This window comes from Streptococcus sp. DFI.7.26, from assembly GCF_022240605.1.
GTDB classification, from domain to species: domain Bacteria; phylum Bacillota; class Bacilli; order Lactobacillales; family Streptococcaceae; genus Streptococcus; species Streptococcus xiaochunlingii.
The window spans coordinates 1-42,680 of record NZ_JAKOGN010000012.1 but is presented as its reverse complement, the minus strand read 5'-3'; the positions used below and the strand labels follow the sequence as shown (position 1 = coordinate 42,680).

Annotated in this window: 34 protein-coding genes; 32 read left to right on the top strand and 2 right to left on the bottom strand. The window is 43.9% G+C overall.

The features are described from left to right. The first annotated feature begins 169 nt into the window (after nt 1–169). The 17 genes from L0M85_RS08465 to L0M85_RS08385 all read left to right on the top strand — a co-directional run bounded on the left by L0M85_RS08465 (nt 170) and on the right by L0M85_RS08385 (nt 20,538). Nucleotides 170–1,936, top strand: a complete 1,767-nt coding sequence (locus L0M85_RS08465; protein ID WP_238656858.1) for a glycerophosphodiester phosphodiesterase — start codon at nt 170–172, stop codon at nt 1,934–1,936. Nucleotides 1,937–2,188: 252 nt separating this feature from the next. Next, nucleotides 2,189–3,937 carry an ABC transporter ATP-binding protein gene (locus tag L0M85_RS08460; RefSeq protein ID WP_238656857.1) on the top strand — a complete coding sequence of 583 codons (1,749 nt, stop codon included), beginning with the start codon at nt 2,189–2,191 and terminating at the stop codon, nt 3,935–3,937. Then, nucleotides 3,927–5,795 (top strand): ABC transporter ATP-binding protein, encoded by a 1,869-nt coding sequence (locus tag L0M85_RS08455; RefSeq protein ID WP_238656856.1) that lies wholly within the window; start codon nt 3,927–3,929, stop codon nt 5,793–5,795. Before L0M85_RS08460 ends, L0M85_RS08455 begins: the two co-directional genes overlap by 11 nt. A gap of 414 nt (nt 5,796–6,209) precedes the next feature. Beyond that, the gene (locus L0M85_RS08450) at nt 6,210–6,587 is read left to right on the top strand and encodes a YbgA family protein (RefSeq protein ID WP_238656855.1); all 378 of its coding nucleotides are present in this window, start codon (nt 6,210–6,212) and stop codon (nt 6,585–6,587) included. Then, entirely contained in the window at nt 6,588–6,953 is a 366-nt protein-coding gene (locus tag L0M85_RS08445) for a TIGR02328 family protein (protein ID WP_238656854.1), read from the top strand. It abuts the gene before it with no gap. Nucleotides 6,954–7,320: 367 nt separating this feature from the next. Continuing rightward, entirely contained in the window at nt 7,321–7,608 is a 288-nt protein-coding gene (locus tag L0M85_RS08440; protein ID WP_238656853.1) for a hypothetical protein, read from the top strand. 194 nt (nt 7,609–7,802) lie between these two features. After that, nucleotides 7,803–8,042, top strand: coding sequence for a hypothetical protein (locus L0M85_RS08435; RefSeq protein ID WP_238656852.1), 240 nt, complete (start codon nt 7,803–7,805; stop codon nt 8,040–8,042). After that, on the top strand, nt 8,026–8,253 hold the full coding sequence (locus L0M85_RS08430) for a 16S rRNA processing protein RimM (RefSeq protein ID WP_238656851.1): 228 nt from the start codon (nt 8,026–8,028) through the stop codon (nt 8,251–8,253). The genes L0M85_RS08435 and L0M85_RS08430 overlap by 17 nt, the downstream gene beginning before the upstream one ends. Before the next feature lie 251 nt (nt 8,254–8,504). Further along, on the top strand, nt 8,505–11,498 hold the full coding sequence (locus L0M85_RS08425; RefSeq protein ID WP_238656850.1) for a type I restriction endonuclease subunit R: 2,994 nt from the start codon (nt 8,505–8,507) through the stop codon (nt 11,496–11,498). Nucleotides 11,499–11,962: 464 nt separating this feature from the next. Further along, nucleotides 11,963–13,318 (top strand): reverse transcriptase/maturase family protein, encoded by a 1,356-nt coding sequence (locus tag L0M85_RS08420; RefSeq protein ID WP_238656849.1) that lies wholly within the window; start codon nt 11,963–11,965, stop codon nt 13,316–13,318. Continuing rightward, nucleotides 13,315–14,517, top strand: a complete 1,203-nt coding sequence (locus L0M85_RS08415) for a restriction endonuclease subunit S (RefSeq protein WP_238656848.1) — start codon at nt 13,315–13,317, stop codon at nt 14,515–14,517. Before L0M85_RS08420 ends, L0M85_RS08415 begins: the two co-directional genes overlap by 4 nt. Nucleotides 14,518–14,531: 14 nt before the next feature. Then, a complete protein-coding gene (locus tag L0M85_RS08410) occupies nt 14,532–16,394 on the top strand; it encodes a P-loop NTPase fold protein (RefSeq protein ID WP_238656847.1) in 1,863 nt (620 codons plus the stop codon). Between the two features lie 191 nt (nt 16,395–16,585). Beyond that, nucleotides 16,586–16,951, top strand: a complete 366-nt coding sequence (locus L0M85_RS08405) for a type II toxin-antitoxin system RelE/ParE family toxin (protein WP_048789179.1) — start codon at nt 16,586–16,588, stop codon at nt 16,949–16,951. Beyond that, complete coding sequence (locus tag L0M85_RS08400) at nt 16,941–17,234, top strand: helix-turn-helix transcriptional regulator (protein ID WP_238656846.1); 294 nt, start codon at nt 16,941–16,943, stop codon at nt 17,232–17,234. Before L0M85_RS08405 ends, L0M85_RS08400 begins: the two co-directional genes overlap by 11 nt. A 21-nt stretch (nt 17,235–17,255) precedes the next feature. Continuing rightward, nucleotides 17,256–18,857: a type I restriction-modification system subunit M gene (locus L0M85_RS08395; protein WP_238656845.1), complete on the top strand. Its 1,602-nt coding sequence runs from the start codon at nt 17,256–17,258 to the stop codon at nt 18,855–18,857. A 143-nt stretch (nt 18,858–19,000) separates the two neighbouring features. Then, nucleotides 19,001–19,852 carry a VOC family protein gene (locus L0M85_RS08390; protein ID WP_238656844.1) on the top strand — a complete coding sequence of 284 codons (852 nt, stop codon included), beginning with the start codon at nt 19,001–19,003 and terminating at the stop codon, nt 19,850–19,852. Nucleotides 19,853–19,998: 146 nt separating this feature from the next. After that, complete coding sequence (locus L0M85_RS08385) at nt 19,999–20,538, top strand: NADPH-dependent FMN reductase (protein WP_238656843.1); 540 nt, start codon at nt 19,999–20,001, stop codon at nt 20,536–20,538. A gap of 456 nt (nt 20,539–20,994) precedes the next feature. Here L0M85_RS08385 and L0M85_RS08380 read toward each other — a convergent pair whose 3' ends face one another. Then, nucleotides 20,995–21,690, bottom strand: a complete 696-nt coding sequence (locus tag L0M85_RS08380; protein WP_238656842.1) for a VIT family protein — start codon at nt 21,688–21,690, stop codon at nt 20,995–20,997. 236 nt (nt 21,691–21,926) lie between these two features. Here L0M85_RS08380 and L0M85_RS08375 point away from each other — a divergent pair, with 236 nt between their 5' ends. The 12 genes from L0M85_RS08375 to trxA all read left to right on the top strand — a co-directional run bounded on the left by L0M85_RS08375 (nt 21,927) and on the right by trxA (nt 36,252). Further along, nucleotides 21,927–22,529, top strand: a complete 603-nt coding sequence (locus tag L0M85_RS08375; protein ID WP_238656841.1) for a hypothetical protein — start codon at nt 21,927–21,929, stop codon at nt 22,527–22,529. A 184-nt stretch (nt 22,530–22,713) separates the two neighbouring features. Then, on the top strand, nt 22,714–23,751 hold the full coding sequence (locus L0M85_RS08370; RefSeq protein WP_238656840.1) for a M42 family metallopeptidase: 1,038 nt from the start codon (nt 22,714–22,716) through the stop codon (nt 23,749–23,751). 490 nt (nt 23,752–24,241) lie between these two features. Then, the gene (trpE, locus tag L0M85_RS08365) at nt 24,242–25,597 is read left to right on the top strand and encodes an anthranilate synthase component I (protein WP_238656839.1); all 1,356 of its coding nucleotides are present in this window, start codon (nt 24,242–24,244) and stop codon (nt 25,595–25,597) included. Beyond that, on the top strand, nt 25,594–26,160 hold the full coding sequence (locus tag L0M85_RS08360; protein ID WP_238656838.1) for an aminodeoxychorismate/anthranilate synthase component II: 567 nt from the start codon (nt 25,594–25,596) through the stop codon (nt 26,158–26,160). The genes trpE and L0M85_RS08360 overlap by 4 nt, the downstream gene beginning before the upstream one ends. Nucleotides 26,161–26,224: 64 nt before the next feature. Then, nucleotides 26,225–27,229 (top strand): anthranilate phosphoribosyltransferase, encoded by a 1,005-nt coding sequence (gene trpD, locus L0M85_RS08355; protein ID WP_238656837.1) that lies wholly within the window; start codon nt 26,225–26,227, stop codon nt 27,227–27,229. Beyond that, complete coding sequence (gene trpC, locus L0M85_RS08350; RefSeq protein ID WP_238656836.1) at nt 27,226–27,993, top strand: indole-3-glycerol phosphate synthase TrpC; 768 nt, start codon at nt 27,226–27,228, stop codon at nt 27,991–27,993. Before trpD ends, trpC begins: the two co-directional genes overlap by 4 nt. Further along, a complete protein-coding gene (locus tag L0M85_RS08345; protein WP_238656835.1) occupies nt 27,980–28,561 on the top strand; it encodes a phosphoribosylanthranilate isomerase in 582 nt (193 codons plus the stop codon). Before trpC ends, L0M85_RS08345 begins: the two co-directional genes overlap by 14 nt. Continuing rightward, on the top strand, nt 28,558–29,760 hold the full coding sequence (trpB, locus tag L0M85_RS08340; RefSeq protein WP_238656834.1) for a tryptophan synthase subunit beta: 1,203 nt from the start codon (nt 28,558–28,560) through the stop codon (nt 29,758–29,760). Before L0M85_RS08345 ends, trpB begins: the two co-directional genes overlap by 4 nt. Nucleotides 29,761–29,762: 2 nt before the next feature. Then, nucleotides 29,763–30,548 carry a tryptophan synthase subunit alpha gene (gene trpA, locus L0M85_RS08335; protein ID WP_129821935.1) on the top strand — a complete coding sequence of 262 codons (786 nt, stop codon included), beginning with the start codon at nt 29,763–29,765 and terminating at the stop codon, nt 30,546–30,548. Nucleotides 30,549–30,657: 109 nt separating this feature from the next. Continuing rightward, the gene (locus L0M85_RS08330; protein WP_238656833.1) at nt 30,658–32,658 is read left to right on the top strand and encodes a peptide ABC transporter substrate-binding protein; all 2,001 of its coding nucleotides are present in this window, start codon (nt 30,658–30,660) and stop codon (nt 32,656–32,658) included. Between the two features lie 114 nt (nt 32,659–32,772). Continuing rightward, on the top strand, nt 32,773–35,844 hold the full coding sequence (locus tag L0M85_RS08325) for a CocE/NonD family hydrolase (RefSeq protein ID WP_238656832.1): 3,072 nt from the start codon (nt 32,773–32,775) through the stop codon (nt 35,842–35,844). A gap of 93 nt (nt 35,845–35,937) precedes the next feature. Next, nucleotides 35,938–36,252: a thioredoxin gene (gene trxA, locus L0M85_RS08320; RefSeq protein WP_125335896.1), complete on the top strand. Its 315-nt coding sequence runs from the start codon at nt 35,938–35,940 to the stop codon at nt 36,250–36,252. Between the two features lie 365 nt (nt 36,253–36,617). Here trxA and L0M85_RS08315 read toward each other — a convergent pair whose 3' ends face one another. Continuing rightward, nucleotides 36,618–38,069, bottom strand: a complete 1,452-nt coding sequence (locus L0M85_RS08315; protein WP_238656831.1) for an alpha-amylase — start codon at nt 38,067–38,069, stop codon at nt 36,618–36,620. A 442-nt stretch (nt 38,070–38,511) separates the two neighbouring features. Between L0M85_RS08315 and L0M85_RS08310 the strand changes: the two genes are divergently transcribed. The 3 genes from L0M85_RS08310 to L0M85_RS08300 all read left to right on the top strand — a co-directional run bounded on the left by L0M85_RS08310 (nt 38,512) and on the right by L0M85_RS08300 (nt 42,571). Next, complete coding sequence (locus tag L0M85_RS08310; RefSeq protein ID WP_238656859.1) at nt 38,512–40,086, top strand: M20/M25/M40 family metallo-hydrolase; 1,575 nt, start codon at nt 38,512–38,514, stop codon at nt 40,084–40,086. 105 nt (nt 40,087–40,191) lie between these two features. After that, nucleotides 40,192–40,935, top strand: a complete 744-nt coding sequence (locus L0M85_RS08305) for an ABC transporter ATP-binding protein (protein WP_048690515.1) — start codon at nt 40,192–40,194, stop codon at nt 40,933–40,935. Further along, nucleotides 40,925–42,571, top strand: coding sequence for a hypothetical protein (locus tag L0M85_RS08300; RefSeq protein ID WP_048690513.1), 1,647 nt, complete (start codon nt 40,925–40,927; stop codon nt 42,569–42,571). The genes L0M85_RS08305 and L0M85_RS08300 overlap by 11 nt, the downstream gene beginning before the upstream one ends. Nucleotides 42,572–42,680 lie beyond the last annotated feature (109 nt).

Sequence of the window (42,680 nt, the reverse complement as noted above, 5' to 3'; positions counted from 1 at the left end):
CTGATGAAATCAGCGTAGTAGAGCCCACTCAACCACTGCGTCTTGCTCGACAATCAAAAAATAATTGAGAGGCTAGGACTTTTGTCCCAGCCTTTTTCTTGTAGAATCATTGACAGGGAGAGGCTTTTCCGCTATTCTAGGGGAATAAAAGAAATGAAAGAGAGACAGCATGAAACGGAGTTATTGGCAGGACCTGAAAGGGGCCTTTTACTTAATCTGGCGCAATAAATGGTCCTTTATCTCTGTGGGGATTCTTTTGCAGTTTGTAGTTGGTATAGGGGCTGCGGCCTTGAGTTGGGTCTTTCAACTGGCCCTCCTCTTATCGGGTGAGTCCAACATTGACAAGAACAATATCCTCACGACCTTGACCAATCCTCTGAGTCTAGTGGCTTTGATTCTCTTTGCCATCGTCTTCGCCTTTCTCTTTATGCTGGAGATGCGGACCATGATCGCCCTGATCTATCTGTCTCGTACAGATCAGCACCTGTCTTTTAAAAAGGTATTTCGCCAGTCTTTTGGTCGCTTAAAGGATTTTAGCGGTTGGAATCTGTTGCATTTTCTCTTTTATATGGTTCTGACTCTGCCTGTAGCGGGTCTCTTCATTGGTTCCACTCTGACGGATGGTCTCTATATTCCGAACTTCATCACAGGGGAGTTTTCCAAGACGACCGCTGGGGCCATCGGTCTCTTCATAGTTCAAGTGCTTCTGATCTATCTCAATCTGCGTCTCATCTATACGGTACCCAATATCGTGATTGAAGAGTTGCCTTTTGGGGCTGCCATGCGTAAGAGCTGGGAGATGACTAAAAAAGGTGGGGTTCGACTTATCTTGCGGATCTTCTCCTTTGAGTTTATCCTCTCTGTAACGGGCATTCTCTTGATCCTTGGCCTGGTCTTTGCGTCTAGTCAGCTGGACAAAACGGGCCAGCATATCTGGGTGCAGACTATCTTTTTGGTCTTGATCCGCCTCTACATTTTCCTCTTTTCTGTCATGTCTAAACTGGGAACCTTGGGAATCATCCTGGACAATGGTTGGGAAGCTCCAAGTCGTTCGGTCATCAAGACTCGGGGCTCTCGGAAGATGAAGGGACTCTTTGTCCTGACCTTTCTTTTCCTCTTGGCTCAGTCAGGGATGGCCGCATATGACTTAGCGACCTTAGAGGTCAATGACCAGGTAAAAATCGTAGCCCATCGTGGCTATGTGGCCAAGGGTGTAGAAAATTCTCTCGAAGCACTCGAGTCGGCTGCCAAGGAGAAGGCTTCCTATGTCGAGATGGATATCCTCTTGACCAAGGACCATCAATTCGTCGTCATGCATGATTACAATCTCAAACGCTTGGCTGGAGTGGACAAGGATGTCAAAGATATGACGTTGGCTGAGGTACAGGGATTGAAGATCCAACAGGATGGTCATACCAGTCATATCCCCTCCTTTGAGGAGTTTGTCACCCGGGCCAAGGAGCTGAAGATGCCCCTCTTGGTTGAGCTCAAGCCTCACGGTGCAGAACCAGAGAATTATGTAGATCTCTTCGTCCAAAAAATGAAGGAGTTGGGAGTTGAAAAGGACTATCCAACCATGTCCTTGGATCTGTCGGTGATGGAAAAGGTGGAGAAGAAAGCTCCGGAGATTAAGACCGGTTATGTCATTCCGATTCAGTTTGGTCAATTTGAAAACGCCTCAGTCGACTTCTTTGCGATCGAAGACTTTTCTTATCAGGAGGATTTGGTAACCCAGGCCCATGAGATGAAAAAAGAGCTCTATGTCTGGACCATCAATGATGAGCAAAAGTTAACGGCCTACCTTCAACGGCCGGTTGATGGGATCATCACGGATGAAGTAGCAGCGGCGCAAAGCCTGAAGAAAAACTTGAAGAAGAACAAGACCTACTTTGATCGCTTCCTGAGCTTGGTGTCTCTCAGTACCAGTGAAGAGTAGGAACTTGTCTCCAGAAGAGTGTAAGTCTATTTGGTAAGGACTGACTAAAAGTTTGATTTTTATCCATCGTTAAGCTATAATAACTGTTATGAATAATGAAAGTCGTCCCTACAGTAACGCTGTCAGGGCGCTTTCTGTTTCCATAGCTTTCGCATGCAGAGATGGCCGATCTCTTCAAATGATTTTCTTTTTGTTTGGGAATGGACGTCTTGCTGACGAAAACTGTACTAACTAGTATTTTAGGAGGTATCTATGCTTCAGTCATTGATTGCTGAAATCAAGGAATACAAGAAACCCTCAGTTCTAGCCTCACTCTATATGGTGTTTGAGGTCATGTTTGAGATTTCTATTCCCTTTATCATGGCGACGCTTCTGGACAAGGGGGTTCAGAAGGGGGATATGACCACGGTTCTTACTTATGGTCTCCTCATGTTGGTCTTCGCCTTTCTCTCTCTTTTCTGTGGGATGCAGTCGGCTCGCTACGGGGCTTTTGCATCAGCCGGATTTGCTAAAAATCTACGGAAGGCGATCTTCAAAAAGATCCAAACCTTCTCCTTTGAAAACATCGATAGCTTCTCCTCAGGTGGTCTAGTAACCCGGATGATGACGGACGTGACCAATGTGCAGAACTCCTATCAGATGGTCATCCGGATCTGTGTGCGTGCACCGCTCAACTTGATCTTTGCCATTGTTGCTAGCTACTTGATCAATCCGCAGATGGCCATGATCTTTGTAGGGATCACCCTTTTCTTGGGTCTGGTCTTGGGTGTGATTACGAAGATTGTCTATCCACTCTTTACCAAGGTCTTCGAGGCCTATGATAACTTGAACAACAGCATCCAGGAAAATATTACCAATATGCGCGTGGTCAAGTCCTATGTCAAAGAAGAAGAAGAGACGGTTAAGTTTAAGAAGGCTTCTCGCTTGATCTACAACATGTTCATGAAGGCCATTCGTATCGTGATCTTGAGTAGTCCAGCCATGATGCTGTCCTTGTATGCATCCTTTATCTTAATCTCTTGGATCGGGGCGCAACTCATTGTGGCTGGTAGCTTTACGACAGGTGAGTTGACCTCTATGTTTGCGTACGTTATGACTATCCTCATGTCTCTCATGATGTTTATGATGATCTTCGTCATGCTCTCGATCTCTATGGCATCAGTGGAGCGGATCAATGAAGTGCTTGGGACAGAGTCAACCATCGTCTCTCCTGAGAATGGTCTGACAGAAGTAGCAGATGGATCTATTACCTTCGACCATGTGGACTTTGCCTACACAGACGAAAATGGCGACAAGGCCCATGTCTTGTCCGATATCAACCTCAGCATTCGCTCGGGTGAAGTCATCGGAATCCTTGGGGGGACTGGTTCTGGTAAGTCTAGTCTGGTCCAGCTCATCCCTCGTCTCTATGATGTAGAGTCTGGTAGCGTCAAGGTAGCTGGTCAGGATGTGCGAAACTATGATCTAGACCATTTGCGCAAGCAAGTTGCCATGGTGCTTCAGACCAATGTCCTCTTCTCCGGTACCATCAAGGAAAATATGCGCTGGGGAAATAAGGACGCGACGGACGAAGAAATCGTGGAAGCTTGTAAGATCGCTCAAGCGGATGAATTTATCCAGAACTTTAAGGATGGCTATGATACCATGATCGAACGTGGTGGAGCCAATGTCTCAGGTGGTCAGCGCCAACGTCTCTGTATCGCCCGCGCTCTCTTGATGAATCCAAAGATTTTGATCTTGGATGATTCGACCTCGGCTGTCGATACCAAGACGGATAGTCTGATCCGTCAAGGACTGGCGTCTAGTCTCAAGGATACGACCAAGATCATCATTGGTCAACGGATCTCTTCTATCCAAGATGCAGACCGGATCGTGGTCATGAATGATGGGAAGATCGATGCCATCGGTACTCACCAAGAACTGCTCGAGAGCAATGCCATCTACCGTGAAGTCTATGACATGCAAACCCAAGGGAAAGGAGGACAAGCAGATGAAGAATAAGAAAAAAGCCAGCTGGGGCTCTCTGGTGCGCTTGCTAGACTATATGTGGAAACAGTATAAGTTTGTCCTTCTCTTAGCGGCTGTCCTCATTGTGGCAGCCTCCCTCTCTACGGTCTATATTACCTCCTCTATCCGGGCCTTGGTGGACCAATACATCCAACCCATGTTGGATAGTGGAAGCAAGGATTTTGGGCCTCTCCTCAGCTTCTTGATGATGCTGGCAGTAGTCGGTATCTTGGGAGTTTTGGCCAACTATGGTTTTTCCCTCATTATGGCGACAGTCTCTCAGGATACGCTTCGCTCGCTACGGAACCAGCTCTTTGCCCGCATGCAAAAGCTCCCTGTCAAGTACTTCGATACCCACCAACACGGGGATATTATGTCGATCTACACCAATGACATCGATGCTCTTCGCCAAGCGATCGAGCAGTCTATCCCGCAGCTCTTGCAGTCTGCCATTACCATTATCGGGGTAGCTGTCAGCATGATCATGATCAGCCCTCTCCTTTTCCTTCTCGTTCTTTTGATGGTCGGAGTCATGGCCTATGTCATCAAAGATATCTCTGGCAAATCTGGTCGCTATTTCGCCGATCAGCAAAAGAACTTAGGGATTGAAAATGGTTTTATCGAAGAGATGATGTCTGGTCAAAAAGTGGTCAAGGCCTTCGTTCATGAAAAAGAAAGTATTGAAGCCTTTGAGCGGATTAATGACCAACTTTTTGAATCATCTTATCAGGCCAACCGCTATGCCAATGTCTTGATGCCTATCTTGGGGAACCTGGGAAATGTCTCCTTCGTCTTGACTTCACTAGTCGGTGGGATCTTTGCCTTGAATGGTATCAGTGGCCTCACCATTGGTGGACTCATGGCCTTCCTCCAGCTCAACCGTTCCTTCAACGGACCTATCACCCAAGTATCGCAACAGTTGAACTTTGTCCTCATGGCTCTTGCTGGGGGAGATCGGATCTTTGATCTCTTGGATGAAGAAGTCGAAGTGGATGAAGGGAAAGTCACCTTGGTCAACTATGAAGAGGTCGATGGTCGCATGGTCATCACTGATAAGAAGACCAACCTCTGGGCTTGGAAACACCCTCGGGAAAATGGCGACTACGAACTAGTCAAACTGGTCGGAAATGTCGTCTTTACAAATGTAGACTTCTCCTACAATGAGAAGAACCAAATCCTATACGATATCAACCTCTACGCAGACAAGGGGCAAAAGGTGGCCTTCGTCGGTGCGACAGGAGCAGGAAAGACCACCATTACCAACTTGATCAACCGTTTCTACGATATCCAATCAGGATCTATCACCTATGATGGGATCGATGTGAAGCTGATCGAGAAGGCTTCGCTCCGTCGCTCGCTAGGGATCGTCTTGCAGGATACCCACCTCTTCACTGGAACCATCGCAGAAAATATCGCCTATGGTCGATCAGATGCGACCCGGGAGGAAATCCTGGAAGCAGCCCGCATTGCCAATGTGGATTCCTTCGTCAAACATTTGGACCAAGGCTACGATACCGTCTTGAACGATGATGGAGCCGGTCTCTCAAACGGTCAACGTCAGTTGATTGCCATTGCGCGTGCTGCCTTGGCCAATGCGCCGGTCTTGATCCTTGATGAAGCGACCTCCTCAATCGATTCACGGACAGAAAAGATGGTCCAAGAGGGGATGGATCGCCTGATGGCAGGACGGACTGTCTTTGTCATCGCCCACCGTCTCTCAACCATCGTCAACTCGGATGTGATCATGGTCATGGACAAGGGACGCATCATCGAGCGAGGTAACCACGCTTCCTTGATGGCAGAACGCGGAACTTATTACCGCCTCTACACCGGTGGTCTCGAAATTGATTAACACAAAAAAGTCTGAGCGTTGGCTCAGGCTTTTTGCTTATGGATAATGTTATCTCTGAAACTTTCCTTAGGTGAGATCGGACGTCAGCGAACTTCGAAGAAGTTCCATGACTAAATCAAGATACAAAGGGCGTTTGCGGATAAAGTCAAAAGAAGAATTCAGTCAGCTACTGGGTCTTGGATTTAGTACTAATGTATTTTGTGCTTTTGAAACAATCCGCAGCCCGTGTTCAATTCGTTTTGAGCCCCTTCCTCTTTATTTTCTAATCTCAGGATAGAACAGTTAAAAGCTTCCCTTTGATAGATAAAGCGGAGAGAAAAAACGTGCCTTGTAGGTCCGCTTTTTTTATGACTTCACTCATTTCCATGGTATAATGGGAGGACTATTCATAGAAAAGATCAAAAGGAGACAAGAGTGGATCAAAAACATCACTGTCAAGTCCTGTGGGCGAAAAATAAATACCTGGTGCTGAGTCGTTCCAGTAATATCTACAAGGAAATCCGGGAATACCTCAAGCAAGACCAGGTGGAGGTCAGCCACGTCGAGGACCTGATCCAGCAAGCACAGGCCTTGCCGGAAAATCGTGGCCAGGTCTCCAATGCCTTCCAGCATATCTGGGGCTATTTCAAAAAGCAGGCAACAGCTGAGGAAAAGACAGATTTCATGCTGCTACTTGAGAAATACCAGCATGGTCAAGCTAGCCAAGAGGATCTCATCAAGGGGGTTCAAGCGCTCCTTAAGCGCTACCCGAATCGCTACTTACAAGACTCGACGCTACTAGGAGGCCAATAGATGAGACTCTGGCACCAAGACTTGATTCCCAAACTCCCTCGTCCCCAGCTCCTAGGCCAACACCGGGAATGCTGCGCCCTAAGGGGCAATGGCTGGGGAAAAAAGCACGCGACGGTCAACTATGTCTTTGACTACTCGCCCTATCGTCTCTATGCTTATCACCGCCTGATCATGGAGGAGATGACCGCTCGTGGCTATAAGGTCAGCTCAGAGTGGTGGGAGTCGACCTACCGAGGCAAGACCTGCCCAGTTTATTCAGAATTAGAAGAGGAAGGCTTGAACACCCCTATCTATCCCGAGCACCAGGCTACTTACCTTAAAGAATGTCTGGATAATCTAGCAGAAAAAGGAATCCAACTAGACTAAGAAAGAACGAACCAGACCAGGTTCGTTTTTTTGCGCGAAAAACCAACAAAATGTTGTAATACCTTTTTAAATGTAACAGACTATAAAGCCTTGAGAATAAGCACTTTAGGCCTCTATCCTAGAGTGCTTTCTTCTTTTTACTACCTTTTTAGTTTCCTATGACCGATTTATTATAAATTGCTAATAGCTATCTCAAAGCAGAGATGCTCCTGGATTTTGCTAAAATCTATCGAGAGGGCACTTTGTTAGCATATGAGTAATCCTACGCTTTATTTTTGTTTCTTTAAAAAAATGAAGCGCTTGTTAGGGTATATTGTACTTTAGTAAGTTAGGTATGTTATAATGCTTTTATTAGGAGGGGTGGGCGATGAGATACAGTCAACAAGTATTAGACATGCTACAGCAAGCAGTCACTGGCCAGATTGATAATTTTTGGGACTTTTCCTTTAAGTTTAACGCTCTTTTGGGAGAAAATGAGGAGTTTGCCGAGGCTTGGTATAATGAAAACCCTGAAATGTTTGACGCTCTCAATGACTTTGAGCTGATGATGTTTTTAGAGGAACATGATCCAAGTGATAAGCAAGGATTCATCACTTTCCTAATGCCATACTACAAAAAAGCAAAGCAATTCGCCAATATTGAAATGAGTAGTTAAAATGAGGCTCTGGGAATTCAACCGTACAGACGTAGTCATCACGCTAAAACATGGCGTGGTAGTTAGAGGTTTTGTAGAGGTTTATTGCGATGCCTCGGACAATGCCGAGGATATGGACTCCTTGCTTGTTGATGTCAATAGCACTCCTTATGAATATTTTGAGAATGATATCCTTAGTAACAGAGAGGTTTAATATGGATTTATCAGAGGCATTTACTCAGATTGACTCAATGGAGTTAAGTTCTCCTAAGATCATGCCATCTGAGATGACAGACGAAGAACTATCAAATTTGAGGTTTACCACATTTTCAAAAGAAGATGAAGAGGCTATCATGGCTGAACTCAAAAGACGCAACTTAGTGCTCAGAACAATCCAGGCGCTTTCACCTATCAAATCACTATGGGAAAGGTTTTTTTATGGCGATATTAGATGATTTACAAGCCTTATATGATAACGGCTGGGACGCCTCTTTTGATTATAATGGTCAAGCTTGTGGGATTTTTCCTAATTCTATTCATGATATTGTAGTGGTGATTGGAGATAAGGAATATCAGGTATCATCATTAAATGAACTGGTTTCTTTAAAAATTGGCGATAATACTTTAATAAATATTATGGATGGAATTGAAGTGCAGTATTATTAAAATAAAAAGCACCTATAACAGGTGCAATTTACTTGCTTACTGAACTCATCGATTTAATCCCTTTTAGTTATCCTTTGTATTTTATCTACTTATTTATAAGTAATAAAATTTGGTAGAAACAGGAAAAGAAACAGAGCAGGCTAAGGCCTGTTTTTTTGCGCCAAATCCCAACAAAATGCTTTGAAAGCGTTAATTTCTTTCTTAAACATGCTATAATAATAGGAGATTATGTACAGAAAAAGGATAGACGGATGAAGGCAGTAGCAACTCCAGAACTTGAGATTGAAAGACAGTTGATCCAGCAGTTGACATCAGGCGAGAGTCAGTGGACTTATCGCGAGGATCTCAGGAATGAATACCAGTTATGGGACAATTTCTTTGACAAGCTCGCGCAAAATAATGTCGCATTGTTGGCAGACCATCCCTTGACCGAGCAAGAAAAGCGCCAGATCAAGAACCAGCTCAACTTTGTCAGCTACTATGAAGCGGCCAAGTGGCTAGCTGGTGAAAATGGAATCGCCAAGGTAGAAGTCCAGCGTGAAGATGCTAGTCTAGGGACTATCCGTTTAGCGGTCATCTGGCGGGACAATATCGCAGCTGGTAAGTCCAGCTATGAAGTGGTCAACCAAGTCGAACGCGACAAGGCCTACCCGCTAGACCAGGATCGACGGCTAGATACGACCCTTCTGATCAATGGCCTTCCCCTTATCCATATCGAACTTAAGAGTCCACGAGTGGCCTTTCTAGATGCCTTTCATCAGATCAAAAAGTACGACCGTGAAGGCAAGTTTCGGGGCATATACTCAAGCTTACAGATGTTTGTCGTGACTAATAAAGTCGACACACGCTATATCGCTGCAGCCCGTGAAAGCAAGCTAAATAAGCAATTCCTGACCAAATGGGTAGACAAGGACAACCAACCTATGATCGATCTCAATAGCTTTGCTCATGAGGTCCTTTCCATTCCTCGGGCCCATCAGATGGTCATGCAGTACTCAGTCATCGACGATAGCAAGAAAGCCCTCATCCTCTTGCGTCCCTACCAGATCCATGCCATCGAGGCTGTGCAGGAAGCCTCCCGTCGCCAAGAGTCGGGCTATATCTGGCATACGACCGGTTCAGGTAAGACCCTGACTTCTTACAAGGTGGCGCGCAATCTCTTGCAGATCCCAGCGATCCAAAAGACTATCTTTGTCGTTGACCGCAGAGACCTGGACCAGCAGACGACTTCGTCCTTCCTCTCTTATGCGGCCAATGATGTCATCGACATCGACGAGACGGACAATACCCATGAGCTGGTCAAGCGCCTAGGGGGCAATGATAAGCGCGTGGTAGTCACGACCATCCAGAAAATCACGACCATGATGCGTAAGTTCGAAGAAGGCAAGTACCAGCGGGATGCTGGGAAGATTAAGGACCTGCGCGTGGCTTTTGTTGTGGATGAGTGCCACCGGGCAGTCACTCCACAGACGCAAAAAGAGATCAAGGCCTACTTCAAGAACTCACTTTGGTATGGCTTTACAGGAACCCCTATCTTTAAGGAAAACAAACGCAAACAAGTGGGAGACCTGGCTCAGACCACCCACCAACAGTATGGCGATCGCCTACATGAATACACAGTCAAGGAAGCCATCCATGATGGAGCAGTTCTGGGCTTTAAGGTCGACTACCGCAATACCATCATCTCAGATCTACTAGAAGAAGAGATCCCAGACCAGGCCTATGAGGACAAGGAGCACATGCTAGAGGTCCTCGATGCCATCGTCAATAAGAGCCAGCAACAGCTCAATATCCCTAAAGGGGTCGGAAAGAGCTATGAGGCGATCTTGACGGTCAAGTCCATCCCAAGAGCACAGGCTTATTATAATCTGCTCAAGAGCATACTAGCTGGCAAGGAGCGGGTCAAAGTTTCCGAGCGGGTCAAACAATACCTACCAGATTTTCCAAAATTTACCATTACCTACTCAGTATCTGAAAATGAGGAAGAATCTATCGGTTACCAAGACCACATGAAGCAGGTCATGGAGGACTACAACCAAGAGTTTGGGACGCATTTTAGCCTAGAGGATCTGCGGGGCTTTAACACCGATGTCAATAATCGCCTGGCTAGAAAGCAGGACAAGTACCTCTACCGCAATGAGCAGTTGGACCTGGTCATCGTGGTCGACCGTCTCTTAACAGGCTTTGATGCACCTTGTCTTTCTACCCTCTTTATCGATCGTAAGCCCATGCGTCCACAGGACTTGATTCAGGCCTTTAGCCGGACCAATCGGATCTTTGATGACAAGAAACACTTCGGACATATCATCACCTTTCAGTGCCCTCAAGCCTTTAAGGAAGCTGTCGACAATGCCCTCAAGCTCTACTCCAATGGAGGAGAAAATGAGGTCCTAGCACCAAGCTGGGAAGAGGAGAAACGTAACTTCTTAAAAGCCTGGGCAGAGTTTAAAGGCCAAGTTACAGACTTCGAAGAAGAAGGAGTCGCCCTCGAGCAGGCTCCAACAGCCCAGCTACGCAAGGTCGCCAAAGCCTATCAGGTCTTTGACAAGTACCAAGCCTCGATCCGCGTCTACTCAGAGTATGATAAAGAAGAGATCTACCGAGAAACTGGGCTTAGCAACAGCCAGCTCGAAGCCTATCTGGGCCTCTATCAAAATATCCTGGCGGAGATCAAGAGCAGGGATCCAGAAGTGGACAGCCAAGATGAGCTGGATATCCACTATGAGCTAGAGTCTGTCCAAGTCGATGAGATCAACTATGCCTATATCCTAATGCTAATCCAGAGTATGATCCAGCAGGAGGAAAATGACGAGCAGACCCTGAGTGACAAGGATATCGCAACCGTGGATAGCTATATCGAGAGCCTGAACCGGACCAATCCAAGCCTAGCGGAGATCATCCAAAACCTTTGGACCCAAGTCCAAGAAGAGCCCGAACGCTATCGAGGACAATCCATCACCAGAGTCTTAGACCAGATGATTGAATCCATCATCGATAGTCATATCGTAAGCTTTGCTAAAAACTGGTATATCGGAGTCGACGAACTCCGCTACTATATCCAACACTACCGCAAAGGTGCCAAAAAACAAGCCGGCGAAAGCCAGCTGACCAAGAGCCAACGCTACAAAGACTACAAGGCAGAAGTAGCAGATGCCCTCAACCCACTCAGCTACAAAAAACAAATCAAAGAAGCCTATATCCAACTGATCGAAGAGGTGATTGAACCACTGAGAGTGGGGAGGTAGGGTTATTTAGTATTCTAAAAACTAATATTTGCTTTACTATACTAAATATATATGATAAAATGAATAACGTCCATAGGTATAGCCGTATGGGATATTGGATTTAGCTTGGTCTTTGAATCATTTGTTGATAACGATCGAAATTCGTGGTATAATCGAATTAGGTTACGTCGCCTTCATAGCGATCTACATCGCTACGTACACTGGTGTAAAACTATCAAAGCGCTACATTCCGCACTTTGGATCCGACCTTCGCTTATCAATTATTGCGGAGCTCAGTTCGGCTCTTATGCAAACTCTAATTGAGTGTTTCTATACAAGAAAGGTGAAACAGTTTATGTTGTTCTCTACATTTCTGAAGATAACAAGCAATTATTTAATATTCGGTAGTTAATAATAGTAGTTAAGCGTGCAATATTAACTTTTTAGGATTACCGACCTATTGTTAATATTGCTCCTTTTGAAGTATGAAAAAAATTAATTTAGATTTATATAGATGCAAAGGTTATTTGCATATTGATAAACAAGTTTCTATTCATAAAGTTAAGAATTACATTGTAAATCCAGAGAAGATTGCTCACCACAGCTTTCTTCCTTTTTTGTGTTATGATAAAGTATCTGAAAAATATGTTGGTTACGGACCTGATAGTTTGGGAAATAGGCCTGTGAAACAGAAAATACGTACTATAATGTACGCGGGACATCTAGATAGCTACATATATAAATATTACTCCAATATTTTAAATATATATTATAACGAATGGATTACAGAAGCAAAGCTTGATAAATATTCTGTTGCATATCGAACCAATAGAAAGCATCAAAGTAACATTAATTTTGCAGCAGAGGCGATTTCTTTTATAGAAAAACAATCTAATTCATATATAATAGTTGGAGACTTTAAAAATTTCTTTGATACTCTTGATCATAAATTACTGAAAGAAAGATTGGCTAAGATCTTAAATGTTAAGCAATTACCACCAGACTGGTACAATATTTATAAATCTTTAACAAAATTTGCATATATTGATAAAGATACTTTAAATAATTCAGATAATCCCTTAGTTCAAAAAAATAATATTAGTTATTTTAAATGCATTAGAGATTTTAGGAAATTTCAAAAACAATTTAAGTGTAAATTAAATAAGAATTCTTATGGAATTCCACAAGGCAACTCTTTAAGTGGTATCTTAGCTAATATCTATGCTATTGATTTTGATAAATGTATGTCTGAAATTTCGCAAAATTTCAATGGTTTTTATCAAAGATATTCAGACGACTTTATTTTGGTTTTAAATATTGAAGAACTAAGTGAACAATATGGAGATGATTATATTGAAAAAGTAAATGAAATAATTGCTAACCTTTCAAAAACAAATAGAATTTATTTACAAGTGGAGAAAATTAAAACTTACTTTTTTAAAGATAAAATTGTTAAAAATCATAATGATAAAGTATGCCAAATTGATTATTTGGGTTTTTCGTTTGATGGGAAAAATGTAAGTTTAAGAGAAAAGAGTATCTATAAATTTTATAGAAATGCTCGAAAATTAATATATGATTCAAAAATATTACAAAAAAGAAAAGGGCTGACAAAATTGCCTAACCGACATAAGATATATTCTTTGTATACAGATTTTGGAAAATCTAAATACTATCGGAGTAATTTTATTAGTTACGCTAAGCGCTCTCAATATATATTTGATAAAATTAGTCCAAATACTAATAATTTGATGGTATCACAGTTAAAAAATAGGAAGAAGAAAATCGAGAGTGCGCTAGGATATCGAATTCACTCTCGCATTGAAAAGAGTAATAAATGAAAATTGTAGAACCTATATATAGATTTGATAAATTTGATAAGAATTGGCTTTTTGTAAAAATTAGTGATATAGCTGGTCAGTTCAAAACTGGCGGAACTCCTAGTACCAAAGAGCCGATCTTTTGGGATGGCACTATACCGTGGATTCAATCATCGGATTTACAGAAGGATATATTATTTTGTATAAAACCTCAAAAATTTATTTCAGAGAAAGGATTACAAAATTCATCCGCGAAATTAATTCCTAAAAATTCTATCGCTATTGTTACCAGAGTTGGTGTTGGTAAATTAGCTATCATAGATCAAGATTATGCAACAAGCCAAGATTTTTTGTCTCTCTCAGATTTTGGTGGAGATATTCAATTCATAGTCTATAGTATCTATAGAATGCTCCAGAAAGAAAGTACACAACTACAAGGAACTTCAATTAAAGGAATTACCAAAGAAGACTTGCTTTCGAAGAAAATAAGTCTCCCAGAGATTGAAGAACAATCCGCTATCGGTTCCCTCTTTCGCACCCTCGACGACCTTCTAGCTAGCTACAAGCACAATCTTGCTAACTACCAATCTCTTAAGGCGACTATGCTCTCCAAGATGTTTCCCAAAGCTGGACAGACCGTTCCTGAGATACGTTTGGATGGATTTGAAGGTGAGTGGAAAGAAATGACATTAGGTAGTTTGGGCTCTGTTGCTATGAATAAACGTATTTTTAAAGATGAAACTAGTGAGAATGGTGATATTCCTTTCTATAAGATTGGAACATTTGGAGGAACTGCTGATGCTTTTATATCCAAAGAAAAATTCAAAGAGTATAAAGAAAAATATCCTTATCCTGAAATAGGTGATATTCTTATATCTGCATCTGGCAGTATCGGCAGAACAGTTGTATACAACGGTGAAGATGCTTATTATCAAGATTCAAATATAGTGTGGTTAAAGCATGATCAGCAATTAGATAATTCATATTTGCAACAATATTATGAAATAATAAAATGGTCTGGAATTGAGGGGACAACAATAAAGCGGCTATACAATAAGAATATATTAGAAACGAATATCTTTTTACCTCCGAGTGTATACGAACAACAAGCCGTCGGTTCCTATTTCTCTAACCTCGATAACCTCATCGCTACTCACCAAGAAAAAATTTCTCAGCTAGAAACTCTCAAAAAGAAACTCTTACAAGATATGTTCATTTAACAAGGGAGTGAAATATGGACGAAAAATTCATAGTATTAGAACATATAGATACCTCAAATGCAGCGAAAAATTTTTCTAATTTACTTAGTGAGAGTAGAACATATTTTTTAAATGGTAGTTGGGGATCAGGTAAGACAGAATTTTTAAATGAGGTCAAGAAAAAATCACAAAAAAAATTTATTACTGTTGATTTTTGGAGATTGACTGATACCCGAACAACTATTGAGATAGCATTCTCAAAACTGCACCCTTTTATTTATTGGTGTCTAAGAATATTTGTCGTTTTATTAGTCGCTGTTTCAATTTTGATGACTAATATTGTTGATATAGGATTAAGTGACTATTTGGGTAGTTTTAAAAATATGTTTTTAAAACTAGGAGGAGTAGTTGCATTAATAGTTGCAATATGGCAAGTATTTAAGAAGAAGTCAGATGAACTATACTGTTTCTTACTAAGTAACATACCGAAATGTTCGAAAGTCCTGATTCTAGATGATTTTGATAGAATATCGGAGAAGCAGCAAGAAGAAAGTTACAAACTTTTCAGTTTAATAAATGGCAAGTTACCTATTGTTTTTGTTGGTGATATTCAAAGAGTGTATTTAAATAAAGATAATTATTTATCAAAGATTATTGATCGACAAATTGAATTGCCAATTGTATTGCACTCTTCTAATATTTGGAGAGAGTACTTTATTACTTTGGAAAATAAATTTAATTTTGTTTTATCAAATGATTTTAAGCAAAGAATTAGTTCGGATAATAGAAATTTACGAGATAGATTTCGTTTTAATGATTATGTGAATCAAGAATTCTTCTCCAGAGGAAAATTAGGCCATGTTCAAATTGAACAACAGCTTTGGATTATTTATGCTTATCTTTTCTATCCAGAATTATATAAAATGTTATTAGAAAACATAAAGATTAAAATTTCAAAAAAGGAAAAAGCTGATTTCCCAGAATTGATTAGTTTGGGTTTTACGATTAAAGAAACTTTTGTTGATATTCAACAAAAAGACAATAAACAGTATCCTTTATGTTTTGCCAAAAATAGAAAGGGATATTTACTTTATGAAGAACCGTTAAATAGAACTAAAGAGGAGTTAGATACTTTATTTAAAGATGATTCGAAAGAGTTAAGAAGAGAGTTAAGAATTTCTGATAATTCAACAGATTTTTATCAATACCTTGCAAATGAATTCAGAACTTTTTCTGATCAAAAGAAAGAACAATTATTAAACCTAGTTATATCTGAATCTCTACAATATTATGATAGTCCAGCAATGGATTACATTGTCCAAGGTGTTCTAAATGATTATTTACCAATATATGAAAGATCTCCTCTAACAGATGAAACAAGAGCTAAAATTGTTGAAAAGTGGGAAGAAATACTTAAGGAAAAAGGGTTAGACCAATCAGAAATAATATATTTCATTGAAAAGCATGTAATACTTAGTTTTCATGATTTAGGACTATATTATACAGATTTAGAACTAAATACTGAATACTATAGAACATTAAAACGCAAAGATTTTTTCCTAATAACTTATCTAAGTTCAGTTGATAAATTTGGTAAATTTGAAGAGTGGGAGGATTATATCTGGGAAGCAATAGACTGTTTTAGTGATAGAGAATTTTTATCCTTTTGGATACTACAATCAATCGTTTTTAATGGGATGGGATTTGGTAGTTATGATATAATTCCTGAAAATAAGACATATATTATTTGGACTGGAAGGTATTTATTTGAATCTCCTCATGAATATGTTGACTACAATGATACTGTAATATCAAAAATTAATGATAGAATTTGTCAAATGGAACAAAATGGATACACATTTATTAAAGAAATAAATAAGGAAAACTTAATAGAATAAAACTCTTACAAGATATGTTTATCTAACCTTCAAAAATTCCCTATACCCGAACCCATAAGCACATCCTTTTTCGAATAGTATAAGTGAGTCCCTTTGATTCTTTCAAAGGGTGCTCCTTAGTATCTAAGAACTTAAAAGTATTTACTTTTAATAACTTTAGAGTTATAATAAATTCGAAAAGAGGTTGCTTTGTGCACGCTATTTATTTTTATAAGGACAAACAGGGGAATCAACCGGTCTTGGACTACATGAGGGAGTTAGCTCGTCACGATAGCAAGGACAGCCGGATCAAACTCAACAAGCTCAACGACTATATCGAGCTTTTGAGCCAGCAGGGAACACGTGCTGGCCAACCCTACATCAAGCATCTGGATGCGGAGATCTGGGAGTTGAGACCCTTGCGGGATCGGATTTTATTCGTGGCTTGGTTGGATGGGAGCTTTGTCTTACTGCATCATTTTGTAAAAAAGACGCAAAAGACACCTAGACGAGAGATCGAGAAAGCCAAGCGGGAGTTGCAAGATTTGAAGGAAAGAGGGCTAAGAGATGAAGAATAGTGCCGTCGGCAGCAATTGGAAAGATGTGAGAGCAGAGCTCTTCACCAAGGAAGAAATCCTGGAAAGTGATCTGCGGGTTGCGATTATGACAGAGCTGATCGAAGCTCGGCATGAAAAGGGAATTAGCCAAAAGAAACTAGAAGAACTCAGTGGGGTCAGTCAACCGGTTATCGCTCGGATGGAGACAGGTAAGACCAGTCCTCAATTGGACACGGTCTTGAAAGTCTTAGCCAGTCTGGGCAAGACACTCGCCGTTGTCCCACTGGAACAAGAAAAGGTCTAAAAGAAATCAGAAAGAATTACTATGGAAACAACACAAACCTCCCAGTCGCTCTACCAAGCCCTGTGGAATTCAGCGGACGTGCTCCGCTCTAAGATGGATGCCAATGACTATAAGTCTTATCTCTTGGGGATGATCTTTTACAAGTACCTCTCAGATAAGTTGCTCTTCTTCGTGGCGGAGACCATGGAGGAGGAGACAGAGAGTCTGGATGAAGCCTTGGCGCTTTACCGGTCCTACTATGAGGATCCTAACTCTCAAGAGGATTTGATCTCCGTCATCACTGATGAGCTCAACTATGTCATCAAGCCAGGCTTGACCTTTACGGCCTTGGTGGACCGGGTCAATGAAGGGACCTTCCAGCTGGAAGATCTGGCTCAGGGCTTCCGAGACATCGAGCAGAGTGACGACCTCTATGAAAATCTCTTTGAAGACATTGATCTCTACTCCAAGAAACTAGGGGCGACTCCTCAAAAGCAAAACCAGCTAGTGGCTGCTGTTATGAAAGAATTGGCAGTGCTGGATGTGGCAGGTCATGCGGGTGATATGCTTGGGGATGCTTATGAGTACTTGATTGGTCAGTTTGCGACCGACTCTGGTAAGAAAGCAGGTGAGTTCTATACACCTCAGCCTGTTGCCAAACTCATGACCCAGATTGCCTTTTTAGGGCGTGAAGACGAGCAAGGCTTTACCATCTACGATGCCACCATGGGATCAGGCTCCCTCTTGCTCAATGCCAAGAAGTTTTCTCACCAGCCTCAAACCGTCCAGTATTTTGGTCAGGAGCTTAATACCTCAACCTATAACCTGGCTCGGATGAACATGATCCTACATGGGGTCCCGGTGGAAAACCAGTTCTTGCACAATGCCGATACGCTGGATGAAGACTGGCCGACCCAGGAGCCGACCAACTTTGATGGGGTTCTCATGAACCCACCATACTCAGCTAAATGGTCTGCAAGCTCTGGATTCCTCCAAGATCCACGCTTCTCCCCATTTGGCAAGCTAGCGCCTCAGTCCAAGGCAGACTTCGCCTTTCTCTTGCACGGTTATTACCACTTGAAACAAGACAATGGTGTGATGGCCATCGTCCTTCCTCACGGGGTCCTTTTCCGTGGCAATGCTGAAGGAACCATTCGCAAGGCCTTGCTAGAAGAAGGGGCCATTGATACCGTGATCGGTCTTCCTGCCAATATCTTCTTCAATACCAGCATCCCAACGACAGTCATCATTCTCAAGAAGAACCGGACCAATCGGGACGTTTACTTTATTGATGCCTCTAAGGAATTTGATAAGGGCAAGAACCAGAACATCATGACGGATGCCCATATCGAGAAGATCCTCCAGGCCTATAAGAGTAGAGAGGATATAGATAAGTTCGCCCATCTGGCTAGCTTTGAGGAGATCGTCGAGAATGACTACAACCTCAATATCCCACGCTATGTGGATACCTTTGAGGAAGAAGAAGTAGAGCCACTGACAGATATCGTGGCTAAGATCAACCAAACCAACGCGACCATTGAGACTCAGACAGCTTCTCTTTTAGATATGCTCAGCCAGCTTCATGGGACGACACCTGAAGCAGACGCCGAGCTCAAGAAATTTGTCGAGGAGTTTAAGGGCTAGTTCTTCATCACTTTTAACAGACAATTCCCTCCTTAGTTTTCTAAGGAGGATTTTCTGTCGAGTTATTTTATTTGCTTCTTTCAAAAAAGAGTGTATAATGATGTAATATAAAAAGTTACAACAAAACCGACAAGGAGACACCTATGACCTACGCCTATAATAGCAAGATTTACCTGGCAGAAGTTGCACTAAATGTGAAGGATTTGGCGCGCCAGACCGCTTTTTACATCCAAATGTTGGGCTTGGAGATGTTGTCTCAGACGGAGGAGGAAGTCCTTCTTGGGGCTGGTGGTAAGCCCTTGGTTCATCTCATCCAAACGGATCGGACCGAAGCCGTTAAAGGGAGCTATGGTCTCTACCACATGGCTATTCTCCTACCTAGTCGGGAGGACTTGGCGGATGTCTTCAAACATATGGCTGAGCTGAAGGTTCCCTTTGTGGGGGCTGCAGACCATGGCTACAGTGAAGCTCTCTATCTTGAAGATCCAGAGGGCAATGGCATTGAGCTCTACCGGGATAAGCCAGTGGCGGAGTGGGATATCCGTGAGGATGGCCGTATCATCGGCGTGACGGAGGAGCTCTCTGCCCAAGAGATCTATGAAATGGGGCGTAAGGTGGAGCCCTTCCAGATAGCGTCAGCTACCCGTATGGGACATATCCACCTCTCCGTGAGAGATAGTCGATTGGCGTCCGCCTTTTACCAAAAGGTGCTGGAATTATTGAATAAGTTTACTGTTCCATCTGCCAGCTGGATCGCTTCTGGAGTCTACCACCATCATTTGGCAGTCAATGAATGGGCCGGCAAGCACTTGGTCAAACGGGAAGCCCAGCTTCCTGGCCTTGCCTATTACGTCGTCCACGTAGAAAAGAAAGAAGACTTGGTTGCCATCGCCGAGAGAGCAAAAGAGCAGGAGGTAGCTGTCACCTGGCTGACCTCAAGTGAGCTCGCGTTTACAGATCCGGATGGGATCGTGACTCGAGTCAGAAAGCTATAGAAAGCTCGATAAATTAGGCTTTTTGAGAGAAAAAAATAAATAGTAAAAATTAGTGATATTTCAAGTTGTAATTCTTGACATTACATCTGAGCCGTGTATAATAGTTTTTGTAATAAATAGTCTTACAACAGAAAGAAGAAACAGCTATGAATAACATTTTATTTATCGTCGGATCCCTTCGTCAAGGATCTTTTAACCACCAAATGGCTCAGAAAGCAGAAAGCCTTCTTGAAGGAAAAGCAACTGTGACTTACTTAGACTACAAGGACATCCCTATGATGAACCAAGATTTGGAAACACCGACTTTGCCAGCAGTGCAAGCAGCGCGTGATGCGGTCCTTGTTGCGGATGCCATCTGGATCTTCTCACCAGTCTACAACTTTGCCATTCCAGGTGTAGTGAAAAACCTGATCGACTGGCTTAGCCGTGCCCTTGACCTGTCAGAAACTCGTGGTCCATCTGCCCTTCAAGACAAGATCGTAACTGTCTCTTCAGTCGCTAATGCAGGACACGAGCCAATGTTTGCGGCTTACCAAGCGCTCTTACCATTCGTTCGTACCCAAGTAGTGGGAGAATTCACAGGAACAACCGTTAACCCAGAAGCCTGGGCAACAGGTGAATTGGTCTTAACAGACGAAGCCATCGCAGGATTGGAAAAACAAGTCCAAGCCTTATTGGAAGCATAAGAAAAGAGAGTGGGACAGAAATCGATAATTCGTTAGAATTCGATTTCGTCGTCCCACCTCCGCACAGTTGAGTAGGGCTGTAAAAGCTGATGAAATCAACGTAGTAGAGCCCATTCAACCACTGCGTCTTGCTCGACAATCCAAAGACAATTAAGAGGCTGGGACTTTTGTTCCAGCCTCTTAGAAAGTGGGCAAACTACTTTTTGCATAGACTATCTAGATGATTCATTAAAATAATGACTTTTATTTTTAGTCATTTAAGTAGAACAAAAACTTTCCGCTGTGAGAAAAGTGCCTGAAACGTAATTGTTTCAGGCACTCGGGAGTTTTGGAACCTTAGGTCCAAAACTAAGTCATGGAACTTCTACGAAGTTCGCTGACGTCCGTACTCACCTAAGGAAAGTTTTTTAGAGGATTAAATCTTCAAATTGAGCTGAGACAGAAGTCTCAGCTTTTTTAGATACTAAACAATTGTCCGAAGAGATAAGTAACACCCATAGTAAGTAGTCCAATGACCAAGTTACGGATCATGGCTTGCTTGGTGGGAGCTTTTCCTAGCTTGGCACTGGTGTAGCCGGTAAAGAGAAGGGAGAGGGCTACGATGAAGACTGTTGCTGGAATGCGGATTTCTTTTGGAAAGAGAAGGATGGACAGCATAGGAGGAAGAGAGCCAAGGACAAAAGCTACAAAACTAGAGATGGCCGCATGCCAAGGATTGGTAAACTCTTCAAACTCCAGGCCATACTTTTCTTCGACCAAGGCCTTGAGAGGGTGTTTGAGAAAGGCCCGCTCGGTCATGATTTGAGCAGCAGTTTCGCATTCGCCGTTTTGAATATAGGCTGCATAGAGAGAGTCGCGTGCAGCTTTTGGATCCCGATCCAGAAGGGCTTGCTCCCGATTCACAGCAGCTTCTTCTGTATCCTTTTGGGTCGATACAGACACGTATTCACCCCCGGCCATAGAGAAGGCACCGGCCAGAATTGCAGAGAGGCCAGAGAGGAAGATGATCCAGAGATTACTGGTCGCACTGGCAACCCCGATAACAACTCCAGCAATTGAGATGATCCCATCGTTTGCTCCAAGGACTCCTGCCCGTAAAATATTTAAGCGGTCGTTGAAAGAAGCATCAAGACCATGTTTTGTTTCAGTCATATATGTCTCCTGGTTTCTTATTTAGAATTATTATAATTAAATCCATTTAATTTTACAAGGCTTTTGTCTCAAATGATAAAAGTCCGACAGTTTAAGAAAGGACTATAGAGGCTAGAAGGTCTATCTCATCTTTAAAAATGTACCGTCAGCAGAAGGAGCTAAGATATTATAATGCTTTGACATTCGAAATAATTTTAGATATAATTCTATAAATGAATTATGAATAGGAGTCAACCATGAAAAAATTAGTCGCAAGCGGTATTACCCTTCTCTCGGTCTTAACCTTGGTCGCATGTTCGGGAAATCAAACTGCAAAACCAAAGGCTTCTTCAGAGAAGTCTTCAAGCAAGGTGGAGAAATCTTCTTCTAAGAAGTCTTCCTCATCTAAGAAGAAATCATCTTCATCAAAGAAATTTGAATTGACGGATGATACAAGTAGTTCTTCCAGTCAATCTTCATCAGGATCTGGCGCTCAAGCAACAGCTCCAGAAGTTGTTTTGGTAACAGATCAAGAAATTGAAAATGCGAAAACAATCGGTGAAATCAAGGCGCTTTATGCTAAACTAGCTGAAAATTACAAGAAGCATGCCAATGAATTGGGAGAAAAGTTGCCAAAATCTGAACAAGAATCTTATTTCAAGGCCTTGGAACCTGGTATCAAGAAGATGGATGAAGAGTTGGCTTCTTTGAATGAAACTCTTGCTCAATTTGGAGACGATACAACGCTTTTCCCAGAAGAGCACCGTGCTGCCTTTATTGAATCCTTTAAAGCAACCCGTGATACCATGACAAATGCTTTGGTAACTGCTTATAAGTTGGTTGGAGGTTTAACTAGCTAATGTTCCTATCTTCTCTGTGGGAACTTAGTTTCTGCAGCTATAGATTGGATCAAGATCGAAAGTAAGAAAAGAGTCAGCAGATTGCAATTTCCATCTGCTGACTCTTTTTTGCTGTCTTGCTTTGCTAGTCTTTTAAAGGCAGTCGTGCTATAATCGTACTAGCAGATTATTGAAGGAGAAATTCATGAATCAAACAGTTGAATATCTAAAAGAACTCACAGCCATCGCATCACCGACAGGCTATACGGAAGAAGTAGCAGCATACTTGGTCAAGACTTTGACAGAGATGGGCTACAGTCCGATCCGGACGGCTAAGGGGGGTGTGACCGTTGTCCTCAAGGGGGAAAATGACGAGCAACACCGCTACATCACAGCCCATGTGGATACGCTTGGAGCGATCGTACGGGCAGTTAAGCCAGATGGCCGTCTCAAACTGGATCGCATCGGGGGCTTCCCTTGGAACATGATTGAAGGGGAAAACTGTACCGTCCATGTGGCCAATACAGGAAAGACTCATTCGGGTACTATCCTTGTCCACCAAACCTCTTGCCATGTCTACAAGGATGCGGGAACTGTGGAGCGGACCCAGGACAATATGGAAGTGCGCTTGGATGAAAAAGTGACCAATGAAAAAGAAACGCGTGACTTGGGGATCGAAGTGGGAGACTTTATCAGCTTTGATGCTCGGACTATTGTCACGGATACAGGCTTTATCAAGTCTCGTCATTTGGATGACAAGGTCAGCGCCGCTATCTTGCTCAACCTCCTCCGCCTCTACAAGGAAGAAGGCGTGACCCTACCAGTGACGACTCACATTGCCTTTTCTGTCTTTGAAGAAGTAGGGCATGGGGCTAACTCCAGCATCCCAGCTCAAGCGGTTGAATACTTGGCAGTGGACATGGGGGCGATGGGAGATGACCAGCAGACAGACGAGTACACCGTTTCTATCTGTGTCAAAGATGCTTCAGGTCCTTATCACTACGGTTTCCGTCAGCACTTGGTGGCCTTGGCCAAGGAGCAAAATATCCCTTACAAACTGGACATCTATCCTTTCTATGGATCCGATGCCTCCGCAGCCATGAGTGCAGGAGCAGAAGTCAAGCATGGTCTTCTCGGAGCAGGGATCGAGTCTAGCCACTCCTATGAGCGGACCCACGTGGATTCTGTGGTGGCAACAGAGCGTATGGTCGATGCCTATCTCAAGAGCGACTTGGTCAAATAAGCTTCGTTTTCAAGGTTAAAACATAGGATTGAATCTGCCTGGTCAAGTTAACTGGGTAGATTTTTTAGGATAAACTGTCAAAAAATTCTTGACAAGCCAAAAAAAAGTAGTAAAATATGTAGTAAATCAGAAAGTAACTAGTCTAAGATTTTCAGGGAGCCTGCGGGTATTGTGAGCAGGTAGTCGGAGTTAGTGAACATTGGGCTGATTGTTTAGAGTAGGAGAAGATAACACATATTCTTCTCGGTAGGCACCCCTTATAGTGCGACTCCTTGTTAGAGGAGATAGAGATAATGGTCGCTTTCTACCCTTTTGACCATTAACTGAGGTGGTACCGTGTTAAACCTGATTTAATGCCCTCACAGAGTGTTACTCTGTGAGTTTTTTTGTATTCTGTTGAAGTTGGTCAGCTTGCTAACTTTGAAGAGTATTGGATGTGCTTGGATTAGGACTTGCATCGCTTTGTCCCTAGGAAAAGAAAGGAATTCCTATGAAAAAAATTTTACCAGCTGATACCTTAACCCCCATTCTAGCCTACATGCGTGTCCAAGGTGACCATAAGGTCATCCTTGAGTCAATCCCGCGTGAGAAGGAGAATGCCCGTTTTTCTATCGTGGCATACAATCCAGTATTTGAGGTGACCTATCAGGATGGCATCCTGTATGAGAATGGCAAGGTGCTGGAGCAAGATCCTTTTGACTACCTCCACCAGGTAACGGTCAAGGGGCTGACGTCTGATCTTCCTTTCGCTGGTGGGGCCATCGGTTTTGCAGGCTACGATATGATTGGAGTCTATGAAGAGATTGGATCCATTCCTCAGGATACCATCGGGACGCCAGATATGCATTTCTTCATCTACGAGTCCTATTTGATTTTTGATCACAAGAAGGAAAAAGTCTATGTGGTGGAAGACAATATCTACTCTGGTCGAAGCAATGATGCGGTCCGCCAATCACTGGGGCAAGTGGTGACCGATCTGCAAACCCAAGCGCCCAACGAGTTCACCCCTCAGGCCTTACAGGCCCTCCACTTCACCAACCACATCGAGAAGGAAGTCTTTATGGAGATGGTGGAGAAGGCCAAAAAGCTGATCCGTGAAGGCGATATGTTCCAATGTGTCCTCAGTCAACGCTTCTTAGCAGACTTTGAGGGTGATCCTTTGGATTATTACCGGAATTTGCGCGTGACCAACCCATCCAACTATCTCTATTTCTATGACTTTGGCGACTACCAGATTATTGGGGCCAGTCCTGAAAGCCTGGTATCGGTGAAGAAGGGAGAGGTGACCACCAATCCAATCGCTGGAACCCGACCTCGTGGAGCGACGGAAGAAGAGGACCAAGCTCTGGCTCATGAACTCCTTCACGATATCAAGGAAACAGCCGAGCACCGCATGCTAGTGGATCTGGGACGAAATGATATCGGGAAAATCGCTCAAAACGGGACGGTCGAAGTGACCAAGTATATGGAAGTCGAGTATTTCCGCTATGTCATGCACCTGACCAGTGTGGTCAAGGGGCAACTCCTGCCACACTTAACAGCTCTCGATGCACTCAAATCCACCTTGCCAGCTGGAACAGTGTCTGGGGCTCCTAAGATTCGGGCCATGCGTCGGATTTATGAGTTGGAACAGGAAAAACGTGGTGTCTATGCGGGAGCTATTGGTTACCTCTCTGCGACAGGGGACATGGACTTTGCCATTGCCATCCGGACCATGATTATCAAGAATCAAAAGGCCTACGTCCAGGCTGGAGCAGGGATTGTCTACGACAGTGTTCCGGAGAATGAATTTTACGAGACGATTAACAAGGCAAAATCGATGACAAGAATAGGAGATGTTCAATGATTTTATTAGTGGATAATTACGATTCCTTCACCTATAATTTGGCCCAATACCTGGGAACTTTTACAGAGGTCGAAGTCTTGCGAAATGATGATGAGCGCTTGTATGAGCAGGCGGAAGTGTCAGATGCCCTCGTCTTCTCCCCGGGGCCAGGCTGGCCAGCAGATGCTGGGAAAATGGAAGCCATGATCAAAGACTTTGCAGGTAAGAAACCTATGTTGGGGATTTGCTTAGGTCACCAAGCCCTGGCGGAGACCTTTGGCGGCAAGTTGTGCCTGGCTAAGAATGTCATGCATGGCAAACAAAGCCAGATTACCTTTGAAACGCCATCTCCCATTTTCAAGGACATTGAAAATGATGTGCCCATCATGCGTTACCATTCTATCGTAGTAGACCAAATGCCAGAAGAATTTGAGGTAACAGCCATTACCACGGACGACCAAGAAATCATGGCCATCCAACACAAGAACCTGCCCATCTACGGACTTCAGTATCATCCTGAGAGTATCGGTAGTCCAGATGGTCTAAAAATGATCGAAAATTTTGTGAAGCTCGTCCTAGACTAGACCAGCAGTTCCTAGCAGCTAAAATTTCTATTGAAACGTATAGAAAAGACAAGAGGAAACCCTTATGAAAGAACTATTCTTACAAATCTCTAATCGCCAAGACTTGACGCAAGAGCAGGTCCAAGAGGTCTTTGATCAAATCTTGCAGAACCAACTATCAGAAAGTCAAATCGCTGCCTTTTTGATGGGACTCAAAACCAAGGGAGAAACAGCAGATGAAATTACCGGAATTGTACGTGCCTTAAAGGCCCATGCGACGGTATTGCCAGAAACCTTCTCAGATGCCATGTGCAACTGTGGGACTGGCGGTGACCAATCCTATAGCTTTAACATTTCGACGACCGTTTGCTTCGTTTTGGCTGCTGGAGGGATCCGCATGGCTAAGGCCGGTAATCGCTCTGTTTCTTCTAAGTCAGGCTCTGCAGATGTCCTAGAAGCGCTGGGCATCAACGTGGCTGCCTCGCCAGAGACCCTTTCTAAAGCCTTGTACGAGGTTGGCTTGGCCTTTATCTTTGCGCAGACCATGCATCCGGCTATGCGCTTCATTGGCCCTGCTCGTCAAGCTATGGGGATTCCAACCATTATGAACCTGGTCGGTCCTCTTGCTAATCCATTAGATCTAGAAACCCAACTCATGGGGCTTTATCGTGTCGAGTTGCAAGAGATTGTCGCGCGTGCCATCCAGCAACTGGGACGCAAACGTGCCGTCGTCATCACTGGTCCTGACAATATGGACGAGGCAGCTCTTTATGGAACCAATACCTATACCCTCCTAGAAGACGGCAAGATCAGCCAGCATACCTTTACCTATGAAGATCTGGGGATGGACAAGGTGGAGCTGTCTGAAATAACTGGTGGCGATGCCAAGGAAAATGCAGAAATTCTCCTCAGTGTCTTGAAGAATGAAGCCAGCCCTTATCTGGAAACAACAGTTCTCAATGCTGGTCTTGGTTTCTATGCCAATGGAAAAGTCGCAAGTATCAAAGAAGGTGTGGAGCTAGCGCGTCACTTGATTGCGGATGGTTCTGCCCTTGCTAAATTGCAACACTTACAAGAGGTTCAAGTATGAGTAAAGCCTTTCTACCGACAATCCTAGAACAAAAAGAAAAAGAAGTGGCCCAAATGGTCATGGAAGACCTCCAGCCTCTTCGTCAGACCTACCGTCTCTATGATTTTCTCAAGAGCCATCAAGAGCAATTGCAGATCATCGCTGAGGTGAAGAAAGCCAGCCCTAGTATGGGGGATATTAACTTGGATGTGGATATTGTCGCCCAAGCCAAGACCTATGAAGAAAATGGGGCAGCCATGATCTCAGTCCTGACGGACCAAGTCTTTTTCAAGGGAGATCTCGACTACCTTCGTGAGATTTCTTCCCAAGTGTCGATTCCAACCTTGGCCAAGGACTTTATCATCGATGAGAAGCAAATCGTTCGCTCTCGCAATGCCGGAGCGACGGTCATTCTCTTGATTGTCGCAGCCCTGCCAGAAGCCCGGCTTAAAGAACTTTACGACTTTGCGACGGGGCTAGGTTTGGAAGTGCTTGTAGAGACCCATAACTTACCTGAGCTCGAAATCGCTCATCGGATCGGGGCGGACATTATCGGGGTCAACAACCGGAACCTGGTCACCTTTGAAACGGATCTGAATACCAGTCTTGAATTGTCCACGCATTTCAAAGACCAGCCGGTTTATATATCGGAGTCCGCTATTTTTAATGGGTCAGATGCGGCTCTAGTCGCTCCCTACTTTAATGGGATCTTGGTAGGGACTGCCCTCATGACAGCAGGAGATGTAGCAGAAAAAGTCAAGGAGTTACAAATTGACAAAGGTTAAAATATGCGGCCTGTCCACAGTGGAAGCCGTGGAGACGGCTGTCCTAGCAGGAGCAGACTATATCGGCTTTGTATTCGCTAAGAGCAAGCGACAAGTCAGTCTGGAGCAAGCCCACGAATTGGCGAGACTGGTGACTGGCAAGACAAAAATTGTCGGAGTCTTTGTCTCACCCAGTCTAGAGGACTTGGAGCAAGCCATTGCTCAGGTTCCCTTAGATATCGTTCAAATTCATGGAAATTTTGATGAAGATCAGATTCCAAATATATCAGTTCCCGTCATTCGCGCGATCCAGCTCAGAGATGGGGAAGCCCAAGTGTCAAGCCAGGCAGAATATCTGCTCTTTGATGCTCCAGTAGCTGGGAGTGGCCAAACCTTTGATTGGGACTTGCTGAAAGATCAGAAGATCCAGCAGGATTTCTTTATTGCAGGGGGCTTGACAGTGGACAATGTCCGCCAAGCTCGAGAGACCTTTCAGCCCTATGCCTTGGATGTCTCTTCGGGGGTCGAAACAGACGGACACAAAGATATAGAAAAGATAAAAGCATTTATAGAAGGAGCGAAAGCATGAACTATCAACTACCGGATGAAAAAGGGTTTTATGGAAAATTTGGGGGCCAGTTTGTCCCAGAAACCCTGATGACAGCCGTGATCGAACTGGATAAGGCATACAGAGAAGCCAAAGCAGACCCAAGTTTTCAAGCGGAATTGGATGACTTGCTCAAGAATTATGTAGGGCGGGAGACTCCACTATACCACGCCAAAAGCCTCTCCAAGCACATCGGTGGGGCACAAATCTACCTGAAACGGGAAGACCTCAACCATACAGGGGCCCACAAGATTAACAATGCTCTTGGTCAGGTCTTGCTGGCTAAACGGATGGGCAAGAAGAAGATCATCGCGGAGACAGGGGCTGGTCAACACGGAGTTGCAACAGCGACGGCAGCAGCACTCTTTGAGATGGAGTGTACCATCTACATGGGGGAAGAAGATGTCAAACGCCAAGCCCTCAATGTCTTTCGGATGGAGCTCTTGGGAGCAAAAGTCCATAGTGTGACAGACGGATCGCGCGTGCTAAAAGATGCGGTCAATGCGGCCCTTCGTGCATGGGTAGCTGGGATTGATGATACTCACTACATCATGGGATCAGCCCTTGGACCAGCTCCCTTCCCAGAGGTTGTCCGAGATTTTCAATCCGTGATTGGTAAGGAAGCCAAACGTCAGTTTGCTGAAGTCTCGGGTGGAAAACTTCCTGACGCGGTCCTAGCCTGTATCGGTGGAGGCTCCAATGCCATTGGCATGTTCTACCCCTTCGTAGAAGACGAATCTGTAGCCATGTACGGAGCAGAAGCCTCTGGTCTTGGTTTGGATACGGACAAACACGCAGCGACCTTTGCCAAAGGTCGTCCAGGAATCCTTCACGGAGCCTTGATGGAAGTACTTCAAGATGCCCATGGACAGATCATGGAAGCTTTCTCCATCTCAGCTGGTTTGGATTATCCTGGTGTGGGGCCAGAGCATTGCTATTTTAATGAAATTGGCCGAGCAAGCTATGATTCCATCACGGATGAAGAAGCCCTCGAAGGATTTAAGTTACTCTCTCGTTTGGAGGGGATCATTCCAGCATTGGAGTCCAGTCATGCTATCGCTCTAGCGCAAAAAGTCGCAGCACAAATGACTCCGGACCAAAATCTCATCATCTGCCTATCTGGTCGCGGAGACAAGGATGTCATGCAGGTGAAAGAACGGTTTGAAGCAGAAGGGAAGTAGAGATGACCAAAACACTAACACAGCATTTACAAGCTATTAAAGACAGCAAGCGTGGGATCTTCGTCCCTTACATCATGGCGGGGGATCATGAGAAGGGACTAGATGGGCTTTTTGAGACCATTCAGCTCTTGGAAGAAAGTGGAGCATCGGCTATTGAAGTGGGGATTCCCTGGTCGGACCCTGTAGCGGATGGGCCAGTCATCGAAATGGCTGGGCAACGTAGTTTGGCCAAGGGAGTGACCTTAACCGCTATTGTAAAAAAACTTCAAGAACAAGAGACCAAGATTCCCCTGGTCATCATGACCTATATCAATCCAGTCTACCAATATGGGATTGAAGCCTTTATAAAAGAATTGGCTTCTACCTCCGTCAAAGGGTTAATCATTCCCGACTTGCCAAATGAACATGCGGATATGATAGCACCTTACTTGGAAGGGAGTGATATTGCCCTTGTACCCCTGGTCAGCTTGACCACAGGCATCGAACGTCAAAAGGCCTTGATCCAAGAAGCAGAAGGCTTTATCTATGCGGTAGCCATCAATGGAGTTACTGGGAAAATGGGCAATTACCGGGATGACTTGGATCAGCACTTGGCGACCTTGAGAGATTTGGCCACTATTCCAGTTCTGACAGGATTTGGGGTCTCCACCCAAGAAGATATCCAACGCTTTAATCAGGTATCGGATGGTGTCATCGTAGGCTCAAAAATTGTTCGGGACCTTCATGAGGGCAAAACCAGCGATGTTAAGGCCTTTGTAGACTATGGTTCACATTTTAATAAATGCTAAGGATAAGAAAAATTACAAAATTTAATAAATTTTCAGAAAATTACTTCTCTTCTGAAAATCTTTGTGGTATAATCTTAAGACAACCTTAAAAATTTATTAGGAGTAAACAATGAAAAAAAGAAATGTCATTGCTCTTGCAGGAGTAGCTCTTCTTTCAGCAGGTATTCTTGCAGCATGTTCTGGTGGTTCTAAATCATCAAGCTCAAGCTCAAAATCAAGTGAGTCAGGTCAAAAATTCTCTTACGTCTATGAGACAGAACCTGAAAACTTGAACTACATCACATCTGGTAAAGCTGCAACCCACGAAATCACAGGAAACTTGATCGATGGTTTGTTTGAAAACGACAAGTATGGAAATTTGATTCCTTCACTTGCTAAAGATTGGACAGTTTCTCAAGATGGCTTGACTTATACTTACAAACTTCGTGATGATGCCAAATGGTATGATTCGGAAGGGGAAGAGTACGCGGATGTGACAGCAGATGACTTCGTTGCAGGGATCAAGTATGCCGCTGACCACAAGTCTGAAATGCTCTACATCATTCAAAACTCTATCAAGGGCTTGAATGATTATGTTGAAGGTAAGACTTCAGACTTCAAAAATGTAGGCATTAAAGCAGTTGATGATCATACCCTTCAAATCACTTTGAACCAGGCAGAGCCTTTCTGGAATTCTAAGTTGACTCTTGGGATCACTTTCCCAATCAATGAGAAATTCGTAGAATCTAAAGGGGATAAATTTGCCCAAGCAAGTGACACTAGCTCTCTTCTTTACAATGGTCCATACATCTTGAAGAGCTTTACTTCTAAATCATCTATCGAGATGAGCAAGAATGAAAACTACTGGGATAAGGACAATGTTCACATCACAGACGTTAAGCTCGAATACTATGATGGACAAGACCAAAGTAAATTGGCGAACTCATTTGAGGACAATGCTCTTAGCCTTGCTAAATTGTTCCCAACTGGACCTGGATTTACAGACCAAGCTAAGAAGTTTAAAGATGAAATCATCTACACACCTCAAGATGCCAGCACCTTCGTTATCGGTGTGAATATCGACCGTCAGTCTTACAAGTACACTTCAAAAACAACAGATGAAGAAAAATCATCTACTAAGAAAGCTCTTTTGAACAAAGACTTCCGTCAATCAATCAGCTTTGCCTTTGACCGTGAAGCCTATGCTGCCCAAGCGAATGGTAAAGATGGAGCAAGCAAACTGATCCGTAACTTGTACATCCCACCTACATTCGTTCAAGCAGATGGCAAGACCTTCGGTGAGATGGTTAAATCTGAGTTGGTGACTTATGGAGACGAGTGGAAAGATGCAAATCTTGACGATGGTCAGAATGGTCTTTACAACGAAAAACAAGCCAAAGAAGAGTTTGCCAAAGCGAAATCTGCACTTGAAGCAGATGGCGTGAAATTCCCAATCCACTTGGATATGCCAGTAGACCAAACGACTCAATCTAAGGTTCAACGTGCTCAATCCTTCAAACAATCGGTTGAAAGTACGCTTGGAAAAGAAAACGTCGTTGTCGATATCCACATGGTATCTAAAGAAGACCTCTTGAACGTGACGCTCTTTGCTGCTAAGGCAGAAGACGAAGACTGGGATATCTCAGATAACGTTGGATGGAGCCCTGACTATCAAGACCCATCAACTTACCTTGATATCTTGAAAGCATCTTCTGGTGAAAACACTCGTACCTTCCTTGGATTTGACCCAAGCGAAAACAACGAGGCAGCTAAGAAAGTTGGTCTCTACGACTTTGAGAAGATGGTAACAGAAGCAGGAGCTGAAACACAAGACCTTAACAAACGTTATGAGAAATATGCTGCAGCTCAAGCTTGGTTGACTGATAGTGCTTTGGTCATCCCAACCACTTCTAAGACTGGTCGTCCATTCTTGACTCGTGTTGTACCATTCTCAGCACCATTTGGCTGGACCGGTGGTAAAGGGAAAGACAACGTTGTCTATAAAGGTATGGAACTTCAAGACAAGGCTGTAACAACCGAAGATTACAACAAAGCTCTTGAAAAATGGAAGAAAGAGCAAGCAGAGTCTAACCAAAAAGCTCAAGAAGAATTAAAAGATCATGTGAAATAAGCATCTTTTGATCGAGGCAAATTTGCCTCGATTTTTTTCTTGTTCAGAATTTGCTATAAAAGCGCTTACATAGTATAATAGTTGTATTGATTACAAAATAGTGAGGTCTCTTTTATGAAAAAGAAAACAGTGGTGTCCATGGTGGCTTCAAGCCTTCTGCTAGCTCCCTTTGTCTTAAATCAAGTGGTAGCAGCAGATGAGAACCTAGCAGAGCTTTCTCCAACGAAAGAAGTGGTGACTCAGGTGGCTCCGGAGCCTGTAGCTTCTGAAGGAGCAGCTTCCCAATCTCAAGCAGATCAAGCAGCATCCGCTCCAAGTATGGATCCTAAGAAGGAAGTAGAGGTTTCTGAACCTGCAGGACCGAGTCCAATTGGTCCTGCAGAGATGGAGAAGGCTGACCAGCCAGTTGGACAAGAAAAGACCGTGACGGTAACTGAAAAAACAAACCTTCCACAGGCACCTCAGGGGGTAGGTGTCCCAGCTAGTCCAGCGGCTTCGACAGGAACATCAACTCCAGCAACGGGACAAGCCTTGACCTCTTATACAGGAAGCTTGGCAAATAGTGAGCTCAAGGATAAGGAATTAACGGTTCAAAATGCTGTTGATGAATTGCTTCAGTGGGCTGCGACGGATTCCAAGCAGGTCGGTCAATCGGCTGCGGATCGGGAACGCTTTGCTAAGAGTCTAGGAATGATCAGTACTCAAGAGGACTTGAACCGCAAGGTCAGTCAAGAAGAGCTGACCAATATGTATAGCATTGCTAAGAAACTCTATGATGCCTATCGCTCTGAAAAGAAAGCTCCTCTCTTTTTAAATGGGCGGGCTCAACCCATCTTCCCTTATACTACTGGGGAAAAATCAAATGAAGACTATCACTATGAGGATAGCGAAATCGTCCGCTTCCCAGTCTATGTAGAGACCGATTACGATACAGATGCGGATGGCAAGCCGGACTTAGTAAAGGCCATTGTCCAGTTGCCTAAGGCAGTTGCCAGGGGAGACTTTAAGGCGGCGACCATTTTGGAAGCACGTCCTTATGTAGCAGGAACCTTGGATGAGAACTATGTGACCCTTGAAAGTTTGGGCTTACCGACAGATGGCTCCTATGATATGAAGAAATTGCGGAAGCAACCAGCTAAACGACAAGCAGTTGGAAACTCGTCAACAGTAGAAGCGGCTAAGAAGGCCAAGGCTTCGGATTGGTATTACTACAGTCCCTACGAGTATATCTATGACTACGAAAATCTCAACTGGTACGACTATTTCTTGGTCAGAGGCTATGCTTTTATCTCCAGTGCAGGACTTGGTACCAAGGGATCAGAAGGATTTAACACCACAGGGTCTGATCTCGAAGTCAATGCCTTCAAGAATATCATCGAATGGGTCAATGGCAAGCGCAAGGCCTACACCGATAAGACTAGCAATGTCGAAATCAAGGCAGACTGGGCAACTGGCAATGTTGCTATGACCGGTCTATCCTGGGCTGGAACCACGACCTTTGGTGTGGCAGCGACAGGCGTAGAAGGCCTAAAGACTATCGTTCCGGCAGCAGGAATCGCCTCTTGGTATGATTATTTCAATAGCCAAGGAACCCAGTTTGGCAATGCACCTTATAGTGACCTTTCATGGCTCTCCCTCTACGTTAGCACGCGGATGCTTGATCAAGACGATTGGGCAGGTATTTGGCAAAATTATGCCAACTATATCAACCAGCTCAACAAGGATCAAAATGCGCATGAACGCAATTACAGCGATGTCTGGAAGGAGCGGGATTATACCCTTCATCCTGAAAAATTCAAGACCAGTGCCCTCTTGGTTCATGGCTTGAATGATGACAACGTTAAAACCAAGCATTTTGAACTTATGTACGATGCCCTCAAGAAGGCAGGCCAAAATGTCAAGCTCTATCTCCACCAGGGAGACCACGTCTATCCAGCAGCCATGTCTCGTGGTTATGGTATCCAGGCCAATGGCCAAGATTTCTATGATCTTTTGAATACCTGGCTTAGTCATTACTTGTACGGGGTAGAGAATCAAGTTGACAAATTACCAGCTGTCTTGGCTCAAAACAACTATGACCCAAGCAAGTGGACCACTTATGATAACTGGAAGACTTCACAACGCCTCTTCCTCAATGCCCAGTCGAAACGCTTGGAAGAGACGATTTCAAGCGACTACGCAGGAGCTGGCATAGAGATTGCTAAACGCAACGAAACTGTGAGCCAAGGATCTTCAAAAGCCAACATGACCTTTGTGTCAGAAGTGACAGAAGATACTACCATCAAAGGGCATATCCCTGTGCACTTCAAGGCAGCCCTGGCTAAGGGGAAAGGCAAAAACTTTCAGATCAATGCCCTTTTAGTCGACGTCTCTGATGAGGAATTTGATGTGGTCGGCAACGGTGGCGTCAAAGCAGATAAAAAAGCAGACGGCTTCTGGATGGGAAGTAACCTTTCTAATCTCTCTGTAGCAGAGTTTGAGACCATTAAGACCAAATACAAGGTCATTGCCAAAGGATGGATCAACCTGGCCAACCCTGAGTCTGGCTATGATTCAGCTAGCTCAAGAAATAGCATCGAGCCAAAAGTTGGAGAATTCCACGACTATACGGTCCATCTTCAACCAAACCTCTATACGGTTAAAAAGGGCCACAAGCTAGCCCTAGTCTTCAATACCTATGATCCATCAGATCTAACAGTGGAAAATCCATACGAAGTCACCTTCAAGACAGATTCGATCCGTGCGACCATTCCGATTGTAGAAGGAACGCGTTCGCAAGTAGCTACTTATCTTCCTAATGCAGCTGATACAGCTTATGCTGCCCTTCCTGAGATTCAAGGAGCTAAATTGGTAGAACCAGCAGTTCATTCCATCGAAGAATACCATCTGCCAGTCCTTCCAAAGCCTGAAAGTTATGGTAGATCAGAGCGTCCTGCTAGTACAAATCTTCGTCCTCTCGTCAAAACGGCTGAGAAAGAAACTGTAAAATCAGAATCTCTATCTGTTGCTTATGGACAAACATTTGTCTATGAGACGGGTAAAGCAGTAGTTCCAGCGCAAGAAAAAGCAGGTCAGCTTCCTCAAACAGGCACTGAAGAGGAATGGATAGGATACTATGGGTTAGGTACCCTCCTCTTGTCTAGCCTTCTTTTCTGGAAGAAAAAGAAAGAAGATGTCCAAGGCTGAGAACGTAGCAAATATTTCTAAAAACTAGAATTTTGGTGTAGAATAGAACTATCAATGAGAGATTAGTGGAAAGCACTGATCAAAGGAGGAACTATGGTACACGTACTAACAGATGCAACATTTGAACAAGAAACTAGCCAAGGCTTGGTCTTGGTGGACTTTTGGGCAACTTGGTGTGGTCCTTGCCGGATGCAGGCACCAATCTTGGAACAGTTGGCAGAAGAGATCCATGAAGATGACTTGAAAATCTTTAAGATAGATGTGGATGAAAATCCAAACACTGCTCGTAACTTTGGCATCATGTCTATCCCAACACTCTTGTTCAAAAAAGATGGCCAAGTGGTGAAACAAGTCGCTGGTGTTCACACCAAAGAACAACTCAAAGCGATTGTTGCGGAATTAAGCTAAGATAAAAGGAGCCCTTGGCTTCTTAGCGAATCAAACTCGTTCATTTCCGGTGATGGAAGTGGGCGAGTTTTTTCTTTTTATGAATTTGTTAACAGAATAAGATAAGGAATTGACAGCGCTTTCCTAAGGTGTTAGAATGAACCTGTGGTTTACTATAAAATATAAGAAAGAGAGTGGGACAGAAATCGGTAATTCGTTAGAATTCGATTTCGTTGTCCCACCTTCGCACAGTTGAGTAGGGCTGTAAAGCTGATGAAATCAGCGTAGTAGAGCCCACTCAACCACTGCGTCTTGCTCGACAATCCAAAGACAATTGAAAGGCTAGAACTTTTGTCCCAGCCTCTTTACTCGATTTAATTTACTAGTTAGTCTGCTAAAATCCATACGCTGACGGAGCGTTCTGAGACTGGGAAATCAGCCCAGCCGTCTTCTTGGATTTGAACGGGTTCTTGGTAATTTCCTAGGGCATCGTAGTAGGTCTGTCCTGCATATGCTTGGCCGATTTCCATGCGTTTGGTAGATGCAGCCGCATTTGAAATCACGCAGGCGATAGGAGCAGACTCTTCCGTTCCAGAGCGAGTCCAACCAATGCAGTTAGGATCGTCAAAGTAATCCCTTTGTTCACCGTAGGATAAGTCTTTGCGGATACGAAGGAGTTGATCAAGCTCGGCTTGGAAATCCTGCTGGGCAAAGTCTCCTGAAATCCCGTAATAGTCTCCGTAAAAGACACATGGAAGTCCAGCCTCGCGTAGGAGAATGAGGGCATAAGCGGCAGGTTTGAACCATTCACCAACAGTGGACTCTAAAGCTTGTCCTCTCTGGGTATCGTGATTATCGACAAAGGTTACAGCACTTTCTGGATGATTGCTTGCGAGAGTACCATTGAAAATAGTGGTTAAATCAAAGTTTTCCCCTTCTTGGCTAGCTCTAAAGAGATTTTGGTGGAGGGCAACGTCGACTAAGTCGAACTGATAGTCAATGCTAGCTAGGTAGTCATTGTTGCTTTGTTCATCCCCGTTCCAAAACTCACCAAATACATAGAAATCGTCTCCATATTTGTCTGTGATTTGCTGGATGAAGTTCTTCATAAAGAAGGAGTCAATGTGTTTGACCGCATCTAGTCGGAAGCCTTGCACCCCAGTTGTTTCAATAAACCATTCAGCCCATTGGTTGAGGTTTTCGACCACTTCTGGGTGTTTAAAGTCAATATCAGCGTACATGAGGTAATCGTAGTTTCCGTTTTCGCTGTCGACCAGATCATCCTGAGCCCAGCCTTTGTTGTCCCCTTGGATCTGGTAGATCCCACTTTTATTGCGGGAAGCATCGTAGTCGGTACCGGTGAAGTGGTACCAGTGCCAGTGGAAGTCATTGTAGGCTCCATTTCGACCATCAAAGGTAAATTTGGTCCATCCTTTGATAGTAAAAGGCTCAGTCAAGACGATGGTCCGATCGTTAGGGTCCACTTCGACCACTTCAAATTTTTCAAGGCCATCGGCTGCTGCCTTATGGTTGAGCACCACATCGGCCATGGGCTGAATTCCAGCTTCTTTTAAGGCATGGATGGCTTGCAAGTAGTCGTCTTTGAATCCATACTTGGTGCGGACAGTCCCTTTTTGGTCAAATTCTCCAAGGTCAAAGAGGTCATAGACGCCGTAGCCGACATCATTGGCAGATGTCGCTTTAAAAGCAGGTGGCATCCAGATTTTACGAATGCCCAAGTCTGCCAGGTGAGGGGCATCTGCAGCTAAGCGGGACCAGTGTTGAGCATCCGAGGGTAAGTACCATTCAAAATATTGCATTAAGGTTTGATTTTCCATTTTGTTCTCATCTTTCGTGAATAATGCCTTATTTTACCAAAAATGACAGGATAGGGCAAAGGTTTGCACTCTCGAAAACGCTGTCTTTATTAGATGAAAGAAAAATGTGCTGGAAACAAGCTCTCGCATGAGAAAAATGGGGAATTTGCCCTCATGAATAGGAACTATTTTTTCGCTTTTGTTCAAGTTGATTCAATCTGTCTAAAAAGGGACTATAAGTCGAAGAAGTGTCTTCATCATTTGATTGACAGGAAGGAATGTCTGTAGGATCTTCCCTGCTGTCAGTTTAGTTGTTATTCTGTTTGAATGCTGGTTGAAAGTCCCATAATTGAGGTCTTATAGACTCATTCTAGGAGAGATATCTATTATTACTAAAAGGAGGCTTCCATTGAGATCCATAGAACATTTCCAAGAACAAATCGCCATCATTTTTCATGAGGCAATGTCCATACCGAGCTTTACTAATACCGAGACAGAAAGGGAGATAGAAGACTATCTAGACCAACGAATTGGGTCTATTCCATATTTCAAGAGTCACCCCCAGCACTTTGGTCGCCACCCTCTTCCCAATGACCATCTTCATCGCAGTGTCAATTGGGCCTTGGTCGATAAGGGCAAGAAAAAGACAGTGATCCTTTTTCACCACCACGATACGGTAGATCTAGAAGATTACGGTCCCCTAGCCCCTATAGCTTTGGATTCCGAGGCACTGGTTCAAGCCTTGAAGGGCATTGATTTTCGATCAGAAATGCAGGAGGACCTAGATTCTGGCCAATGGCAATTTGGACGAGGTTCTTGTGACATGAAGGCGGCTTTAGCGCTCCAACTGGGTGTCTTAGAAGCCTACGCCTCCGATCCAGAAGGGGGTCAGGTCAACCTCCTCTACCTATCTGTGGGAGATGAGGAGTCCTATTCACGCGGGATGAGAGGAGCATTAAGTTTGCTCTGTCAGTTAAAAGATGAGTTTGACTTGGACTATGTCTTAGCGGTCGATTCAGAACCCTTTGAAGCCACTAGTGATAAGGAAAAGGTCCTGCACATCGGTACTGTCGGCAAGCTCATGCCAGTCGTCGTGACTCAGGGTGTCTTATCCCATATGAAGGAGCCTCTAAAAGGAATCAACGCCCTCTCTCTCTTAATCGCAGTCGCATCGAAATTGGATCTCCATCCAGACCTATCCGACCAAGCGCTGGGAGAGCAGTCTCCTCTCCCTTCTTGGTCTTATCTGCGAGATTTGAAGGAGCAATATGATGTATCGACTGTCCTCTACGCTGCTGGCTATTTCAGTGTGCTGCATCTGAAAAAGACCCCTCAGGAATTGCTGCAACGCATCAAGGAGTTGAGCCAGGAAGCGGTTGATGAGTTTTACGTCAAATACCTGTCCCTCCAGGACCAAGCAGGCCAAGAACATGTGATAGCTCAGCCATGGGTGATCAGCTATCAAGAATTGCTGGATCGTTGCCAAAAGAAGGAAGGCTTTTCAAGCTTCCAAGAGCAATGTGAGCAAAGGGCCTACCAAGCTTTCTTAACTGGAGTCAGCTATCAGGCCATCGCCATCCAGCAGATCCAAGCTTACTTAGACTTCCTAGCGGAGAAGACTCCATTGGTCGTTATTGGCTTTGCACCACCCTATTACCCATCCATGAACTGTCGCTCTTTACCGAATACCAGTCCTAAAATTGGCACCCTGGTGGATGATTACCGCCATTATTTAGGAAAACGCGGCCTGTCCCTGAAGGTGGAGGAATACTTCATGGGCATTTGTGACACCAGTTATTGTGCCCTGGAGAGAGACCTAGCAAGCTATCAGGTTGTCTTGGATAGTTTGGCGACCCCTTCTCAAGTCTACGAGTTGGATCTGGAAAAAATTGCCCAGATTCAAGTGCCAGCAGTCAATTTGGGGCCTTGGGGCAAGGAGCTCCATCAAAGAGGGGAGCGGGTCTTTAGGGAGGATCTCCTGGAGACCATCCCTAACTATCTATTTGGCCTTCTCTACCGTTTTGAAGAATTGCTTTAATACTTAAGTTTTCCATTGACAAATGAGGAAAAGAGGACTAAAATATAGGCAAAATAAGTAACCACTTTCTTTCATTAGGGAAGTGGAATAGGAGAAGGAGAATCTATGATTGAATTTCAAGGAGTCACCAAGGATTACGATGGTCAACTGGCATTGAACCATTTGAACTTAACCATTGAAGATGGGCAAATTGTCGGCTTGATCGGCCATAATGGAGCCGGGAAATCAACGACCATTAAGAGTCTGGTCAGTGTCATCACCCCAACTACGGGTAAAATCTTAGTAGATGGGAAGGACCTTTATAGCAATCGCTTGGAAATAAAGAAGAAAATCGGCTATGTAGCCGATTCGCCAGATCTCTTCCTTCGTTTGACGGCCAATGAATTTTGGGAGTTGGTCGCTACTTCTTATGATATGAGCCAGCAGGAATGTGATGACCGCTTGGAGCAGTTGTTGCATCTGTTTGACTTTGCTAGTCATCGTTATGAGGTTATCGAGTCCTTCTCTCATGGGATGCGCCAAAAGGTCTTTGTCATCGGGGCTCTTCTATCTGATCCAGACATTTGGGTTCTAGATGAGCCCATGACTGGTTTGGATCCCCAAGCCTCTTACGATTTGAAGCAGATGATGCGGGAGCATGCGGATAAGGGCAACACTGTCATCTTCTCTACCCATGTCCTCGAAGTGGCAGAGCAACTCTGTGATAAGATTGCCATCCTGAAGAAGGGGAACCTCATCTTTTATGGAACTATCGAGGAATTAAAGGGGCAACACCCAGAACAAAGCCTAGAGTCCATTTATCTTGGACTGGCTGGTCGAAGAGAAGAGGTGAGTCCAGATGCGTCTTAAAATGGTTCGTCGCCTAGTCGATGTCAACATTATCTACGCTACTCAGCCTGCCCAATTAGCGAAATTTAGAAAGAAGCAGGAAAAGGATCCGACTAGGAAGGTCAATGTTTCCGCCCAGTCCATTCGGACCTATATATTTATCGGTCTCCTTTATCTCTTCCTTTTTGGGATACTTTCTAGTGCCAATGATTTTGTCTCTAGCCCTGGTCCCTTTGTCAATATGATTACGCTCTTTGCGCTCTTAGCCATATCCCAAGGCTTGATGAGTTTTTACAATGTCTTTTACGAAAGCAAGGATTTACAATTTTATCGTCCCTATGCCTTTTCGGATGCAGAAGTGATTGCAGGAAAGAGTATTTCGGTCATTTTAGTGCTCTTGATGGCCCTGCTTCCAATGATCAGTTATTTCATCATTCTTCCTATTCAAGCAGGGGGAAATGTTTTGGTGGGGCTCCTTCTTGGCCTTCTTTGTGCCATGATTCTCCTCTCCATCCTCTTTTTAGGCACCTTGTTCCTATCCCATCTGATTACCAAATCAGCTGTCTTTAAGAAGCACACCAGTTTGGTGTCTAACCTCATCATTGGATTGAGTAGTCTCATTTCCATTGGAGCCTATCTCTATATCAATATGCTCCAATCAGAGCACTCGGTAGCTGGTGATTTGGTCACTCAACCCAGCATTTTTCCTCCGATAGAGGTCTTCCATACCTTTATCTTGAATCCTTTGGATTCAGCTGCACTAGTGGGGATGTTGGCTTGGGTATTGGTTCTAGCAGTTCTCCTTTGGCTGGTCAAAAGTCAGGTCTTGCCTCATTTCTATGATGCTGCCCTTGAGGTTTCTTCTAGTCATGCGGTTAAGGAGCGGGTCAGTCAGATGAAGCTAGGAGATCAGAAGGCCTTTCATCGCTTTACCGTTTCCTACCATAAACGGCTTCTGAGTGATGGTACCTTGCTGACCCAGGTTATCTTCATGATGGCGATTTTCCCTTATCTGTTCACATTTGGCTTGTTTTTAGGAGCATCGCGAGCTTCCTTCCAAATTGAAAACTACCTCACGCCCCAATACCTGCTTCCTTTATCGTTGATTGCTTTTATGATTGGAGTTTTCAACTCTGTGGAAAGCTTGACCAGTATTGGGATCTCCTTGGAACGGGAAAATTTCGCTTATCTTCGTGCCCTTCCGATTGACTTTAAACGCTATTGTTTGAAGAAATTTTGGATCCTCTTTTCAGTTCAGTCTGCTTTACCGATCGTGCTCTTAGTAGGGGTATCTTGCTACTTTGGGGTCCATCCCCTTTCCCTTCTAGCCATGCTTTTGATTTGGTTTTTGACCAGTTTGAGTTTGAGTGTGATCGCTTTTAGACGTGACTACAAGCTTTTAACGACCAATTGGTCGACTGTAACGGATCTGATGAACCGTAATAGAGGAAATGCTGCCCTGAGAGGATTATTGATCTTCGTCTTTATTATCGTTATGCTGATTCTGATAGGTTTTGCTTTCTATCTATCCGCTGTGGCCTTCACCACCTTGATTGCTAGTGTGATTTATCTTCTCATTGCAGCTATAGGAGCTCTTGCAACTGTTTCTATCTATAAACGTACTTTTTATAAATTTAACCAAGAAATTGGTGAATAAAAAGATTCCCTCTGGTCCTGACCGGAGGGAATCTGTATGGTAAAAGAGAGTGGAACAGAAATCGGTAATTCGTTAGAATTCGATTTCGTCGTCCCACCTCCGCACAGTT

What these genes read in the sequence shown, in the direction of transcription:
- L0M85_RS08420 (WP_238656849.1), top strand. Translation starts at nt 11,963, where the DNA reads ATGAAAAAAATTAATTTAGATTTATATAGATGCAAAGGTTATTTGCAT.
- L0M85_RS08445 (WP_238656854.1), top strand. Translation starts at nt 6,588, where the DNA reads ATGAGACTCTGGCACCAAGACTTGATTCCCAAACTCCCTCGTCCCCAG.
- L0M85_RS08400 (WP_238656846.1), top strand. Translation starts at nt 16,941, where the DNA reads ATGAAGAATAGTGCCGTCGGCAGCAATTGGAAAGATGTGAGAGCAGAG.
- L0M85_RS08310 (WP_238656859.1), top strand. Translation starts at nt 38,512, where the DNA reads ATGTCCATACCGAGCTTTACTAATACCGAGACAGAAAGGGAGATAGAA.
- L0M85_RS08315 (WP_238656831.1), bottom strand. Translation starts at nt 38,069, where the DNA reads ATGGAAAATCAAACCTTAATGCAATATTTTGAATGGTACTTACCCTCG.
- trpB (WP_238656834.1), top strand. Translation starts at nt 28,558, where the DNA reads ATGAACTATCAACTACCGGATGAAAAAGGGTTTTATGGAAAATTTGGG.
- L0M85_RS08375 (WP_238656841.1), top strand. Translation starts at nt 21,927, where the DNA reads ATGAAAAAATTAGTCGCAAGCGGTATTACCCTTCTCTCGGTCTTAACC.
- L0M85_RS08360 (WP_238656838.1), top strand. Translation starts at nt 25,594, where the DNA reads ATGATTTTATTAGTGGATAATTACGATTCCTTCACCTATAATTTGGCC.
- L0M85_RS08330 (WP_238656833.1), top strand. Translation starts at nt 30,658, where the DNA reads ATGAAAAAAAGAAATGTCATTGCTCTTGCAGGAGTAGCTCTTCTTTCA.
- L0M85_RS08395 (WP_238656845.1), top strand. Translation starts at nt 17,256, where the DNA reads ATGGAAACAACACAAACCTCCCAGTCGCTCTACCAAGCCCTGTGGAAT.
- L0M85_RS08370 (WP_238656840.1), top strand. Translation starts at nt 22,714, where the DNA reads ATGAATCAAACAGTTGAATATCTAAAAGAACTCACAGCCATCGCATCA.
- L0M85_RS08430 (WP_238656851.1), top strand. Translation starts at nt 8,026, where the DNA reads ATGGCGATATTAGATGATTTACAAGCCTTATATGATAACGGCTGGGAC.
- L0M85_RS08415 (WP_238656848.1), top strand. Translation starts at nt 13,315, where the DNA reads ATGAAAATTGTAGAACCTATATATAGATTTGATAAATTTGATAAGAAT.
- L0M85_RS08425 (WP_238656850.1), top strand. Translation starts at nt 8,505, where the DNA reads ATGAAGGCAGTAGCAACTCCAGAACTTGAGATTGAAAGACAGTTGATC.
- L0M85_RS08385 (WP_238656843.1), top strand. Translation starts at nt 19,999, where the DNA reads ATGAATAACATTTTATTTATCGTCGGATCCCTTCGTCAAGGATCTTTT.
- L0M85_RS08455 (WP_238656856.1), top strand. Translation starts at nt 3,927, where the DNA reads ATGAAGAATAAGAAAAAAGCCAGCTGGGGCTCTCTGGTGCGCTTGCTA.
- L0M85_RS08300 (WP_048690513.1), top strand. Translation starts at nt 40,925, where the DNA reads ATGCGTCTTAAAATGGTTCGTCGCCTAGTCGATGTCAACATTATCTAC.
- L0M85_RS08435 (WP_238656852.1), top strand. Translation starts at nt 7,803, where the DNA reads ATGGATTTATCAGAGGCATTTACTCAGATTGACTCAATGGAGTTAAGT.
- trpD (WP_238656837.1), top strand. Translation starts at nt 26,225, where the DNA reads ATGAAAGAACTATTCTTACAAATCTCTAATCGCCAAGACTTGACGCAA.
- L0M85_RS08460 (WP_238656857.1), top strand. Translation starts at nt 2,189, where the DNA reads ATGCTTCAGTCATTGATTGCTGAAATCAAGGAATACAAGAAACCCTCA.
- trpA (WP_129821935.1), top strand. Translation starts at nt 29,763, where the DNA reads ATGACCAAAACACTAACACAGCATTTACAAGCTATTAAAGACAGCAAG.
- L0M85_RS08305 (WP_048690515.1), top strand. Translation starts at nt 40,192, where the DNA reads ATGATTGAATTTCAAGGAGTCACCAAGGATTACGATGGTCAACTGGCA.
- L0M85_RS08465 (WP_238656858.1), top strand. Translation starts at nt 170, where the DNA reads ATGAAACGGAGTTATTGGCAGGACCTGAAAGGGGCCTTTTACTTAATC.
- trpE (WP_238656839.1), top strand. Translation starts at nt 24,242, where the DNA reads ATGAAAAAAATTTTACCAGCTGATACCTTAACCCCCATTCTAGCCTAC.
- L0M85_RS08390 (WP_238656844.1), top strand. Translation starts at nt 19,001, where the DNA reads ATGACCTACGCCTATAATAGCAAGATTTACCTGGCAGAAGTTGCACTA.
- L0M85_RS08410 (WP_238656847.1), top strand. Translation starts at nt 14,532, where the DNA reads ATGGACGAAAAATTCATAGTATTAGAACATATAGATACCTCAAATGCA.
- L0M85_RS08325 (WP_238656832.1), top strand. Translation starts at nt 32,773, where the DNA reads ATGAAAAAGAAAACAGTGGTGTCCATGGTGGCTTCAAGCCTTCTGCTA.
- trpC (WP_238656836.1), top strand. Translation starts at nt 27,226, where the DNA reads ATGAGTAAAGCCTTTCTACCGACAATCCTAGAACAAAAAGAAAAAGAA.
- L0M85_RS08380 (WP_238656842.1), bottom strand. Translation starts at nt 21,690, where the DNA reads ATGACTGAAACAAAACATGGTCTTGATGCTTCTTTCAACGACCGCTTA.
- L0M85_RS08440 (WP_238656853.1), top strand. Translation starts at nt 7,321, where the DNA reads ATGAGATACAGTCAACAAGTATTAGACATGCTACAGCAAGCAGTCACT.
- trxA (WP_125335896.1), top strand. Translation starts at nt 35,938, where the DNA reads ATGGTACACGTACTAACAGATGCAACATTTGAACAAGAAACTAGCCAA.